Here is a 57,671-nt window from a genome sequence, read left to right as displayed (position 1 = left end):
CAGTACCCCGTACTTCATGTCGGCATAGCCGCTGGTATGGTGGGCATCCGGGTTGATGCTCAGCATCACGCCCTGCTCCAGCGCATACTGCACCCAGCGCCAGTCCAGGTCCAGTCGCCAGGGGTTTGCGTTGATCTCGATGATAACGTTGTTTGCAGCACAGGCATCGATCACCATTCTGTGGTTGATCGGGTAGCCCTCGCGGCGCAACAGCAACCGGCCCGTCGGGTGCCCGAGTATGGTGGTATAGGGGTTCTCGATGGCGGTGATGAGGCGGTTCGTGGCTTTCTTCTCGTCCATGTTCAGGACGCTGTGCACCGAGGCCACCACAAAGTCAAACGTCTTCAGGATATCCTCCTCATAGTCCAGCGACCCATCCGTCAGGATATCAGACTCGATGCCCTTGAAAATTTTGAAAGGGGCCAGCTTTTGGTTCAGCTCGTCGATCTCTTTTTGCTGGCGCAGCACATCGCCCTCGCGCAAACCGCCGGCATAAGAGGCTGTTTTGCTGTGGTCTGATATGCCCAGGTATTCATACCCCTGTTCCTTCAGGAAAGTAGCCATCTGCTCGAGGGTATGGGCGCCGTCGGAATAGGTGCTGTGGTTATGCAGGCTGCCTCTCAGGTCCGTGAGCTCGAGCAGCTTCGGCAACTTGTTTTCCATGGCCAGCTGCAGCTCGGTGGTGCCTTCGCGCATTTCCGGCACTACGTAGGCCATACCTGCAGAGGCGTATACATCCTCCTCTGTCGCATGATCCTCCTCCCCAAGCACGGCCAGCATCGTTTTGCCGGCTGCAAACACAGTGGTCAGATGCTGCACCGAGGCCGACCGCTTCACCAATTCATTGGCAAAGCGGTCGGCGGGCACCAGGAACACTTCGGTGCTTAGGCCACTTACAGTATGCTGTCCGCGCCACACCAGCGGCCCGGAAGCTTTCTCGTCCTGCTCCAGGCCCTCCAGCTTATTAAGTATTACCACAGCTGCATCCGGCGTGCCGGTGGCCAGCACCAGTTGCAGGGATTCCACAATCTCCATGCAGCGGCGTACATCGCCGGCCAGGGAAACCTGTGCCTGTGGGAATGCTTCTTTCAGTTGCTGCAGCAGCGCACCGGCGGCAGGCTCGGCCTCCGCGAAGAGCAACTTTCCGCGGTTCTGTTGCGTGAAGAGCAGCGCCTGCCGGATGTTGTCCTGCGTTTTAGCCCCGAAGCCTTTTACCTTGCTCAGCTTGTCCTGCTCACAGGCCTCCAGCAGTTCTTCCACCGATTCAGTGCCCAGCTCTTTCCAGATGGTGCGCACTTTCTTAGGCCCTATGCCCTTTATGCGCAGCATTTCCACCACGCCCGGAGGGGTAGCGGCCAAAAGCTGGTCCAGTTCCTCGAAAGAGCCTGTGGTGTTGATCTCCACAATTTTGGCGGCAATGCCCTTGCCTACCCCACCAATGGCTTCCAGTTGCTGCTGGCTCATACCGGCCAAAGGCTGCTCCACCAGTTCCAGTGCGCCCATGGCATTGCTGTAGGAGCGTACCTTAAACGGGTTCTCGTCGTGCAGCTCCATCAGCTCGGAAGTGAGCTTAAAAAGTTTTATGATTTTCTTATTTTCCAAAGCGCGTCTCAGTCTAGATACAAAGATAGAAAATGCCTCCGAACCATGCCTGCCATACCGCTTATAATCAAACAGGGGCAGCTGTTTTCTAACTGCTGTCTGGTGAGGGATTTACATTAGCGTGCTTCTATGTAACGCCGGAAATGCCTATCTTAGCCCTATAAATAACACCTGACTATGAAATACGCCTCCTTGCTTTGCCTGTTAAGCCTTGTGCTGCTAGCCGCCACCTGCCACAAAAAGGATAAGCTGGCGGAGGCCCTGGTTAATAAAACCTGGCTGCACTCTTTCGAGGAAGATGAAGGCGACACAATTGTATACCGCCCCAACACGTACAACTTCCCGCCTTCGCGGGGCCGCACCGGTTTCACCCTGGAGTCTGGTGGTACGATTAAGCGGTATGAGATTGCCCCTATGGATGGACTGGAGGAGCAAACCGGGGAATGGGAGCAGCTGGACAAGGACCTGGTACAGGTACGGATGCAGCCTGAAAGTTACCCTCCGCAATCTTACGAGGTACAAATCATCTCCCTTAAAGACGGAGTGCTAAAGATTCGGCGCCTTCCGCAGGGACAGGTCAACGGATCAACTGAAAACTAAAAGCCCTGGCAGATGAAATTCTACGACCACCTTACGTTCACAACCAAGCTGATTGTTTTTGCGGTCTTGCTCTGTCTGTTTGCCGCAAGTTCGCTCACATGGAGGCTTCCTGATTTCTGGCAGGCACTCCTGACCGGCTTGCTGGTGGGGAGCTTCATCCACATCATCCGGCACCTTTATCTTCAACGCGTAGCCCGGAAGCAGGAGCGCTAAGGGCTGCGGCACGCAACATACTGCAAATGCAGCGCCTACATACAAAATACATCAATCTTCAACACTATACTCTAGAATGCAACACTGGCTTGTAAAATCAGAACCCGATAAATATGCCTGGGCCGACTTAGTGCGCGATGGCCGCACTATGTGGGACGGCGTGCGCAACTACCAGGCCCGCAACAACATGCAACAAATGCAGCCCGGCGACCTGGTGCTCTATTACCACAGTGTGTCGGAGAAGGCGATCGTGGGGATTGCCAAAGTAGACAAGCCGGCATACCCCGACCCAACCACCGACGATGGCCGCTGGGTAGTGGTTGACCTGGTGCCGTTCCGCGACTTTAAAGAGCCGGTTACGCTGGAGCAGATCAAGAAAGACGCACGCTTGGAGAACATCGCCTTGCTGCGCCAGTCGCGCCTGTCAGTGATGCCGCTTGCAGCCGAGGAATTTGACATTCTGCTAGCCCTGGGCAACTAATTCACCCTTAAAACGCTGGCGCCCGTACAACGAAGAGCAGCTAAACGCAGTAAAATGCTTTAGCTGCTCTTTTCTTTTATACCAATACCCGATTGCGTCCACAACCCGGTACTATATGGTTCTAATTCGTTGCCTGCTTTGCTGTTATTTCTTCTTTTTGCTGTTCCCGCTGATGGCGCAAATACCGTCTCAGCCGATTCGCCTTGAGCTGCCCTTCGATGTGGAAACGACTGAGGCAGAGGTAGTGGCCATGCCCGACAGCGGCCTGTTGGTATACCATAAAACAGGTAATGCCTGGCTCACCAACGTCACGTTCAACTTCACCAAGTACAGTACACAGCTACAACCTGTATGGGCTGATACCCTCGCGATGCCGGCCGACAGCGACTTATTGCGTTCCTATGCGGCGGCCCCCTACCTGTACCTGGCCTTTGGCGAAGACGACATGCGCCACTATACCTTCGTGCGCATACACCAGGCAACTGGCCAGATGCAGCAGAAGCGGTATGAGCTAGACCCGATAGATGCGCTCTATGAATTCTCTGTGCTACAGGGAAATTACTTTATCATCGGCCACCACAAAAAGGAAAAGAAGCCCACCTTACTGCACCTCAACACCCGCACCGACGAGGTACAGTTGCTGCCCTCTGTGTATGGTGAGGAGTCCACGTTCTCGGATTTACTCGCTGACCAGGAACGGAACCAGGTTGATGCCGTGATCACGGAGTCGAACGGGCGGGTATCGCGGATGCAGATCAAGCGCTTTAATGCTAAAGGCAGGCTACTGAACAACCAATTTATACTGCAACAGGAACAAAGAAGCCTGCTAAATGCAGAGATTACCCCAGGCGACAGTGCCCAGAAAATGCTGTTCGGCACCTTCGGCACCCGCGACCTACGCTACAACCAAGGCTTCTTCTCGGCTCCGCTCACCACCTCAGTGATTGATGAGGAGGGCAATTTTTATAGCATGCTGCAGCTCAAGAACTTTTTCAAGTACCTGAAACCGCGCCAGGAGGAACGCACCCGCCGTCGCGAGGCAGCCCGCCTGAAGCAGGGCAAAAACCCACGCTACCGTTTTCGCCTGCTCCTCCACGACCTGATTCTGGCACCGGATGGCTACATCCTGGCTGCCGAAGCCTATTTTCCGCAATACAGCCAATCTAACAATAACTGGGGCATCGACAGGACCATTGCTTTAGGCAGAAGACAGCAGGAGGGGTATAAACGCACCCATGCCGTGGCCCTTGGCTTTAATAAAGAGGGCGAGCTGCTCTGGGACAACATTTTCCCGTTGAAGGATCTCACAACCTTTGAGCTGGTACACGCCATAGAGGTCGGTTTGATGCCCGATGGGAAAGTGGTGATGGCTTACCCGGAAAATGACAAGATCGTTTACCGCATCCTCGACAAAGGCAAGTATACCCCCGAGGAAACCGAGCTGACGCTGCTGACCTACCAAGAGAACGAAAAGATCCAGGATACCCGTTTCCCGGGCATCATCAAGTGGTATGGCAACAATTTCGCGGCATATGGCTTTCAGCGCATCAAACCCAGGAACGAGGCCTCACGGATGGTGTTCTACATCAACAAACTATCATTTTGATCATACCCGGCAGTACAGCAACCCGATTCACACACCTGTTTAGGCGGTATAAAAGCAAGTGTGCCGGCACTCCTCCACAACCATGAAATCCATTAACCGGCTAACAATTATTTCCGCTTCTTAATATGGTGCGTTATATTTGTAGCTCATACTTCCGGCTATGCAGAAAAGACTCATCGTAAACACTCCCCTACTCGAGATCATGTTGCTGCGCCTTTGCCACCAGCTCATCGAGAACCACGGCGACTTTTCTGATTCTGTTATCCTGGGTTTGCAGCCGCGTGGCAGGTTTGTAGCGCAGCGCATCCAGCAGACACTGGCCTCTATCCTGGGCAAGCAAGTGCCGACCGGTTACCTCGACACCACCTTTCACCGCGACGATTTCCGCCGCCGCGAGACCCCGCTTACCGCAAACGCCACCAAGGTGGATTTTCTGGTAGAGGGCAAAAAAGTGATTCTGGTGGATGATGTGCTGTACACGGGCCGCTCCGTACGGGCCGCGCTAGACGCCATGATCGCTTACGGGCGCCCGGCCAGTGTGGAGCTGCTCGTGCTGATAGACAGGTTGTATACCCGCCAGCTGCCCATACAGCCCACCTATGTGGGCCGCCACGTTAACTCCCTGCAAAGCCAGCGGGTGTTGGTGGAGTGGAAGGAGCAGCAAGCCCCGGAAGACAATATATGGCTGATTACCAAAACCGAAGACTAAAATCCCACTCATGCAAGAGCTCAGCGTCCGGCACCTGTTAGGCATCAAAGACATTACCCCGCAAGACATCCAGCTCATTTTTGAGACGGCCGACAATTTTAAGGATGTCCTGAACAGGCCGATCAAGAAGGTGCCTTCGCTGCGTGATATTACCATTGCCAACGTTTTTTTCGAGAACTCTACGCGCACGCGCCTTTCGTTTGAGCTGGCCGAGAAAAGGCTATCTGCCGACGTTATCAACTTTAGCAGCAGCAGCAGCTCTGTTAAGAAAGGCGAAACCCTGCTCGATACGGTGAACAACATCCTGGCCATGAAGGTGGATATGATCGTGATGCGCCACTCTAGCCCCGGTGCACCGCATTTCCTCTCAAACCACATCAAAGCCAATATTGTAAATGCCGGAGACGGTACGCACGAGCACCCCACGCAAGCTTTGCTCGACGCTTTCTCGATCCGGGAGAGGCTAGGCGATGTGGCCGGTAAAAAAGTGGTGATCGTGGGCGATATCCTGCATTCACGGGTGGCGCTTTCTAATATCTTCGCACTGCAAAAGCTGGGTGCTGAGGTAATGGTTTGCGGCCCGACCACCTTATTGCCTAAGCATATCCGGCAACTGGGTGTGCTGGTAGAAACAGATGTGCGCAAGGCACTGCAGTGGTGCGATGTGGCCAACGTGCTGCGCATACAGTTGGAGCGGATGCAGATGAAGTACTTTCCGTCCCTGCGCGAGTACACGCTATACTACGGTATCAACAAAAAGATGCTGGATAGCCTGGATAAGGAAATCACCCTGATGCACCCCGGCCCTATCAACCGCGGTGTAGAACTGAGCAGCGACGCAGCAGATTCCCATCACTCTATTATCCTGAACCAGGTGGAAAATGGTGTAGCGATACGGATGGCAGTGCTGTATTTATTAGCTGCCAAAGGTTAATCCATCCCTGAGAATTTTCCCAAACACGACAAAAGCATGTCCCATATCTGGAATAAACACAGCCTCTCAAACTCAAAAACCGCATTTCTGATTAAATAAGGCATTTAATATATATTGGCACACTGATTGAACTAAGGCTAGTACAACACAAACAACCAATTAAAATTAGCCTTATGAAAAAGTCCTTAACTTTTGTAGTAGTTTTAGCTTTCGCCGTATTAACAAACATCTCATCTGCTTTTGCCAACGGCACTTTCTCTGTTTCAGAAAAGAAGGCTGCCCTGACCATCCTGGTTCAGCAAGTAGATCGCAACATGATCAGCGAGTTGTATTTAAGCGAAATGCAGTACATCTACCTTAAGGACCTGAACAAGACATATAAAGCAGAGCTTTCTAGTGCTGCTTCTGCCCTTTACAACAACAGCATTATAGCCACCGAGGCGAAAGCCTCTGAGCTTAACAACAAATACTTTGCTGCCCTGAGCGAGATCTTAACGCCGCAGCAAATCACGGCTTATGTTGCCAAACAGGTGCAGGCACAGGAAAGCGCTAAATAATATCACTGGTTTATTATTGGTTACAAGAACTCAGTTATAAAAGAGAATCCAACTTTGGGGGAAGATGGAAACTCTTTACCAAGACAACAGGACATACTCAAAGCAAAAAGAGGCCGCTAAAACAGCGGCCTCTTTTTGCTTTGAGTATTGGAGATACGCTACTTCGAGTTGCGGGATACAAGTTATTAGGCTGACTAACTAATCCTCCGAAGGGGAAAGGTCTTCAGGATAATCGTATTTGCCATCCTGAGAGGGTCTGCTTACTGCGCGAACAACCTCACCGCCCTTCCCTTTTCCAGCAGGTTGCTTAACAGAAGGGCAGAATTGTTTCCATGGTTGTTGTTACATTTCATCAGCCCGGTTTCGACCAGCAAAATTCTGATATAAGGATACCTCCTGACCAAGCATCGTGGCACTGGCTTAAACCGCAATTTAAATCACTCTAGTACCCTGGTTCAAATCCAGATGAGGCAGGTTTAGTTAACTGTTTATACCCTACCCATCCCTTTTGACTCGCGACGCTGCGACACGGCATGGGGCTCACTCAGTTTTGGGAGCAATTGCAACCGAACCTAAAATTTCTGCCTGAAGTTCCAGCAACCCTGGCATTGACCTGAGCAGCGACGCAGCGGATTCCCATCACTCCGTTTTGCTGGAGCAAGTTGAAAAGGGTGCAACAATAGGGATGGCAGTGCGCTACTTACTAGCTGCAAACGGGCACTTCATTGCTGAGGACTTTTCCCAAACACGAAAAGTTTCGTCCCAAATTTGGAGATAATACTAAATTAAAAACCTAAACCCCCCGTTTCTGATAAAATAAGGGGTTTCATATATATTGGCACACCGATTGAATTAAGGCTAGCACAACACAAACAACCAATTAAAATTTAGCCTTATGAAAAAGTCCTTAACTCTTGTAGCCTTTTTAGCCTTTGCCTTCTTAACCAATGTCACAGCTGTATTCGCTAACGGCACCTTCACACTTTCAGAAAAAAAGGCAGCCATGACCATCCTGGTTCAGCAAGTAGACCGCAACGTTATCAGCAACCTGCACCTGAGCGAAATGCAGTACATTTACCTTAAGGATCTGAACAAGACGTATAAAGAGGAGCTTTCTACTTCTGCTGTACTCTTCAACAACAATGCAGCAGGCACCGAGGCGATAGCCGCTGAGCTTACCAACAAATACTTTTCTGCCCTGAGCGAGATCTTAACGCCGCAGCAGCTCACGGCTTATGTTGCCAGGCAAGTGCAGGCACAGGAAAGCGCTAAATAGCCACTTCCTTTACCTGGTATAGCCACAAGATACTGTTAAAGGGTTCCCAGACTTTGGGGGAAGCGGGAATCACTTTCAGAAGTAGGACACATAAAAAAAGAGGCCGCTGATAAAGCGGCCTCTTTTTGTTTTAAGCGGTTTCTGTTATTCAAGGTTAAGCTTCAGGTCAGGCGTGTTCATTTCAAAACCAACCCTTCTGTTCTTCGCTCTTGCGCTCTCAGTTCTGCGACGCGACAAGCGCTCGTTCACTTTCACGAGTGGCTGCGTCTCGCCATAACCTTTAGTTACCATACGGTCTGGGTTCTGCACACCGCGCTGTACCAGGTATTCTTTTACAGCTTCGGCTCTGCGCTCAGACAGTACCTGGTTGTATTCATCCGAACCGATGTAATCTGCATGTCCTTTGATCAGCAACACGTGGTCTGGATATTTCTGCAAGGCAACCACAATGCTATCGAGCAGCTGCTTGTAAGACTCCTGCACACGGGCTCTGTCGAACTCGAAACGCACTTTCTCTTCCAACAGCTTCAGGGTAGCCTGGTCAAGCTCAGGGCAACCGTTCGTTTCGGCAGTACCCGGAGAGGTCGGGCAGTTGTCCTCGTTGTCTGGCACACCGTCGCCGTCAGAGTCTACTGGGCAACCATCTGGGCCTACCTGCACACCTGCCGGAGTGTCTGGGCACTGATCCTGGTCATCTGCAACACCGTCACCGTCAGCATCCGGGCAACCCTGTAAGGCTGCTGTACCTGCCTGGTCTGGGCAACGGTCATCCTTATCTGCTACACCATCGCTGTCGCGGTCAGGGCACCCCTGTGTGGCCGCAGTACCAGCCTCTGTAGGGCACTGATCCTGGTAATCCGCCACTCCGTCACCATCGCCATCAAGCGGGCAACCTCTCTTGTCTACCTGCACACCTGCTGGCGTGTCCGGGCAGTCATCTCTTCTGTCTGGCACACCGTCGCCGTCTGTGTCTGTAGCCTTGCCTAAGTTAAAGCCAAGTCCTACGTTGTGCATCAGGAAGCGGTCATTATCTCCCGTGTCATAGCCATCTATCTTGTCCTGGCCGATGATCATGTAGTTCGTTTCTATGAAGGCGCTTACGGCATCAGAAAAACGGAAACGGATACCAGCACCGCCTTTCAGGGCTGATGTAAAGAACTTATCGTCCTGCTGCGTAGTGCCGTCAGCGCGAGTCGCGTCTGTTTTGGCCCATGCACCACCACCCGCAATTTGCAGGTATGGCCCGATGAAAGCATCTTCTTTGAGGATGTTGCCATACATCTTCAGGCGCAGGGCCAGCATGGCCGTTCCCATTTGCGCGTCAAACATGTTGCCGCCATTATTGGCCTCTGCACTACCGTAGGTCAGGTGCAGACCGCCATCTAGCGAAGGGCTGATATAGCGGTTCAGGTTAAGACCTCCGCCCCACTCCATCTTTTTGCTTTCCCAGAACTGGTTTTCTACCTCACCTTTATACTGTAAAGCACTTCCGTATATCTGGAGGTTCATTGGCTGATCCGAGCTTTGCGCGTACAATTGGTTGCTTGCTGTGAGCAAGACCACCAGCGCTAAAGCGAGTCTACATAGTTTTGTAAGTTGTGTTTGCATGATTTTACAAAGTATATTTTGATATGACAATACGTGCATGTTTAGCAAGGTGTTTCTGATATGCCCAAAAAAGAACCTTTTATCAGGATGCAGTTCTGCGTCGGGTGCACGAAATCTTAGGGAGAGGAAAAGTTTATCCATAGGCACAGAAAGAAAGCATTAAGCATAAAACCTTCACCATCAGGTGTTCTAAACGCCCTGTTACAGGGATGCACAATAGCACACTTCGGTACTATCTTACAAACTGATACCAGGACGCAAGGTTGTACAGGGCATTTTTTTTTACTGAAAAGGCTGATATTCTAGTGTGAGGCCAACAAAAAAGGTTGTCAGCATTCCGCTGGCAACCTTAGTGTTTTACAGTATTTATGGCTTTTCTTATATCATAGGGCGCGCTGCTGCATTAGGCGCTCAATGTCATCGGCCTCAATCGGGATGTTTCTCATGAGATTTCTCGGCCCCTGGGCCGTTACCAGAATGTCATCCTCTAGCCGTATACCGATCCCTTCCTCCCGGATATAAATCCCCGGCTCGCAGGTAAACACCATGCCCGCCTCAAAAGGTCTGAAGCGATTGCCTACATCATGCACATCCAAGCCCAGGTGGTGGGAGGTGCCGTGCATGAAAAACTTTTTATAAAGCGGGTGAACCGGGTCCTGGTTGCGCACATCGCTTTCGTTCAGCAGGCCTAGCCTGATCAGTTCGTTTTCCATCACGGTGCCCACAAACTTGTGGTACTGGTCGATGGTGTTACCGGGTACCAGCATTTGCGTCGCGGCTTTCATTACGTTCAGCACCGCATCGTATACCTCGCGCTGGCGTGGTGTGAATTTGCCGCTCACAGGCACGGTGCGTGTCAGGTCGGCGGCATAGTTGGCATACTCCGCCCCAAAGTCCATCAGCACTAGCTCACCGGCCTCGCACTCCTGGTTATTGTCTACATAGTGCAGGATGCAGGCGTTGCCACCCGAGGCAATGATAGGCGCGTAAGCAGGCCCTCGGGAGCGGTTGCGCAGAAACTCATGGTATAGTTCTGCCTCTATCTCATACTCCATCACGCCGGGCTTGATAAAGCCCAGCAAGCGCCGGAACCCTTTTTCGGTGATGTTGCAGGCTTCTTGGATCAGCGCCACCTCTTGCTCTGATTTTACGGCGCGCAGCTTGTGCATGATCGGAGCACTGCGCTCCAGCCTGTGCAGCGGATACTGCTCCTTTATTTGCTTTATAAACCGAGCATCCCGCGTCTCCACCTCTATCACGGCGCGCAAGTGCTCGTTTGTGTTCAGGTAAATGTGTGCTGCCTCTGCCAACTGGCTCCGCAGCACCTGCTCGAACTGGTGCGTCCAGAGCACGCTTTCGATCCCAGACATATCCCGCGCCTGCTCCTTGGTAAGCTTATACCCCTCCCAGGTCAGGATGTGGTCGTTGGTTTCGCGCACGAACAGCACTTCGCGCATGCGCTCGTCTTTGGCATCCGGGAAAAGCAACAGGATACTTTCCTCCTGGTCTACCCCTGACAGGTAAAATAAGTCGCTGTTTTGCCGGAAAGGCATGGTGCCGTCGGCATTGGTGGGCATCACGTCGTTCGAGTGAAAGACAGCGACAGAAGAAGGCTTCAGCTGCCGGGCAAAGTTCTTCCGGTTATGGTTAAACAGGTCCTGCCCTATTGGGTGATATTTCATCGTTTGCTTGAAAGGTTCTCGTTCAGTTTCATGCTCAATTTACTAAATTCTGGTCTATTGGCAATCGATTAGCGCATACGGCTCCAACGCTGCCAGGGTATAATCTTGCATCGCCGGCCTTATTTTTTGGAGATAAAATGCTTGGCAAATTTGGAAATCCCGCCAGACTTCCGTTACCTTTAGCCAACACTTTAGGGGTGTCCTGTCGCCAAATCATAAAGGCAGGACTGAGAAATACCCTCTGAACCTGATACAGTTAGCACTGACGAAGGGAAAAGTCATGACGAGATACACACCTGTCCTCCTACTTCTTCTTGTTTCCGCCCGGCCGGTAAGCGCCAGTGCTTTCTGCATCCCAACCCGAGCGAACCATGACCATTTTCCTGAATAACCAAGAAAGGGAGCTCCCGGAGCCGCCCACCGTAACCGCTTTGCTTCAGCTTTTGGCATTGGCGCATTCCCGCGGCATTGCCATTGCCATCAACAACGAGGTGCTGCCCCGCGCGCAATGGGCCACGCACCAGCTGAAGCCCCACGACCGCCTGACGCTGATCCGCGCCACCCAGGGCGGCTGACCTATTCCCTTTCTAGCCTACGGTTTACCATGGCACAGGCAAACGCTTGTGCTGTGCATTCAATTCAACAGAAAATCTATTAGCAAGAAGAACATATGAGACAAGAGAAAACACCAACCGCCCATACCATCACGCGCACGCCTTTTCCGGGCTCCCGCAAGGTATACATCCCCGGCCAGCTGCACGACATTCAGGTGGCGATGCGCGAAATAGCGCTGGAGGAAACCGTGACCAAATTCTTAGGTGTGGAAGAGCGCGAACAGAACCCGCCGGTAACCGTGTATGACACCAGCGGCCCTTACACCGACATACACCTGGACATTGATGTGCGCCAGGGACTGCCGCGCCTGCGTGAGGAATGGATACTGCAAAGGGGCGATGTGGAACAACTACCTGGCATCACCTCCGCCTACGGCCAGGAGCGCCTTTCCGATGAGCATTTACACGACCTGCGCTTCGGGCACCTGAGCAAACCATACCGCGCCATGGCAGGCCAAAATGTAACACAGTTGCACTACGCCCGCAAAGGCATCATCACGCCCGAAATGGAGTATATCGCCATCCGGGAGAACCAGCGCCTGGCAGCGGAGGCCGAAATGGGGCACCAGCACCCAGGCCAAAGCTTTGGGGCCAACACGCCGAAAGGCTACATCACGCCCGAGTTTGTGCGCCAGGAGGTAGCTGCCGGCCGTGCCGTTATTCCCTCTAATATCAACCACCCCGAAAGCGAACCGATGATCATTGGTCGCAACTTCCTGGTGAAGATAAACGCCAACATCGGCAACTCGGCCGTTACCTCCAGCATTGAGGAGGAAGTGGAGAAAGCGGTCTGGGCGTGCCGCTGGGGTGCCGACACCATCATGGACCTCTCGACGGGCAAGAACATTCACGAAACACGAGAGTGGATCATCCGCAACTCCCCGGTCCCGATTGGCACCGTGCCGATTTACCAGGCGCTTGAGAAAGTGAACGGCAAGGCCGAGGACCTGACTTGGGAAATTTTCCGGGATACGCTGATAGAGCAGGCCGAGCAGGGCGTGGACTATTTTACCATACATGCCGGCGTGCTGCTCCGCTACGTTCCGCTTACAGCCAAGCGCCTGACGGGCATTGTGTCGCGCGGAGGTTCGATTATGGCGAAATGGTGCCTGGCGCATCACCAGGAGAACTTCCTGTATACCCACTTTGAGGAAATTTGCGAAATCATGAAGGCCTATGATGTGGCTTTCTCGCTGGGCGACGGCCTGCGCCCCGGCTCCATTGCCGATGCCAACGACGCGGCGCAGTTTGCCGAATTGGAAACACTGGGCGAACTGACGAAGATTGCCTGGAAGCACGACGTGCAGGTGATCATCGAAGGGCCGGGGCACATCCCGATGCACCTTATCAAAGAGAACATGGAAAAGCAACTGGAAGTGTGCGGCGAGGCCCCGTTCTATACCCTCGGCCCCCTCACCACCGACATCGCGCCAGGGTATGACCACATCACCTCGGCCATTGGCGCGGCCATGATCGGGTGGTATGGCACGGCCATGCTCTGCTACGTAACGCCGAAAGAACACTTGGGCCTGCCCAATAAAAAGGACGTGAAAGACGGTGTGATCACCTATAAGCTGGCCGCACACGCCGCCGACCTTGCCAAAGGCCACCCCGGGGCGCAGTACCGCGACAATGCCCTGAGCAAGGCCCGCTTCGAATTCCGTTGGCAAGATCAGTTTAACCTGGCCCTGGACCCCGATACCGCCCGCGAGTACCACGACGAAACCCTGCCCGCCGAAGGTGCCAAGGTTGCCCACTTCTGCTCGATGTGCGGCCCGAACTTTTGTTCGATGAAAATTACGCAGGAGGTCCGCGACTATGCCCGCCAAAAGGAAACCACTGCCGAAGAAGCCCTGAAACAGGGCATGGCCGAGCAGTCCGAAGCGTTCAAAGCCAAGGGCTCAGAAATTTACTCATAGGGTTCTAGCGCTGGCGCGAGCTTGCAGCTCGTGCCCTTTGTATCAGCAAAAATCAAAGCACGAGCTACAAGCTCGCGCCAGCGTACCGAAGCATAGTACACGTGCTTTAATTTCATACAGAACACGAGCTACAAGCTCGCGCCAGCGCTAGGCCAGCACAACGAAAGCATAAATACACAGCCATGCCCAAACCCAGACCCTATACCCTCTCCATCGCCGGGTTCGACCCCAGCGGTGGCGCAGGCATAACCGCAGACTCCAAAACCTTTGAGGCGCTGAAAGTGCAGGGGCTGAGCGTGTGCACAGCCATCACGTACCAGCACGAGGCAGCGTTTGCAGGCCTGGACTGGCTGGGGATGGCACAACTGGAGAAGCAACTGACGCTGCTACTCGGAAAGTATAAAGTGCCCTTTGCCAAGATTGGGCTAGTGGAAAGCGTGGAGGTGTTAGCGCAGTTACTGAACCTGCTGCACCGCCTGTCGCCGGAAACGAAGCTGGTATGGGACCCGATTCTGAAGGCCAGCGCAGGTTTTACCTTTCACCGGGGAATACAGGCGGCGCAACTGCAGGAGCTTTGCCAGCGGCTATACCTCATCACCCCGAACTGGAACGAAATGCAGCAGCTCATGCCTGATTTATCACCACCGGAAGCAGCATCAGCACTCAGCCGGCATTGCCATGTCTTGCTAAAAGGCGGACACAATACCGCCAGGCCGGGGTATGATTATCTGTACAGCGAGGGTGAGTCAAAGGCCTTTCGTCCTAAGCACGCTGTGCCGCAGGGCAAGCATGGCTCCGGTTGTGTGCTGTCGGCAGCCCTTACGGCGCTGCTGGCGCAGGGCTACCCGCTGCACAAGGCTTGCCGCAGGGCGAAAGACTATACCACCCGCTTCCTCAACAGCAACGCTACTTTGTTAGGCTATCATCATTTTTAAATATGCTCTCGAAACTACATTATATTACACAGGAGTGCGCCGCTCATACGCATGCCATGGCCGCCGAGGCGGCGTGCCGGGCCGGGGCCGACTGGGTGCAACTGCGCGTAAAAAACCAGCCCGAGGAGGTATGGAAAGCGCTGGCCCTGCAAACCAAAGCTATTTGCCAGCACTACCGCAGCACCTTTATCCTGAATGACCATGTGGCGCTGGCAGCCGAGGTAGATGCTGATGGGGTGCACCTGGGGCAGCAGGATATGCCGCCACGGGAGGCGCGCCGTATTCTGGGGCCGAAAAAGATTATCGGGGGCACCGCCAATACCTTTGCCGACATCGTGCGACTGGCCGAGCAGGAGGTGGATTACATCGGCCTCGGGCCATACCGCTTCACCAGCACCAAACAGCACCTCAGCCCGATTTTAGGGCTCGAGGGGTATAGCACTATCCTGCGGCAGTGCCGGGAAGCTGGCATTTTTATACCCCTCATAGCCATTGGCGGCATTGAGGCGGCGGATGTACCAAAGCTTTTAACGACCGGCATCCAGGGCGTTGCTGTTTCCTCGGCCATTACCCACGCTCCCGACAAGGCGGCTGCCATAGCCGCCTTCAACCAAGCCCTTATCTCAAACCCAACATTACACTCATGAAACCACTTCAGATAGCAGACAAAACGTTTCATTCCCGCCTGTTTACAGGCACTGGCAAATTTGGCTCCGGCCAGCAGATGGAGGATGCCTTGCTGGCCTCCGGCTCCGAACTGGTGACCGTGGCCCTCAAACGCGTGGATGTGCAGCACGGGCAGGATGATATACTCCCGCATCTGGCACACCCGCGGTTCAACCTGTTGCCCAACACGTCGGGGGTGCGCAATGCCAAAGAGGCGGTTTTCGCGGCCCAACTGGCGCGGGAAGCCCTGGAGACGAACTGGCTTAAGCTGGAGATTCACCCAGACCCCAAATACCTGCTCCCCGACCCCATCGAAACGCTGCAAGCCACCGAGGCGCTGGCAAAGCTGGGCTTCGTGGTGCTGCCTTACATCCACGCTGACCCGGTGCTGTGCAAGCGGCTCGAGGATGCCGGCGCAGCCGCCGTGATGCCCTTGGGCTCTCCTATTGGCAGCAACAAAGGCCTGCTGACGCGTGACTTCCTGAAGATCATCATCCAGCAAAGCAGCGTACCCGTGGTGGTGGATGCGGGCATTGGTGCTCCCTCGCATGCCGCAGAAGCGATGGAACTGGGGGCCGACGCCGTGTTGGTGAATACCGCTATCGCTGTGTCGCAGCACCCGGAGCAGATGGCCCGTGCCTTTAAAATGGCGGTGGAGGCCGGACGTATGGCCTATGAGGCAAAGCTGGCTCCAACCGGTATTACGGCCCAAGCCAGCAGCCCCCTCACTTCATTTCTGGATGAGGTATAATTGGGTTTCGCGGCCTGTCCGCGCATCAGCTTGTTTAGGCAGCGGAAAGACAAGTGAACTGCCCTATTTAACCTGTATGAGAGTCATAAAGATGCACGAGTGCCGGTGCACGATTAAATAGGTCCTGACCCAGTGCCGTCAGCTTAAGAAATAAACCTACCCAATCTGTCATCTCGACGAAAGGAGAGATCTGAAATTTTTTATGGTCATGTGATTTTTCAGCTTCCTCGCAAAGGCTTAGAATGACAGCTTTGGCAGCGGGAACGGCACTGGGTCGGGACCTGTCACTACTTAAATTTAACGAAACATGAGTTTTAGCGCTATTTTCGAAAATCATAACTGGGATGCGGTCAAAGAGAGCATCTACGCCAAAACTGCGGCCGATGTAGCACAGGCCCTGGCAAAGCCTGTCCGAACCTTGGAGGACTTCAAGGCGCTGCTATCGCCTGCCGCTTCCTCTTATCTGGAGCAGATGGCGGCCCTGAGTCAGCAGCTCACCCAGAAACGCTTTGGGAAAACGCTGCAGCTCTACCTCCCGCTCTACCTCTCCAACGAGTGCCAGAACATCTGTACCTATTGCGGTTTCAGCCTCGACAACCCTATGCCCCGCACCACCCTCAACCCGGCGCAGATCCTGAAAGAGGTAGAGGTGATCAAAAGCTATGGGTATGACCATGTGCTGCTGGTTACCGGCGAGGCCACGAAAACCGTGGGGGTAGAATACTTTAAGGAGGTGCTTTCGCTGATTCGGCCTTACTTTTCGCATATCTCACTGGAGGTGCAACCGTTGGACCAGGAAGAGTATGCCCAACTAACGCCGCTGGGTTTGAACACGGTGCTGGTATACCAGGAAACGTATCACCAGGTGGATTACAAAAAGCATCACCCCAAAGGCAAGAAATCGAATTTCCAGTACCGCCTCGATACGCCGGATAGGTTGGGCAAAGCAGGTATACACAAGATTGGCCTGGGCGTGCTGATTGGGTTGGAGGATTGGCGCACCGACAGTTTCTTCACGGCGCTGCACCTGCAGTACTTGGAGCGCACGTATTGGCAAACTAAATACAGCATTTCCTTTCCGCGGCTGCGTCCTTTTTCGGGCGGCCTTCCTCCCAAAGTGGACATGAGCGACCGCGAACTGGTACAACTCATCTGCGCCTACCGTATCTGGAACGAGCAGGTAGAGCTTTCGCTTTCGACCCGCGAGAGTCAGCATTTTCGCAATAATGTTATTAAATTAGGGATTACGTCGATCAGCGCAGGCTCCAAAACAGACCCAGGGGGGTATGCGAGTGGTATAAATGCCTTGGAGCAATTCGAGATTAGCGATGAGCGCACGCCGGCCGAAATCGTACAGATGATCCGGCACCAGGGGTATGACGCCATTTGGAAAGACTGGGACAACGTGTTAGGTTAGAGGCTAGCACTTCCCATACAAGAGTTTGAAAATCATCCATCTAACGATTAACAATCAACAGTAAAAATGCTAAGCAAAGCAGAGAGCGAGCGATATGGCAGGCAGATAATACTGCCTGAACTAGGAGAAGCAGGCCAGGAAAAGTTAAAGCAGGCGCGGGTGCTGGTGATTGGTGCGGGTGGCCTTGGTTGCCCGGCGCTGCAATACTTGGCAGCGGCGGGTGTGGGCACGATTGGCATTGCCGAAATGGATGTGGTGAGCGAAAGTAACCTGCACCGGCAAATCCTATACACCTCTGCCGATGTGGGAGAACCGAAGGCAAAGGTGGCCGCCAGTAAGCTGTCACAGCAAAACCCGCATGTGCAATTTGAGCTGCACCCGCAGGGTATCCATGTAGGCAATGCGCTGGAACTAGTAAAGGGGTATGATGTAGTGGTCGACGGCTCGGATAACTTCCCGACGCGCTATCTGGTAAGCGATGCCTGTACCATTCTGCAAAAGCCGCTGGTTTTCGGGGCCATTTCACAGTTCGAAGGCCAATTGTCTGTCTTCAATTACAAAAACGGCCCGAGTTACCGCTGCCTGTTCCCGGAGCCTCCGCCCGCCGGTGAGGTCCCAAATTGTGCCGAGGCCGGCGTGCTGGGCGTGCTGCCCGGCATTGTCGGTACCCTGCAGGCCACAGAGGCCATTAAGATCATCTGTGGCTTGGGCGAAGTGGCCTCCGGTAAACTCCTGTTGCTCGATACGCTTTCCCTTACGTTTTCTTCCATCAAATTCCCACGCACCAAGTTAGCCGATACTGTCACCTCTCTCCAAAGTAGCTATGGCGTAACGTGTGCCGTGGCCAAGGAAATATCCGCCAGCGAGTTGCAGGCCTGGCAGTCGGGGGGCAAAGCGGTGCAGGTGCTGGATGTGCGCGAACCACAGGAATTTGAGGCCTGCAACATTGGCGGCGACCTGGTGCCTCTGTCTGAACTGGAAGATGTGCTCGATAACCTGGTCCTGCAGCCCGAGGTGGTGGTGCTGTGCCAGTCAGGTGCCCGCAGCAAACGCGCAATTGCCCTGCTGGAAGCCCGCTTCCCGGAGGTGCAGTTCTATAACCTGGCGGGTGGGTTAGCCGCCTGGTAAGTGGGCGGTGGTATGAATTGCCGGTAGATGGGTTGGCCCTCCAGGCTGGTTAAGTCACAGACGCAATATTGTAAAAAGGCCCAATTCTGAAGAATCGCGCCAATTCTCTACCATGGTCCTTGCCTGGCGCGGGTTTGCAACCCGTGCCTCCCAATACTGTCGGGTTTGTAACCCAACCGGCCGAAGGGCCAACACTGCTAACGCTTCAGACACATGACTGCTCACGCTCTTGTCAAAAGCCATCCCGCTAAAATAACCCTCTACTACTCCTGTAAGCCCTTTACCAAAGCACAGCGCTGCCGCAACGCCTCGAAAGCTTGCAAAGGCTTCGGATGTTCCCATACTGCCCCCAACACAGCGGCCCCTGCGAAAGCCAGTGCCTGCACTTGCGCTAATTTGCCTACCGTAATCCCCCCCAAGGCAATTAGCGGCACACTACTTTTGGGTATCGCAGCACGTACGGCATCTAAATCGAACGCGGCAGGGTAGTCTTTTTTGGAGATGCTCTGGAAAATGGGGCTCAGGAAGGCGTAATCGAAGGGAGCGTGGGGCTGCCGCGGTGCTTCGAGGGTATGGAAAGAGGTGGAGAAAACCAACTGATGCTTTGCTGTTGTTGTGGCCCTGGCGCTATCAGTTTCCTGAAAATGGAGCCCCTTGACAGCAAACTCCTGCGCCAGGCCGTGGTGCGCGTGCAGCATGATGCGCGGATGAAACTGCGCTGGTATAACCTGCAGCCAACGGCGCCATTCCGCTATACCCGCCGCGGGTTTCCGTAAGTGCAGCGTCTGCAGCCCCCTTTCAAAAAGCTGGCAGCAGACATGTTGCTCCGCTTCCACCGGCTTCGGCGATGTAATGACAATCAGCTCCATCGAAAAAATCTGGCGGTATACTTCATTCACTGGTCTTCTGGTTCTTTACCCCTCCAACTCCCCAACTTTCCCCTCTCTAACCTGTAACACCTCCAGCAGTTGCTCATTCCGTATCTCGCGGGCGCATTTAAAGTGCTCTTCGGGGCAGGTTTTATACCCATGCAACCCGCAGGGGCGGCAGTACAGCGGTTCCTCGCGTTCCACCACTTTTGCAAACTCTGCCAGCGGTCCGAAGCCGAAGCGGGGCACTGTGGAGCAGTAAATGGCGCAGGTCGGGGCATCCAGGGCGGAGGCCAGGTGCATCGGGCCGGAGTCGTTTACATAATTTAGCACTGCATCGCGCATCAGGGCCGCCGACTGCAGCAGGTTCAGTTGGCCGCACAGGTTCTCGACACGGGAATTGGTGCTCTGGCTGAGAATCTCGTCGCAGTGTTGCTTATCGACCGGAGAGCCCAGCAGGTAGATTTTATACCCCTTCCCTGCCAGGCTGTCCAGCAGCCGTACCCACTGCTCCTGCGGGTACTGCTTGGTAAACCAAACGGAGGTAGGCGCCATGCACAGGTATGGTTCCTGCTTCCACTGCGCTACCTGCGCAAAATCCATGGGGCTGGGGTATAGCTTAGGCTTGCTGGGTATGGCGTTGGTCAGGCTCTGGATGAGCATGTCGTTGCGCTCTACTTCGTGCGTGCCGGAGTTTACGTCGTGCACGTAACGGCGCGTAAACAGGCGCGAGAACGGGTTCTTTTCAAAGCCTACTGTTTCCTTTGCCCCCGAAAGGGCCGTCAGGATACCGGTTGCGCCGAAGCGCTGCACGTTCACCACCAGGTCGTACTGCTCAGCCCTGATCTGCTTCAGTAGCTTCATCAGGCTCTTGTACTTGCCCTCCTGCTTGTTCCAAACCATGACCTGGTGTAGCAGGGGGTGGTCTTTCAGCAATCCCTCATTGCCCTTTCGCAGCAGGAAATCCAGTTGGGCCTCGGGGTAAAAAGCATGCAGTTTTTCTACCAGTGCTGTGGCCAGTACTACATCCCCTAAAAAGGCCGTTTGTATGATCAGTATTTTCTTCATGCTGCGCTTGCTACCTAGGGTAACTCAAAAAACGAGTTGCCGGAAAGCCACTGGGGGTTACAGGTGATTATCGAGCTTTTTTAGAGCTAATCAGCAAGATAAAATTGTTTACGCAATAGCCCAAAGCCCAGCCCCATTTTACACTCAGCCAAAAGTCGCTTTAACATAATAGTTACCCAAACTTTGTAAATTGTCGATTACTGTTTTGATATTTGTGTGAGCCGGTAACGGGTTTGCATCTGGCTAAAGGCCGGTGGCGCAAACAACTGCGCGTCAGGCTTCCTGGGCATTTTACCTAATTCGCATTCGTCTTAAACTTGGCCTTAACAGCAGCAAAGCACATGTTTGCGCTGTAGCGCCCTGCCAAATTACCTTTATGAAAAGATTTTTTTACTTGATCAGCCTTTGCAGTACCGTGGTTCTCATGTCGGGTTGCGTATCGGCGTACATGCCCAATGTCCCTAACGTACCGATGTTCACCCAGCGGGGGGAGCTGAGTGCTGCTGGCCATATTACGCCCAAAGGCAACATCACATTTAACACGGCCTACGCTGTATCAGACCATTTTGGCGTGTTGGTAAACGGCTCTATGCTGAACCGCGAGCGCAAGAAAGAGGATTTCCAACATAACCTGCTGGAGGCTGGCGGCGGCTACTTCACCACTTTTGGGCCAAACAACAACCGCATCCTGGAGGTATACGGCGGCTTCGGAGGAGGCAGCAGCGACCGTACCAAAAAATCCGAGAACGAGAAGGGCGTGATGACGTCCGAGCGCCGTGAAACCAGCTTTAACAAGTACTTTACACAAGTAAACTTCAGCTCGAAGCGAAGAAAATCCTTGCACCTGTTTGGCAAGGAATTCCCACTGAATTACGGCACGGCCCTGCGCGCCAGCTACGTGACCATGGACGAGCACCTGCTCAACGGGGTGCCACAAGAAAAAGAGGACAACATCTTCCTGGAGCCGATCTTTTACACGCGCCTTACCCTAAACCCCTCGGTGCAGCTGCAGTATACCAGCGGCTCAAACTTCGGGCTCAAAAACCGCGATGTCCTGACCGCCGGGTATGCCGTGTTCTCCCTTGGCCTTGTGATCAATGTAGGGGGCAAAAACAGCAAGCTCTCTCTCCCTGGCAAGAAGTAGGCGAATGACTTGCAACCCTTTTGGCCTGGCAGGGGTCAGTTAAACAGGAACCAACAGCCCCCTTGCCATGACACGCGCCTTATACATTGCTACACTCTTCTGCCTTTTATTGCTGGCCACTGCCTGCGAGAGAGCCGAGGCGCTACGCGCCGTACCGCTGCCCGACCTGATCGGCACCTGGGAACTGAGAAGCAGCTTCGGTGGCTGGAGCGGCCTGAGAACCTATCAAGCAGGTAATGGCAATATCATTTCCTTCACAGCCGACACCTATACCCGCTTTGACAACGGGGTAAGGGAAACAGGCAGGTATAAGCTGGTCGAGGACACTTCCATCCTGACAGACCAGCCCATTACCCGCATCATCTTCTATGAGGGCAATAAGGCGGCCTCCGGGGATGATCCGTTTGGTTCCCTTTCCGTGCACGTAGACGCCGACACGCTTACCATTGCCATGGATGTATATGACGGCAATTCCTTCTACTACCAACGGATAGGCACCATGGGCGCTGACCGCTAGCAGCCGTCATGTAAAATAATTAAGCCAGGCACCTACCCTGCTTTCTGCTTGCCAAAGATGCCATCCCCCGTCAAGCCTAAGGCGGATAGCTTTTAACTGAGCGCGCTTTCCCGTACCTTTGCAGGCTAATTTTAGATTGAATGCCTGATTATCATATCCATACCTTACCCAACGGAATCCGCATTGTTCACAAGCAGGTGCAGCATACCAAGATAGCCCACAGCGGCTTTATCATGGACATTGGCAGCCGCGACGAGTTGGCGGACCAAACCGGGATTGCCCATTTCTGGGAGCACATGGCCTTTAAGGGAACCGAGAAACGCAAGTCGTTCCATATCCTGAACAGGCTCGAATCGGTGGGGGGCGAGCTGAACGCCTATACCACCAAAGAGAAAATCTGCTTCTACTCCTCTGTGCTTGACAAGCATTTTGATAAGTCTTTTGAGCTGCTGACCGACATCACCTTCCGGTCGGTGTTTCCGGAGCGCGAGATTGAGAAAGAGCGCGGCGTGATTCTCGAAGAGATGGCCATGTACCTCGACACGCCCGAGGACGCCATTGTAGATGAGTTTGATGCCGTGGTCTACGAAAACCACCCGCTGGGCAACAACATCCTGGGCACCAGGGAAAGCGTGTCCGGCTTCCAAAAGCAGGATTTCCTCAGCTTCATCGACCGCAACCTGAGCACCGACGCGCTTATTTTCTGCTCTGTCAGCAACCTGCCTTTTGAGAAAGTGCTGAAGCTGGCCGAAAAATACCTGGGCGGTATCCCCGAGATCAAAAAGCAGCGCGAGCGGGTGCCTTTTTCCGATTATGCGCCAAAGTCGATCACGATGGAGAAGCCGATCTCGCAGGCCCACTGCGTGATTGGCGCGCCGGCCTATGCCCTCACCGACGACCGCCGTATCCCTTATTTCCTGCTCGTGAACCTGCTGGGCGGCCCCGGCATGAACTCGCGCCTGAACCTGGCGGTGCGCGAGAAGCATGGCCTAGTATATACCATCGATGCCAACTATGCGACTTACGTGGACACAGGCTTGCTCACGATCTATTTCGGCACCGAGAAAAAGCAACTCAAGCGTACCACATCGCTGGTGCTGAAGGAGCTGAAGAAGCTGCGCGAGAAACCGCTTGGATCGCTGCAACTGCATACTGCTAAAGAGCAACTGATGGGTCAGCTAGCCATGGCCGAGGAAAGCAACATGGGCCTGATGATGATGCTCGGAAAAAGCATCCTGGACCAGGGCAAGGTAGAGTCGCTGAATGAGATCTTCGACAAGATCAAAAGCATCAAATCCGGCGACCTGGTGGATATTGCCAACGACGTGCTGCGCGAAGACCAGCTCAGTTTCCTGAATTACGTGCCGAGTTAATGGCTGATTGCTACATTGTTTAATTGTTGTTTTTCAATCATTTAGTCACAGCCATTTAACAATTTAACCATTCAACAATCAAATATGGAGTTCATAGACGAAGACCTGCTCCGATACTCCGAGGACCATACCTCCCCTGAAAGCGATCTGCTGCACAAGATTAACCGCCAGACGCACCTGAGCGTGCTGAAACCGCGCATGCTCTCGGGGCACCAGCAGGGGCGCCTGTTGTCGATGTTCTCGAAGATGATACAGCCCCGGCAGATACTGGAGATTGGCACCTATACCGGTTACTCGGCACTATGTATGGCAGAGGGTATGCACCCCGAGGGCACGCTGCACACCGTGGACAAGAACGAGGAACTGGAGGAACGCGTGCGCGGCTACTTCAATGCCTCGCCCTGGGGCAAACAGTTGAAGCTATACGTGGGGAATGCCATGGAAATCGTGCCGACCATCGACGCGGAATTTGACCTCGTGTTTATAGATGCCGACAAGATCAACTATACCCATTATTATGATATGGTGATCGATAAAGTGCGACCGGGGGGGTATATCATTGCCGACAATGTACTCTGGAGCGGAAAGGTGCTGGAGAAATACCGCAAGAAGCTCGACGAGGATACCAAGGCCGTGATAGACTTTAACCAGAAGGTGCACGACGACCCGCGCGTGGAGAATATCCTGCTCCCGGTACGTGACGGCCTCCTGGTTGCCCGAAAGATATAACTGATTATTGTTTCAACACTAAAAGGGGGAAGCTTAACCGGGTTCCCTTTTTTATTTTTTGCCACCAGCAAGCGCTACCACCTGGCATGAATACCTAAGCCGCTACCATCCTGATACTTAGCTTAAAAAGCCTGCGATTGTTTGCTGCAGTGCCTAAAATTGGTGGAAATTAGAAGCGAAGAACTTAGCGAAGCGTTTTAAATTCCGAGGCAAATTGCGTTATTTTTGCAAGACTACTAGTACCTTTCAAACATATTAGCGCATAGCTATTTAAGTAGCCACAACTCAACAGAAAGTAGAACATCCCTAAACAACGATTAGCCAAATACCAAGTACCAAGCCATGAGAAAATCATTCAGCAGCCTTCTTGTTCTGTTGCTTTTGCCCCTGCTGGCACTGGCACAGTTCGTTACCGTTCCCCGCAACGTATACTTCGCCGACCTGCACCTGACGCTTTCGAGCGGTGCCCAGGAAGAAATCCAGAAGAAGGTGGATGCCCTGCACCGCAACCAGACTTACTTTAAGTTAAAAGTGGATTTGGCCGATGCCTATTTTCCGATTATTGAGCGCGTATTTAAAGAGGAAGGCGTGCCGGACGATTACAAGTACCTGGCACTGCAGGAAAGCGGCCTGATCGGCGATGCCGTGTCTACCTCTAATGCGGTGGGCTATTGGCAGTTCAAGCGTGAGGCTGCCTCTGACTTTAACCTGCGCATGGACAACAAAGTAGACGAGCGCCGCCACATCATTGAGGCAAGTCGCGGGGCTGCTAAATATTTCCTGCGAAGCAACAAGTACTACAACAACTGGCTCAACTCGCTGCTGTCTTACTACCAGGGCTATTCCGGTGCCAAGCCTTATACCCAGCCTGCTGACAACGGTGCCCGCAAAATGGACATCACTGAGAGGTCGCACCCTTACATTCTGACTTTCCTGGCCCACAAAGTCGCTTACGACACGTTTGTAGGCAAAAGCAACCCGCCAGCCCTATCGTTGCGTGAGATGCGCGGCACCCCTGGCCAGAGTCTGGCAGATATTGCCATGTCAACCAAAACCGATTACATCGAACTGGAAAAGTATAACAAATGGCTGTTGGGCGGCTCCATTCCATCCGACAAAGACTATTACGTGATGGTACCGGTGCGCAACGGCAGTGATGCCGGCTTGCTGGCCTCTAAGGATACCACACCTGCCGCTGCCCGTCGTGGCCTGAGCTCTATCATCCGGTTAGAGCAGAATAGCCTGAGCACGATTACAGCCCAACCAGGCGAAACGAAAGAGCAGCTGGCCCGAAAAGCGAACCTGCCTACGCGCAAGTTCCTGCGCTATAACGACATGCAGAGCTTCGATAACATCGTAGCGGGACAGACTTATTATACCGAGCCAAAGCGCTTTAATGCCGATGTAGAATACCACGTGGTACAACACGGTGAAACCATGCAGCAGATTTCGCAGCGCTATGGCATCCGGCTGAGTTACCTGCTGTTTAAAAACCGCATGAGCCGTTCGGAGGTGCCATCCCCTGGCCGTGTGCTGTGGCTGCAGCACCGCCGCCCGTCCAGCGTTCCGGTGGAGGTGCGCGACCTGAAGCAGCAAAAAACTGTTGCTGTGGCTAGCCATAACACCCCTACGCAGGAAAAGCGGCCGGCCACTGTAGCCAAGGCCACAGCAGTTAGCCACCAGGACGCGCCAGCGAAAAAAGACAATATCTTCAGAAGATTTATAGACAGCTTCAAACGATTTAAGAAGGACAAGCCGGAAGAGCAGGAGGAGGAAAACTGGATAAAGCCTGCAACAGCCTCCGCCGAAGCAGCACCTGCTCCGGCTACTGACGAGGATGGCTTTATCGACCCGATGACGACTGACACGGCCGAAGCCGTGACAGCGGAGGCAAAGCAGAAAGACCAAGCTGCATCTCAGCCGAAAAAGGTAATCTTATACCCAACCACAAAGCCCGAGGCAACTGCGGCCAAAACTACTCCTGCCGCACAGCCGCAGCCTACGGAGCAGCAGTCTAAAACAGAAAAGGCTACTTTCCCGGCCTCTACTCCCATGGCTACGCCAGCGCCGGAGGAAGATTGGAACAACAGTGCGGATGACCAGGACGACACGGCCACAGACGAGGTGATGGATGTTTTTGTGGAGCCAGCCTCGAAACCAGCGCCAAAAGCCAAGCCGGTGGCAGCACCAGCCAAACAGACATCAACCGCTGCTACCCCTGCGCCAACCAAGCATACCGTACGCCAGGGCGAAACACTTTACAGCATCTCCAGGATGTATGCCGTGACGATCAACGACATCACCAACTGGAACAACATGGGAGACAGCCCGCTGAAGATTGGGCAGGAACTCTATATTGCCGAACCGCTTACCGAACCGGCAACAGCAGCGTCCGCGACAAAAAGCGCAGCTGTGTCCAGCCCATACCATACCGTAACCACCGGTGAAACGCTCTACCAGATCTCAAAACGGTACGGCGTAACACCGGGGCAATTACAAAACTGGAATAACCTGGCAGATAACAGCATCCGGTTAGGCCAGGAACTGCGCGTACAGGCGCCTACAAGCCGTGCCGCTGAGTCAGTTGAAACGAATGCCACAACAGAAGTAAGCAACGCCCCGGCAAACGGTTACCACACGGTGGCCAGTGGCGAGAGCATGTACCAGATTTCCCGCAAGTACGGTGTCACGATCAAAGACATCATGGAGTGGAACAACAAATCAGATTTCTCGGTGAGCATTGGAGAGAAGCTGCAAATCAAAAAGAAATAGCTCTCAGCAAATGTTGCCCATGAAAAAGGCCCGCCACGTAGCGGGCCTTTTTCATGGGCTAAAGCCGATCATTCTCGTGCGAACAGGCTGCGACCCAATGTTGTAAACTTAAGGCGTAGCTGTCATTCCGAGCCTTTGCGAGGAATCTGAAAAATCACATGACCATAAAAAATCCCAGATCTCTCCTTTCGTCGAGATGACAGATTGGATAAAGCTATTTCGTAAGCTGACGGCATTGGGTCGCGACCTGCCCCTTTTACCGCCTTTCCTTCGGGGCTGCGCTTAGGTTGGAGGCTGTCTGCAGGCCTGTTGCAATTTCCGGCACAATGCCCAGGCGCTCGTAGATGGGCTGCACCATGCGCCGCAGCTTCGGGCGGTTTACGGCAAAGGGCACAATGCTAACGGCGCACAGCAATCCACAGCCTGCCAATGTATAGGCCACCCCAATGTGCTCGGCCACGGCCCCTGCCAGCATACTCCCCACCGGAGCCATACCCATAAAAGCCGTTGCATAAAGGCTCATCACACGGCCACGCTTGTCGTCGTCCACGATGGTTTGGAGCAGTGTGTTGCAGGAGGCCATCGTCACGATCATACCAAAGCCACTGATGAGCATCATCGCCATCGAGAGCAAAAACACCTCCGAGAAGGAGAAGGCCATCAGCGCGAAGCCAAACAGCAGCATGGTATAAATAATCACTTTGCCCAAGCCCTCCACAGACTTGCGCTGCGCCAGAAACAAGGCCCCACCCAGGGCCCCAAAGCCCGAGGCTCCCATCAGATAACCAAGCGTATTGGCCCCACCGTGCAGGATATCCCGGGCAAACACCGGCAGCAGCACCGTAAAAGGCATTCCGAATAAACTCAGCAAGGCCACAATTACGATCAGCGCCCGGATTGGCGGGAACCCGAAGGCATACCGGAAACCATCTTTCAATGACTCCCATACCTTGCGCTGCTGCTGCACTTGCTCAAAAGGCTTCAACTGCATCAGCAGCAAAGACCCCAGCACCGCCAGATAACTAACCGCGTTGATCAGGATGCATACTCCCTCGCCTACTGCCGCAATCAACAGCCCGGCAATGGGCGGGCCGGCCAGCCGGGCCATGTTAAACATGGAGGAGTTCAGCGCGATGGCATTGCTCATGTCCTCGCGCTTCTCCACCAATTCCACCACAAAGGCCTGCCGGGTGGCGATGTCGAACCCGTTGATGGTGCCAAGGATGGCGCTCAGGGCCAGTACGTGCCATATCTCGATGGTATCGGTCAGCACCAAGGCGGCCAGCGTAAAAGCCTGCACCATCGAAAGCGTTTGGGTGAGCAGCAGCACCTTGTGGCGGTTGAACTTATCGGCCAGCACCCCGGCAAAGGGACCGAGCAGAAAAGAAGGGATCTGGCTGGAAAACGTAACGGCGCCGAGCAGGAACACAGAATCGGTGAGGCGGTATACCAGCCAGCTTAACGCTACCTGCTGCATCCAAGTGCCGATCAAGGAGATTCCCTGCCCTACAAAGAACAACTTGTAGTTGCGCGAGCGCAATGCCCTGAACATGTCTCCCAATCTGCTTACTGCTGCCATAGTTTCATTCGCTCCTGCCCTGTGCTGGCCTTGTCTATACGTGTGGGTGGTTTTAGTATGATGGATTTTTATGGAAAGCACAAAAGACAACTACAGGCGCCACGGGAAGGCTTTCCTTGCCTGGCACTTATTTCTGTCCTCGCCGAGACTATTGTGCCAGCTATTTTGTTACAGCTAAGGCCGCATAAGGTTTGGGAGGTGGGCCGTTTTTCCGTAATTTTAACATCCCATTAATGGCTTGTGCCAAGCTGAATTAAAAATTAGAAATTAAAAATTATGAGGGTGAGGCTTAGCTGTTTTTGCTTTGTTGATCGTCATAGTTTGCCTCTAAAATTCTTCGGTTTGGATATAGTTGGAACTACTTATTCTAGCTTTAAAGCCATTTCTAATTCATAATTTTTAATTTCTAATTCCTAGAGATTTGCCCGTTTTTTCGCATTTACATACCCATACCCAGTACTCGCTGCTCGACGGCCAGGCCAGCATCAGCGCGCTCATGAAAAAGGCGCAGGCCGATGGCATGCCCGCCGTAGCCATGACCGACCACGGCAACATGTTCGCCGCCTTCAACTTTGTGGCCGAGGCCAACAAGTATAACGTGAAACCGATCGTGGGCTGCGAGTTTTACCTCGTGAAGGACCGCCACCTGAAAACCTTCAGCAAGGAGGTAAAGGATGTGCGCCACCACCAGCTGCTGCTCGCCAAAGACCAGGAGGGCTATCAGAACCTGGCCAAGCTTTGCTCGCTTTCTTACATTGAGGGCGTATACAGCAAGTGGCCCCGTATTGACAAGGAACTGCTGCTGAAGTATAGTAAAGGCCTGATTGCCACCAGCTGCTGTATTGGTGCCGAGGTGCCACAGGCCATCCTCTGGAAAAGCGAGGAAGAAGCCGAGGAGATCTTTAAGTGGTGGCTCGATGTGTTCGGTGAGGATTACTACATCGAGATTCAGCGCCACGGCCTGATGAACATCGACGGTACCGGCAAAAGCCAGGAAGACATTAACCAGGTATTGCTGAAGTGGGCGCAGAAGTATAACGTGAAAGTGATCTGCACCAACGACTCGCACTATGTGGACCAGGACGACTGGAACGCGCACGATATTCTGCTTTGCGTAAACACCGGCGAGGACCAAAGCACACCGGTGGGTGACTTCCAGACGAAGTATTACCGCTTCCTGTCGGATGACCAGAAGGTGATCTATGACACGGTGGAGAATGTGCGCAACAAGTATGGCAACCAATCCAGTGTGCGCCAGATGCTGAACCGTATTGATGAGGCGGGGCCGAAAACGCGCTTCGGCTTCCCCAACGACCAGTTCTATTTCAAGACGCAGGCCGAGATGAACGAGCTGTTCAAGGACGTGCCGCAGGCGGTGGACAACACCAATGAGATCGTGGACAAGATCACGCCGCCCAAACTCAAGCGCGACATCCTGCTGCCCAACTTCCCGATTCCTGCGGAGCACGCCGGGCCGGATGCCTTCCTGCGCCACCTAACCTATGTGGGTGCCAAGAAACGCTATACCGACATTACCCCAGAAATTGAAGAGCGCCTGGATTATGAGCTGCGCATTGTGGAGACGATGGGCTTTGCCGGTTACTTCCTGATTGTACAGGATTTCATCAACCGTGGTCGCGACATGGGCGTGTTTGTGGGGCCGGGCCGGGGTTCGGCTGCCGGTTCGGCAGTGGCTTACTGCATCGGTATCACCAACATCGACCCGATCAAGTATAACCTGCTCTTCGAGCGATTCCTGAACCCGGAGCGTGTATCGATGCCCGATATTGATATTGACTTCGACGACGTGAACCGCCAGCGCGTGATCGATTACGTGGTGGAGAAGTATGGCAAAACGCAGGTGGCCCAGATCATCACCTTCGGTACCATGGCGGCTAAATCGTCCATCAAAGACGTAGCGCGTTCTACCTCCCTGCCGCTTGCCGAAGCCAACGAACTGGCCAAGATGGTACCGGATACGCCGGGCACTACGCTGGCCAAGGCCTTCATGGAGAACCTGGACCTGGCTGCTATCCGTGAGGGCAATGATCACCGCGCCGCTGTACTAAAGCTGGCCGAAAAGCTGGAAGGCTCGGTTCGTAACACTGGTATACATGCGGCAGGCGTGATCATCGCCCCAGATGATATCACCAATTATATCCCTGTTTCGACCTCCAAAGACGCTGACCTGCTGGTGACCCAGTTCGACGGGAAGGTGATTGAGAGCGCGGGCATGCTGAAGATGGACTTTTTGGGCCTGAAAACCCTGACCATCATCAAGGATGCCATGGAGCTCATCAAAAAGAACCACGGCGTTGAGATCGACATCGACAACATCCCGATAGACGACGAGAAAACCTACCAGCTCTACCAGCGCGGCGACACCATCGGTACGTTCCAGTTCGAGTCGGAGGGTATGCGCATGTACCTCAAGGACCTGCAGCCCACCAACATTGAAGACTTGATCGCGATGAACGCCCTCTACCGTCCGGGCCCGATGCAGTTCATCCCGAACTTCATTAACCGGAAACATGGGCGCGAGGAGGTAGAGTACCCGCATGAGTTGCTGGAGCCGATCCTGAATTACTCGTACGGGATCATGGTATACCAGGAGCAAATTATGCAGACGGCCCAGATCCTGGCTGGTTACTCGCTGGGTGGTGCCGACTTGCTGCGCCGCGCCATGGGTAAGAAGGACATGAAGAAGATGGCCGAGGAGCGTGAGAAATTCATTGCCGGAGCCGCCGAAATCCATAAAATCCCCGCCAAGAAAGCCTCTGAGGTGTTCGACGTGATGGAGAAGTTTGCCCAGTACGGCTTTAACCGCTCCCACTCTGCCGCTTACTCGGTGGTGGCGTACCAGACCGGTTACCTGAAGGCGCACTACCCTGCCGAGTATATGGCCGCGGTGCTCACCAACAACATGAACGACATCAAGAAGGTGACGTTCTTTATTGAGGAGGCGCGCAAGCAAGGCGTGCAGGTGCTCGGCCCCGATGTGAACGAATCCTTGCTGAAGTTCAATGTGAACGAGGAAGGCAACATCCGCTTTGGCCTGGCGGCGATCAAAGGCACCGGCGAATCGGCGGTAGATGCGATTATCTCCGAAAGAGAGGCGAACGGCCCTTACCAGGATATCTTCGACTTTGCCAAGCGCGTGAACCTGCGTGCCGTGAACAAGAAGACTTTTGAAAGTATGGCGCTGGCCGGCTGCTTCGACTCGTGGGAGCTATACCACCGCGCTCAGCTGATTGAGGTGCCCGAAGGCGAGACCATGCCGTTGCTGGAAAAGGCCGTGCGCTTTGGCAACAACTACCAGGCAGAGCAGCAGGCCGCGCAGCAATCGTTGTTTGGAGGCGGAGCCGCTGTGGCAGCACCAATGCCAAAGATACCGGAAGTACCCGTTTGGACGCAGGCTGAGATGCTTCGCCGCGAAAAGGAAGTGGTTGGTTTCTATATGTCGGGCCATCCGCTCGATCAGTTTAAGCTGGAGATTGACTCCTACTGCACCTGCTCCCTCGACCGCATTGAGGAATACAAGAACCGTGATGTGAACGTGGCGGGTATGGTGACGGACATCGTGATTCGCACCGCTAAGAACGGGAACCCGTTTGCGCTGTTCACCATCGAGGATTACGACACCTCGATGCAGATGGCTTTGTTTGGGGAAGATTACGTGAAGTTCTCGCCTTATCTTAAGATGGGTTTATACTTATTTATCCGAGGCAAAGTGCAGCTGCGCTACAAAACTGAAGACCAGTGGGAGCTGAAGCCGCAGAACATCCAACTTCTGGGTGATGTACTGGACAAGATGGCGCAGGGCGTGCAACTCAACATCAACCTGCAGCACTTCACGCCGAACCTGGCCGAGGCACTGGAAGGGGCCATTGTTGCCAGCCCGGGCCAGAAGCGCCTGGAGATTACGCTGCACGTACCGGAGGAGAAACTGGCTTTGCCTACGTATTCCCGCAAGTACCGCATCGACCCGAAAGTATTCCTGCCCACTATCAAGGACCTGGGACTAGGCGAGTGCAAATTGCTGTAACCCATTATATTTCAGGCAAGTACCTGTCATAAAGAAAAAAAAGAGGTATGCTGCTCCGGTGGTATACCTCTTTTTTTATACCTCTTACCAGATACTTCGGAAAGGAGCCTCCTCCCCTTGTTTGGCTGCGTACAAAATACAATCTTACAACCATAAAATACCAAAACTATGGCAAATGCACTTTCGATGGCTGTTCCGATTCAGGAGGGCAAACTTGCGCAGTGGAAACAGTTTATGCAGGACCTGAACGGAAAGTATAGAGACGCTTACAGGGAATCCAGGCAGAAACTCAACATCAGGGAACGGGTGTTCCTGCAGCAACTGCCGCAAGGGGATTTCGTGGTCTTAACACTGACCGGTGAGAACCCCAAAGAGGCTTTCCAGCATTTTGGGGATGGCAATGACGAATTTTCCCGCTGGTTCCAGCACCAGGTAAAAGATGTACATGGCATGGACCTGAGCAACCCTCCGCAAGAGGGCATGCCTGTGCTATATGGCGACACGGAGGACAAACAAACGTTGGAGGCCAGTTAGATTCTTTACCAGCCTCTGTTATGAAACGGGAGGGCACAAAAAAGGAGGGCAGCCTCAAAAAGACTGCCCTCCCCAACATAAAACTATCGAAAAATTATTTTTGGTCGAGGTAGATCGAAGAAGCCCCTGCTACCATGCTTGAATAACCTGGCGCTGGGTTTCCGTTAGCCATTGGCATGGCAAAGATAAGTACCTTGCCTCCGCCATTGGCTCTTTCGGCTACATAGAGGTGACCGGTCTTGTCGTCATACGCGACATCCACCGGGTTACCCAGCATCGTGTTGCTGCCCTCAATTCTTACCTGAGAACCTGCGCCAATTGTGCCGCCATTGGCTGTGCTGTTAAACACCGTCATAAAGTTTGAGATAACAACTAAAGCCCCGTCGGTAGCCACAGCACCATCCCCTACATCCGTCAGCACCATTTTATCCGTTTTTTTAGAATACGTGAGGCCATGCGTGCGGACAATGCCTGCCACGGTCACACGCTTGGTTGGCTGAATCATGCCGTTGCTGTTTGAGAAGAAGTTGTCAAAAGACACGAGGTCGCTGGAGTTATCCACTACCGCATACAAGGTATTTCCTTCGGCATGGATGCCCCACAGGTTAAAGCCTACATCGTAAGTGTTTCTAAGACGCACGCCGCTTGGTGTGCGCTCATACACAAAAAGGCGGTTCTGGTTTTGGTTCAGAGCCGGGTCAGCATCCTGCACCACCACAAGCATGTTGCCGCTAACGGCTATCTCACGCGCATTTGTAAAATCCGGGTTGCTGGTGGTCTTGATCTCCAGCATATCGCTGTTCTTCTTTTTCTGGTATACCTCTACCCGGTTGGTTGTGCGCGATGCCAGGATAAGCTCTTTCCGCTCCCGGTTGTAGTAAATGCCGTCCGCATCCTTCGAGGCGATGCTCTTTTGCTTCATCTTGAAATCATGCATCCCGGTTGGCTCAATCATCGTAACCATGCCGCTTGTGTTACTGCTTACATAAGCTGTTTTCTCGTTCTCCTTCGGAAGTTGGAAGTTGAAGTCATCTTCCGGGTCGCAGGATGAAAAAGTGAGCAAGGCAGCGGCAAACACAGCGCTGTAAGTAAATAAGTTTTTCATAGTGTAATCTTTTAAAGTGGATATCTACATACGTTTTGAGTTAAGAGCCCAGATTTAACAGCGACACGATTAAAGCCACTGTTCACCCTACTCCCTTCAGGATTTACCCATTACTTTTGTATACCTTCTGCTCTTATCTGTGTCGTATTGCACAATCAGTCAGAACCGGGGAAATGCTTGTTTGGCCGGAAGCATTTGCTTTCAAAACTTTTATTCACAACATTTGTTGCTACAACTAATAAGGTATCCCTGAAGCCGAATCAACGTAAGTAATTATTGTATTTTATCCGGTAAAGGATGAAAGTAACAAGACAGCTTGTCAGGTGGGCTCAGTTTGGGTAGATATTTGACGAACTTATAATTGTTACTATATTTAAAATCAGAATTTAATTCAAAAAAGTTAAAGTTATGGCTAACAAAGCAATAGAGATCACAGACGCGAATTTTGACGAGATCATCAATTCAGATAAACCAGTATTGGTAGACTTTTGGGCAGAGTGGTGCGGACCGTGCCGCATGGTAGGCCCAATTGTAGAGGAGTTGGCTGGCGAGTACGAAGGCAAAGCCGTGATCGGTAAAGTAGACGTAGACGCAAACCCGCAGACTTCTGCTAAATTCGGTATCCGCAGCATCCCCACCCTGCTCGTGTTCAAGAACGGCGAAGTGGTAGACAAGCAAGTTGGTGCTGTTCCGAAGAACGTACTTTCCCAGAAATTAGACTCTCAGATGGCGTAAGCTTCTGAAATTATGATTCACAAAACGGCCACTCCTGCAGCAGCGGGAGTGGCCGTTTTATTTGCATCACTTTTCGTCTGATGATTCTTTTAGAATGATGCTGATATCCCCGCTCCGCTCTAAATAAGCCTTCTCCACCTGGCTCAGCTCTGTAACCGCACCTGTGCTTCGGGCCGCCTCTAACAGGTCGTTCTCCGTAATGCTGGTGTCGCGCAAAGCATCCCGCTGCATCACCCCATTTTCTATCAGTACCCGGGGGCGTCCCTTAATCACATCACCCAAGCCGAAATTAGTACGGTATGCGAGCATGGCCAGCCCTTTGTGCAATAACACTAGTGTTAAAGCCGCCGCGATGGTTGGCCAAAAAGGCGCATTGCCCGTGATAGCCCTGCTGAGCACAGAGCCATATATAATACCGAGGATAATATCAAAGGCCGTGTTTTTGCCAAAGATGCGGTGGCTCCCGATCCGAATGATCAGCAGCGCTGCAAAAAACACACCTACCGCCCTAAACGACATCTGCCACCAGGTCAGGGATTGGTCCTCGATGCCGAAAAGATAATTGAATGTTTCCTGTACTTCTAGCATATTCCCCAAACGCAACCGCTTTTGGCAGGGTTATACCACGTTAGCTTCCTTCGCTACAATTGCTCAGGTGCTGCGTTAGTTGGCCCAGCAGGGTGTACTGGTGCTCCAGGTCCTGCACCTGCTGCGTGAGCCTGGCGTTATACTCCTGCACCTGGGGTAGCCGTGTTGCGTCTAAGGCCTGCTTATTTAGCTGGTCCAGCGCCTGGATGCTCTTCTCAAACTCCCTGACTCTTTCACGCAGGCGGGCGGTATACACGTCTGCTGTCTCTGTGCTAGCAGCGGTTACGGACTCCAGGTTTCCGGCAATGCACTGTCGCCGCCCCAGGCTTTTGAACACGGCTTGTTCGGCGGACAGGTTCAGGGATTGCCTCAAGCGTAGGGCCTGTTGCAGCTTGTAACTTTCGTACCGCTTGTTGTAGGCGGTGGCTGCCTCACGTACCTTTTCGCGGCACGACTGGCATTTGCTGGCGGCGGCTTTGTCGAGCAGGGCGTTCCGTTTGGGCAGGGTTTCGTACGTGGCATCTGCGGCACTCAGCTGCGACACTTCTGCGGCAAACACCTCGCTGTACTGCAACTCCTCCAGTTTGCTGATTAGCCGCAGGATAGCCTCGCCTTCCATAGAGGCAGACAAGAATTCCGGCCTGGGCAATTCCACCGCGTACAGCCTGGCAAGCGCCGCCTCGCGTTTAGCAGGCGTGTCCCACTCTTTCGGGTCGTTTTCGAGCGTCCGGAGGGTGTTCACCAGCAACTTGCCATTTTTCAGGTTGTGGTCCGCCTCCAGGTATAGGTTCGCGTTGTTGAGGATGGCTTCATACTCTGCCCGAAACACTTTCTGGTATATGCGATTCTCCTTGAAGGCCGCCTCCCGGGTATCGAAGGTGCCCTGCAGGCGCTTATACTCCTGTACGATCCCGAACAGGTTTTTGGCGTTCGATTCCGGGCTGTTGTTACGGTAGTTCAGGCGATAGCTGTTCAGGCTCAGCTTCATCTCCGCGAATATTTTCAGGAACTCGATGTATAGCTTCTCCTGCCGGTAAGCCTCCTCGTTCAGAAACTTGTTATCATAAGCGAGCTGCACTTTCTGGCGGCGCTTCTCAATCAGCTCCGAGTTCACCTCATCTCCCGTCAGCACATCCATTTTATACAGCGACTTAAAGTTCGCCACCACCATCACCGGGTAATCCTGGTAGGCGATCAATTCCTCCATCACTTTCCAGTCCAGCTTGTTCGGGTTTTTCTTCAGGTAGTCGGTCAGTTTCGCGGCTTTCAGGCTTACGGCTTTCACATCGCTGGGCACAAAGGCATACACCCGCACCGAATGCAGGCGGGTATCGAAGTTCTGCCCCTCGTATAGCCGAATGGTGGAACTGAACTTGTACTCTTTGCGGGCATTGCGGGCATTCAGCAAACTCCCGAACTCCCCCACCAACGACAGCACCGCCCCGGACGGTGTGGTGAGCCGCGAGATGTTGAGCAGTTGGTTTGCCACCAGATTAAACACCTGGTCACCCTCATTGTTGGCAATGGCTTTCGCCTTGATCACGGCATCGATGCTGGAGCTGGCTGCGCTCAAAGGCATTTTGTCAATAATCCTGACTACCTCTACCTGGTCGCTCACCTGCGTTTTATACTCCTTGCCATCGTCCGTTACCTGGAAGTTATAGAGCGGGTAGACGATCTCGTCGCTGCCGAAAAGCTTCAGGTTTTTGAGCTGCGCCGTGATGAACAGCGACTCCACCCCAGTGCTGTAGTTTTTCTTGGGCTTGCGCACTCCTTTCTCCAACTCGTTCAGCACCCGCGTAAAGCGCTTGCCATTTAACAGGTACAAATCTGTGGAAAGGTACTGCCACTCATCCGAGAAATCCTCCTCGTTATTGTAGCTATACCCTAACCGGGTTTCGACGGTTTGCTGTGCAGATACCTGTTGCGCAAACGCTACTAACAAGAAAAACAAAAACACTTTTCTCATATAAAGTTTAATTATAAGACGCTCTTTTAAAAGAATAAAGGGTTGGCACCACTTAACGCCGAAAATGTAGTATAAGTGCATGATACTTGCTATATCTTAACTAAATATCCTGTATATAAACCATGCAATTTCCTATCCTCTTATTAGCGTTTCTGGCCATAGGTTCCGCGAACATTTCAACGGCTTCTGCCCAACAGAAAGCTTTGGCCGCGTCTCATTCCCATACCAGTTCGCGCCTGACCGAAAGCCAGAAAGTACAAGAACTGATCACTTATGTGCGCAGCATGAAGGATGCCACCTTTATCCGGAACGGCAGCAAGCACAGCTGCAAAGAGGCAGCGGACCACCTGCAGGCGAAATGGGAAAAGCACAAGGCCGATGTAAAGACTGCCCGGGGTTTTATTGATGAGCTGGCATCTAAATCCGGGATGAGCGGCAAGGATTACCTTATTCAGTATGCCGATGGCCGCACCGAAACCTCTGCCTCGGTACTAAACAAAAAATTGAAGCAACTGGAAAAGTAACCATAGGTATACCTTCCGGCTGTTTTGTAAAAATATTGTGCAACCGAAAAAACAGGAACGATGCTACAGCTGATAGAACATGACTCCCCAGACCTGATCGCGCTGCGGGTAAGCGGGCATTTGGATGCCGATGACTACACCATCCTGCGTCCGCTGTTTAAGGAACGGGTGGAGCATTTTAATAAAATACGGGTATATGCCGAGATGCTGGACCTGGAGAAGATAACGCCTCAGGCCATCTGGGAAGATCTTAAAATTGATATCGCTTACGCCAACAAAATAAGCAAGGCAGCTATTGTGGGCGACCGTAAATGGGAAGAATGGCTGGTAAAAATATCGAGGCCGTTTGTCAGTGGCGAGATGCAGTACTTCGACTTTCAACAGCGCGATGCCGCCTGGTCCTGGATCACGCAAAGCGATTCCTGAACCTCACCATCAACTATCTATAACAGCCACGGGGCACACTAAATGTTAGTGTGCCCCGTGGCTGTTTTTGGTATGCCAACGCCAACTCGGAAATTAACGCCTCCTATAGGATGATAAACAAATATTTGTGATCCTAAACGTTGCTTTCCTGTATGATTAAGGCAATAATGTACCTGGTTTTTCCGGGAGGTGCCGGGGGCGGCTTCAGTTACACAGCGCCGAGCGGGAAAACGCGCCCCAGCTTAAGAAGGGCCCCTACCCCAGGCGTGGAGCGGAAAGGAAGCGATGGGGACAGCCTGTTCAAGACGCGGATCAAGCTTCTGTTATTCCCTGGTTTACCTGATGCTAGCCCTAGTCTTTGTAGATCGCTACTTCTGACTTTCCTTTTTTCATGTAGCCCCGGTACATGCCTGCTGAATTGAACGGCATGGCTATGTTACCGTTTTTGTCCACGGCAATCACGCCGCCTTCGCCCCCGCGTTCCACCAGTTTCTTCATCACCACCTCATGGGCGGCTTTCTGCAGCGAGAGGCCTTTATAGGCCATCAGCGCGGCAATGTCGTGGGCCACTACCGAGCGGATAAAGTACTCGCCGTGCCCCGTGGCTGACACCGCACAGGTATTGTTATCGGCATAGGTACCCGCCCCAATAATCGGCACATCGCCTACGCGGCCATACCGCTTGTTCGTCATACCGCCCGTAGAGGTAGCCGCTGCCAGGTTGCCGTGGGCATCCAGGGCCACAGCCCCCACGGTCCCGAACTTCTGGCCTTCCGTAAAGATGTTCTCGGTGCTTCCGGTCCCGCCACTGTGGTCCAGCTCGGTTTTCTCTTTGTCGAGCAGTTTTTGCAACTGGTTGTAGCGCGTCTCGGTGTGGAAGTAGGACGGGTCTACGATTTCCATACCCTTCTCTTTGGCAAATTTCTCCGCCCCAGGGCCGATCATCATCACGTGCTCCGACTGCTCCATCACGGCGCGGGCCGTGCTGATGGGGTTGCGAATGGTGGTGACGCTGGCGATAGCGCCTGCCTGCAGTGTTTTGCCGTCCATGATCGCGGCATCCAGCTCATTTTTACCTTCGTTGGTAAACACAGCGCCTTTTCCGGCATTAAACAGCGGCGAGTCTTCCATCACGCGTACCGTGGCTTCCACCGCATCGAGGCTCGTGCCCCCTTTCTCCAGGATCGCATAGCCGGTTTTCAGCGCCTCGTTCAGCTTCTCCTGGTAAGCCTTTTCCTTTTCGGGCGTCATGTTCTGGCGTGTGATGGTGCCTGCGCCCCCATGGATCACCAGCGTGATTTTGCTATAGTCTGGCCTGGACTGCGCGAACCCTGCATACCCCGCCATGAGGCAGAGGCAGAGGAAGAATAGTTTCTTTGTCATGCGTTTTAGTGTGTAGTTGTAGTTTGCTGTTGTATCGTGTTTCTGTTCTTCAATATAGCGCATTTGGCCCAGAAAAGAAACGGAGCCACGCGCATGCCGTTTCCGGTGGGCATGAGAGCCTTTGCTATGGCTTGCTAAAGAAGGTATATCTTTGTGCCATGAAGTTAATCGACAAGCTTGCCTGGATCGAGATTCAGGACCGGAAGATACTGAGCACACGCAGCAAGGGCAAAGATGCCTATTATATACCCGGCGGCAAGCGCGAAGCTGGCGAGACGGACACGCAAACCCTGCTTCGCGAGATTGAGGAGGAACTGACGGTGCAACTGGACCCGGCCACGCTGGTATTCCTGGGCATCTTCCGGGCACAAGCCCACGGGCATGCTGCGGGTATAGAGGTGATGATGCAGTGTTATACCGGCAAGTACCAAGGCACCCTGCAGGCCAGTGCCGAGATAGCGGAAATGGTATGGCTCACCTATGCCGACCGCCCCCGCGTGTCGCCGGTTGATCAGTTGATCTTTGACTGGCTGAAAGCACAAAACCTGATCGACTAAGCAGATGCTGGCCCATTCCCTACTCCGGTTAAAGCACTGGCAGGCATTCGTGCTCTTGTTTATACTGCCCCTCTTATTGCAGCAGGGCGTGCCGCGCTTACTTTATGCGGCCGATATCACCCTCGGTGCCATCGCTACCCTGCTGCTGCAAGGCGTGCCAGCGATTGTCTTTACGGCCTGGCTTTGGCTGCTAGGGGTATGCCTTTATCGTAAATTGCCGCAGCAGATCAAGATCAGTCGTATTTTTGTTCACCTGTGTGCTCTGTACTTCTTGCTTTATACCCTGCTGTTCATCTATACCATCGGCCTTATAAAGGAGAGTGTCCTGAGCGGTAACTTCCCGTACGGCATGTTGCTCTTGCTGGCGCCCATGCACCTGCTGGCCACGTTCTGCTACCTGTACCTGGTGTATTTTGTAGCGCGGTCGCTGGTGAGCGTGGAGCAACAACGCGTGGTTTCGACGGGTGAATTTGCGGGAACAACTTTTCTTTTCCTGTTCCTGCCGGTGGGCATTTGGTGGCTGCAGCCGCGTTTACAGGCCCTATCTGACAAGCTACCTGTAGGCATCAAAACGGCCTCGTAACATCATCTGAAAAAAAATTAAAAAAAATATAGCGCGCATAAAATATAGCAGAACCTTATACGTTTGCCTTTATAAATAATTAATATATAGTATTTTTAGTGCCGTAATGTTGGTCAGGCGCTTTTAATTTTCTCATATTTGCAACAAAGTTTTTATTACCAATCAAACAACAATAATCAATTCACATGAAATTCAATTTCTTCAAAGCCTCGCTTTCATTGTTGCTATGCTCAACTCTGATGGCCTCTTGCGTATCTTCTAAGAAGTACGATGATCTTAAAGCAAGCAAAGAAGCGCTAGAGCGTGAGCAAGCTGCTTCGAAGCAGAAAGTAGACGAGCTGACTACGTCTCTGAAAGACCGTGAGCAAAAGCTGGCGGAAATGGAGCGTGCCATGAACGAGCAGCAGAAGATTCTTGACAACTTGAAGAACGAAGTGAATGCTGCGTTGCAGGGCTTTAACCAGGGTGACCTGAGCGTGAGCGTGAAAGACGGAAAGGTATACGTATCTATGTCTGACAAACTGTTGTTTGCCACTGGTAGCACCAAAGTGAACGCAGGTGGTAAGAAAGCAATCGACCAACTGGTAAGCGTACTGAAGAAAAACCAGCAAGTTGGTGTGATGGTAGAAGGCCACACAGATGACGTAAGCGTAGCGAGCGGCATGAAGTACATGACTGACAACTGGGACCTGAGCGTACTGCGTGCCACTGAAATCACGCGTATGATGACTGATAAGGGTCTTTCTCCTGACAGAGTAACTGCTGCCGGCCGTTCATTCTACATGCCGGTTGACACAGGACGTTCTGCGGAGTCGAAGTCAAAGAATCGTCGTACAGAAATTATCCTGACGCCAGATTTCTCTGAGCTATACAAAATCCTGGGCATCAAAGCATAGTCCGGGTTACAATACAAGCAAACAGCCGGTGCTCTTCCAGGGCACCGGCTGTTTTGTTTTCGGAGCATCCCTATGGAACCTTGTTACTAGCATAGTGTGTCAAATTGTAAGACAAAAGCTGTTGCTGTACCAGGCCACGGTACCCTGCATAAACTGCTCCTCTAATACCAGTATCAGTTAAGCCTTGCGCATTACATCTGACCCTTATACAGGCGCAGATTCCCCTCCTCGGAGGGGCTAGAGGTGGGTTAGAGTTGTAGGCAATATACCGAATTGCTTCATTGCGCAGTATTCAGTTGATAATGGTATACTAGCAAGGTCTCTCCTAGGCTCTCTTATCCTTTCGCCTCTTTAGCCAGTCGTATTGCCTCTGCAAGGTCCTGGGCTCGGCGCGAGCCGATCAGCAGGGGCTTCTTGTTGTAGAAATGCAGCTTCACGCCTTTGTTCCCCGACACATTGTAGGCTTTGCTGTGCAGCCCCCACCGAATTCCCCAGCCGCCATACTCCCCGATCGGGTTATAGGTGACGGGCTCATACTCCCGAACGGTATGCAGCGGCACCCGCACCGGCTTCCGGTGGAAAGGCCAAAAGCGGACCCGCACCTCGCCCGGCACCACCACCGTCGTCAGCGACATCCTGTAAAAGAACCAGGGCAGGCCTATACCCACCAGCGCGAAAATTATGGTCAGTTGTACATCGGCGACGGGCTTATCACCGAACGCCTGCCCCAACAGCACCTGCGAGATGAAGCCTGCCCACAACATCCCTGCTACGCTCAGCAATACCACCCACAGCCAGGGCTGCCGAAAGCGCTGTTGCTCCTTAAAGTAAATGGGGTGCTTTTCCATGTTGCTATATGTGCGGTAGCTGGCCTGGTTGTTAGGGAAAGATTTCTTAACTCAAGTTACGATGTAGAAGGGCCGGTTGTAGCAGGTATAAGGATTTACCTGCCCCTGCCAAACTCCTACTGGGCCAGGGGCCCGATGTGATTCCTTACACGTGCCAGACGCGGGCGAAAGCTATGTAAGCATCAAACGGCCCTACTCCTCAGAGAAGCCAGGAGTAGGGCCGTTTGATGCTTACATTATATTAAGTCATGGCGCGAGCGTCCTCGCTCGTGTCCTACTATTTTCTGGCCCTCTGGGCCAGTTGAGTCGGAGACTCAACATTCACTTTAAGACACGAATCTGGAGATTCGCGCCAGAATCAGGTAGAACTTAACGGCCCTGTCAGAGAAGCCAGGAGGGGTGTTTATAAAGCTGTTCATCGCCAACAGGCATCCTACCCTACTCCCTACAATCTTATACCTGTCTTCTGTTTAAGACCTGCCCTGACAAAAAGAAGCGCCTGCTACTTTAGCAAGCATTTCCCTTATCGCTACAAGATATCTAATATCTAATGCCTAAAATCTAGCATCTAGTTAGCCAATCGCCTGCTCCAGGTCGGCCAGCAGGTCTTCGATGTCCTCTACCCCCACGCTCAACCGGATAAGTGAATCGCTCAGACCGGTTTTCATACGCTCTTCGCGCGGAATGCTGGCGTGCGTCATGCTGGCCGGGTGGCCGCACAACGACTCTACCCCACCCAACGACTCAGCCAGGGTAAAGTACTGAAACTTCTCCAGCACGCTTACCGCGTCCTCTACCTTGTCGCCTTTCAGCACAAACGACACCATGCCGCCAAAGTCGCGCATCTGCGCTTTGGCCACAGCGTGGTTCTTATGATCTTCAAAGCCAGGCCAGTATACCTTCTCCACTTTCGGGTGGCCCTTGAGGAACTCGGCCACCTCGCGACCGTTCTGGCAATGGCGCTCCATGCGCAGGTGCAGCGTTTTCAGGCCACGCAGCACCAGAAAGCAGTCCTGTGGCCCCGGCGTGGCACCGCAGGCGTTTTGGATAAAAGCCAGGCGTTCACGCAAATCCTCGCTGTTCACAATCACGGCACCCATCACCACGTCGGAGTGGCCACCCATGTACTTGGTCAGCGAGTGCATCACAATGTCAGCGCCCAGGTCGAGCGGGGTTTGCAGGTAGGGTGTGGCAAAGGTATTGTCGGCTACCAGCAGCAGGTGGTGCTTTTTGGCAATGACGGCGCAGCCTTCGATGTCGATGATGTTGAGCAGCGGGTTCGTAGGTGTCTCTACCCAGATCATCCGCGTGTTCTCGTTCACCAGCGCGGCCACTTTGTCCAGGTCGCCCATGTCGGTGAAGTGGAACCTGATGCCGTAGTTCTGGAACACCTTCGTGAAGATGCGGTAGCTGCCCCCGTACAGGTCGTTGGTGGAAATTACCTCATCGCCGGGCTTCAGCAATTTGATGATCGCATCGATCGCCGCCATCCCCGACGAGAAGCACAAGCCGTGCTGGCCGTTCTCGAGGGCTGCCAGTGCATTCTGCAGCTGCGTGCGGGTGGGGTTGTGCGTGCGCGAGTATTCATACCCCTTGTGGTCGCCGGGGGAACGCTGTACGTAAGTGGATGTCTGGTAAATTGGCGTCATGATAGCGCCAGTGGTTGGGTCTGGCTCTACGCCGGCGTGTATTGCTTTTGTCCCGAATTTCATATGCTTCATAGTTTCTGTATTTACCGTACTGTATACCGGCAAGTTAAAAAAATTAGGGCATAAGCAAGAACTGCGCTATACCCAGCCTGTACAGTGGCTTTCGTTTTCAAAGTCGCTTAAATCTTTTGCCCTTTGTATTGCGTCTACTATTGCAAGTTGGGCTTTAGCGCCTACATTTATACTTACCCCTGCCCATCCAGTAGGGATGCAAATTACACCAGTAGCAATTTCCCTCCTCGAAGGGGCAGGGGTGGGTAAATTTAAATCCTCTTTGTACATTCCCATAAGGGTAACCGTACAAAGCACACGATAGATTTTTGCATGAAGAAATTCCCAATGCTGCGTACGCTCATACGCGAAAATGCTTCCACGTTTGTATCGATGCTGTTGCTGGTGGTGGTGCCCATAGTGGTGAGTTCCACGCTAGCGGTGGTGCTTTACAGTCACCAGGACTTGCTCACGGGCCTTTCGTGGGGGCAGATGCTGCTTTACTTTGCAGTCATCTCCCTTACCATGGCACTGGCCCTTACTCCCACCACCTTTGTGGCGCTGGTCAGCGGCTTTTACCTGGGCTGGATCGGCTTTCTGGGCATTGTGCTTTCGTATGGCATCGCCGCGCTGGTAGGCTATACCCTGGCCCGCCTGATTGACCACGGCAAGATGATGAGCTTCCTGAACCGCTTCGAGAACGCCCGCAACCTGATGCAGGAACTGCGCCACGAAAGCTGGAGCCTGATCATCCTGACGCGCATCTCTCCGGTACTGCCCTTCGCCCTCATGAACTTTGTGCTCTCGCTGCTGCAGATCAACCGCCGGAAATTCTTTATCGCCAGTATACTGGGCATGCTTCCGCGCACCATGTTCTTTTTCTGGATCGGCACGCAGGCCCGCGATGTGGTGGCGGTGCTGCAAAATCCGGATACTGGCAAAGGCGGACAGTTTCTGATGATCGCCCTGATTATCATTTCGATAGGCGGTCTTTACTATCTTTTCGACAGGGCACTGAAGCGCGCGCTGCGGAAATCTGCCGAAAAAATTTAAGTAAATATTGCCTCATGGCTTGCGTATAAAGGAAAAAGGCCCTTACTTTGCATCATCAAAACAGAATAAACGGTCACGTAGCTCAACTGGATAGAGCATCTGACTACGAATCAGAAGGTTAGGGGTTCGACTCCCTTCGCGACCACCGAAAAGGCCCTCAGCAATATGCTGAGGGCCTTTTTTATTTAGTTCGGACATGTTACGGACAAATACAAGAGCCTGCTAGCACATAGTGCTTACTGTGGGTACCTTACAACCCCGCCCCCATCCCACTAATAAACGTCTCTACAAAACCCATCATCCTGGCTGTGATTCGCTCCGCGATGGGTCTGCGTTCTAATAGCTTGGGCTTGGCCGGCAGCATATCCAGTACCTCGTCGCGCAGGGGCTTGCGTTCCGTAAACAGGTAGTTGCCCAGCACGGCTTGTAGCTTCACGGGGTCCAGCTGTTCTTCTTTGCTTATCTTCTCGAAGGCGGCCATCTGTTCTCTGGCCCAGAAGTTTTCAAAGGCCTCTGGAACATCATCTGCGTCTTCTATGTGGGGCAGATTCTCTTCGATAAACCTGCGAATGAGTTCGCGTTTGCTGCGGAGCGTGGCCTCGCCTGTGAGCGTGTCCAGGATAGCCTGCTTCTGCCTTTCCTTTTCCTCCGGGCTGGCGTTGTTAAGCTTGGCAAGCAGTTTCAGGATATAGGCCACGTTTATCTCGTCGCGGTGGATCAGCTCCAGCTCAAAGTCCACATCATCCAAAATCGATTCCTTCTCTGCGGTGCCTGCATCTGTCCTTACTTTGTCGTAGAGGTCCAGGTATTTGCTCTTATAGTCTTCGAAACTTTGCTCGGACATGGCCAGGTTGTCGAAGCTGAAGTCGGCGAAGGTGGCGAGCACGTTTTTCAGGCGCATCAGCTCCCGGAAGGCTTTCACAAACTCCAGTTCTTCTACCTCGCTAGGCAGGCTGTCCACGCTGCTTACGGTTGGGGCAATTTTAAGCAACTCAGCAAAGGCAATGTTGAATTTAGCCACGTAATCCTCATAAGGCTCCATCAGGATAATATCCTTGGCGTCCTTGTTTGAGAACAGGGCAATGGCATCGTCGGTGGCTTGTTTTAGGTTGCGGAACACCACAATGTTGCCCTGCGATTTCTGCTCGGTGTAGAGGCGGTTGGTGCGGCTGTAAGCCTGTATCAGGCCGTGGTACTTCAGGTTCTTATCGACGTAGAGCGTGCTCAGGGGCGGTGAATCAAAGCCGGTCAGGTACATGTTCACGACCAGTAGTATGTCTATTTCCCGACTTTTTACCCGCTTCGAGATGTCGTTGTAGTAGTTGTAAAATGCCTGGCTGTCTTTGGTGGAGAATTTGGTGCCGAACAGCGTGTTGTAATCCACGATAAAAGCGTCCAGTTTCTCGCGGGTATGGCTGTTGGCGGTATAGGCAACCCGTGGTTCAGCGGCAATGGCTACCTCCTCTTCTTCCAGCATATAATCGCCGGTGGCACCCTATCTTCGTTGGTAGTATAGCTGAAGATGGTAGCCACTTTTAGCTTGTGCCTGCCCTCGGCTTTTCGCTGCTGAAACAGTTCGTAATAGCGTATCAGCACCTCTACACTACTCACACAGAACATGCCGGTAAGCTCTTTGCCGTGGGTTTTGCGTGGGTGGTGCTCAATAATGTAGTCCACGATCTTTTCGAGGCGTTGCGGGGCTTCCAGCAGCTCTTTGGTGTCGATGTCTTCTACCTCTATGTCAATCTCGGTGTTGCTTCCCTCCTTTTCCCGGTACCGGCCCACATACTCCACCGAAAACTTAAGCACGTTCTCGTCTTTGATGGCATCGGTAATCAGGTATTTGTGCAGGCAATCCTCGAACAGGTCGCGGGTGGTGCGCTTGCCCAGGTCGTTTTTAATCACGTTCTCGGCAAAAATGGGCGTGCCTGTAAAGCCGAACATTTGCGCTTTGGCAAAGAAGCTTTTGATGCGGCTGTGCGTCTCGCCAAACTGGCTGCGGTGGCACTCATCAAAGATAAACACCACACGCTCTTCCCTTAACTTCTCCAGCTTGGGGGAGAAACGGGGGCTGCCGATGGCGTTGTTCAGTTTCTGAATGGTGGTAACGATAAGCTTGGTGTTTCCGGCCAACTGACTGACAAGGGCGCGGGTATCGTCGGTGCCGTCTATGCTGCTTGCCGAGAAGCTTTTAAACTCCTTGGTGGTCTGGTAATCGAGGTCTTTGCGGTCTACTACAAACACAACTTTGTGCACCTTGGGTAGCTGCATTAAAAGCTGGCTAGCCTTAAAAGAGGTTAGCGTTTTGCCCGAGCCGGTGGTGTGCCAGATGTAACCGTTCTTATCGGTGTTCTTTACCCTGTCTATGATGGCCTCGGTGGCATAGTACTGGTACGGGCGCAGCACCATCGGGACCTTGTGCGTTTCGTTGAGCACAATGTACTTGGTTACCATTTTCGCCATGTGGCAGGGCTCCAGAAACGCACGACTGAAAGCCTCCAGCTGTGTGATGAGCTTGTTATTTTCGTCGGCCCAGTAAAAGGTCTGCTTAAAGCCCTGCTTTTTGTTGTTGGCGTAGTACTTGGTGTTCACGCCGTTGCTGATCACGAACAGCTGCACATACTGGAACAGGCCATTGGAGGCACTGAACGAATGCCGGTGGTAGCGGTTTACCTGGTTAAAGGCTTCTTTCAGCTCCAGGCCTCTGCGTTTTAGCTCTATCTGCACCAGCGGCAAACCGTTTACGAGCAGCGTTACGTCGTAGCGGTTTTTGTAGGTGCCCTCTATAGTTACCTGCTGCGTTACCTGAAACTGGTTCTGGCACCAATGTTCCTGCTGCAAAAACTCCAGGTATACGCTCGTGCCATCGTCTTTAGTAAGTTGCATTTTGTCGCGGAGCACCTTGGCGCGGTCGAACACGTTGCCTTTGTTGAGGTGGTTAAGCACGCGCTCGAACTCCTTCTGCGTGAGCGTTACCTGGTTGTGCTTTTCGAGCTGGGTTTTCAGATTGGCAAGTAGCGCCTGCTCGTCTTTTATACTTACATAAGTATAACCCAGCCCCTGCAGCTGCTTTATTAAGTTGTCTTCGAGTACCTGTTCTGGTTGCGTTCCCATTGATGATTTAGATTCTCTGGCTTAATATTGTCAGAATTAGGATTAGGCGGATTATGAGATTAAAGGATTCATAATTAAGAAATAATCCTAAAATCCTTTAATCATAAAAATCCTAATTCAGACATTTTTATAGTTCACGTTATACACTCTTTTATACTCCAGGCTTTTTGACCCGAAGTTTATAAGTAAGCCAATAGGTAAGTTATAAGCCTGGCAGTAGTTCATGGCTTGTGCCAGGTGCACATCCTCCAGTTTTATCAGCGCCTTCAGTTCCACCATGATCTCGCCTTCCACAAAAAAATCTACACGACGCGTTCCTATCTCAACCCCTGCATAATGGATCTTCATCTCCTGCTCCCTTTGAAACGACAAACCCTGTTTCTCCATCTCAATTGCCAACGCCCGCTGGTATATCACCTCCTGAAACCCATTACCCAATGTGCTATGTACTTTCATCGCACAGCCAATAATCTTGTGTGTTAATTCTTGATGTTGCATATCATTAATTGGCAGGATTAGACAGATTTAAATTGTCTGAATTAAGATTAGACAGATGAAAGGATGATAGGATTTCCCATGCACATTAAAATCCTATAATCCCTTCATCCTAAAAATCCCAATTCAGACAAATAGTTGCTGCAACAAGCCTTTCTTGAATTGCTGCGCCTGTTCCAGTTGGGTGGACGTATAGGTTATCTTGTTGTCAATGGAAGTAAGGAAGTTGGCGATTTTAATTTGCTCTTCAAGAGAAGGGCGTGGCAACCTAACATCAGCAAAGAACTCTACAACGCTCATGTTTAGCAACCCATGGTTTCTTGCTCCCTCTTGTGCTATTTTATGAAGTTCTCTGTTAAGTCCTCCACTTTCAAAGTACTGCTCAAAGTACTCTTCAAAACTACCGTCTTTTAATTTGAAACAGATATACAGCGTTGACACTACCCCTTTTTCATACTTTGTGAGCCTTTTGATGGCACCCATTGGATAACCTTTTGAGTAGCTCTTATTATATGCAAAGTCTCCTTTATGTAGGAGATAATATCCCGTAACATTATCAGCTGATACAGACTTATTGAAAAAGTCCTCTTGATTTATCAATCCCTGTTGGGCTGATATAGTCAGAACATTCTTATTGTTTTCTGCATTCTTAGTTTTTACTCTTTCAAAAACCTCCCCCAACTTTTTCACCTCCCACTCCGGAAAGTCGTTGCCGTTGTCGTCTTTGAAGCGTAATCTGTCCGAATTAGGATTTTTAGGATGAACGGATTTTAGGATGGGGTCCGCACCGTCCTCGCCTCCGGAAATCCTTTCATCTTTTAATCCGCCTAATCCTAATTCAGACGATTTAAACAACCGCTGCATCACCCCTTTTTTATACTTCTCCAACAAGGTCTTCTTCTTGCTTAGCTGCTGGATTTTATCGTCTGCGGCTGAAAGGAAAGAAGCTATTTTTTGCTGTTCGGGTAGGTCTGGTGTTTTTACAGTTATCTTCCTTAGAACTCCTAGAGAAACCTCTTGGAACGTACTGCCTTTAGATACAGACAATATACGGTTCAATGTGTTAGCATTCTGAAGAGCAAATCTTACAAAATGATTTGAATACTGGGTAGATACAGATATTCTTGCTGTACCTTGTGTGAGATTGGCAACTTCAATTGATTCAGGAACAATTTGAGTACCACCAATATTGCCCCGTAAAGAAAAGACAATATCTCCTGGTTCTACTTCAGAACGTCTATACTTCTTAGCAATCTCGTCTGATGTTCGTTGTAGTTCTGAAAGTCCTAAAGGTGTATTTAAATCTTGACTTTTAATATATGGCATGCCATTCTCAACATGCTCACCTGCTTGAACTATACCATAGGAAATAGTTTTGTCAACTATTGTTTCCAATTCCTTAGACTTCCACTCCTCCTCAAACTCAGGAAATCTCAACGCAGGTACGTTCTTCACGGCTGCTGTTATTTCTACTGCTGCTTCCATGGGTTAAAAAGGTTTAGCTATACCTAGCTCGTCGCAAAACGCAGCTATAGTTTGGTCGGTGCTTTGCATCTCGTCTTCCAATTGGGCGAGTGTGGCAGCTACTTCGTTCAGGTCTATGGCTTCTTCCTCCTCAAAGGTGTCCACGTAGCGCGGAATGTTCAGGTTGTAGTCGTTTTCGGCTATCTCCTGCAGGCTGGCCACATAGCTATACTTATCCTCAGAGGTGCGCTCGCGGTAGGTGGTAATTATCTTTTCAATGTCGGTATCGCGCAGGAAGCATTGCGTTTTGGCCTTCTCGTAATGCTGGCTGGCATCTATAAACAGGATGTTTTCATTCTGCTCACGGCATTTCTTAAATACCAGAATGCAGGTAGGTATACTGGTGCCATAGAAGATGTTGGCCGGCAAACCGATTACGGCATCCAGGTAGTTGCGGTCCTCGATCAGGTACTTGCGTATGTGCCCTTCGGCTGCACCCCTGAACAGCACGCCATGCGGCAGCACCACCGCCATGGTTCCGTTATCGGCGAGGTGATGCACCATGTGCTGCACAAAGGCAAAGTCGGCTTTAGAGCTCGGGGCCAGCTTGCCGTACTGGCTAAAGCGGTCATCGGACATATGCAGCAGGCTGGCACTCCAGTTAGCCGAGAAGGGCGGGTTAGCCACAATCGCCTCGAAGCGCTGCTCCAGGTGCTGCGGGTGCTCCAGCGTGTCTTCCTGCCGTATGTCGAACTTCTGGAAGTGCACATCGTGCAGGATCATGTTCATGCGGGCCAGGTTATAGGTGGTGCGGTTAAGCTCCTGCCCGTAAAAGTTAGACACTTCGTCTACTTCCTTGGCTACACGCAGCAATAAAGAGCCCGAACCGCAGGTAGGGTCGTACACCGATTTCAGCTTGGTTTTGCCGGTGGTTACCAGCTTGGCCAGCACTTTAGAAACCTCTTGTGGGGTATAAAACTCACCGGCTTTTTTGCCTGCGCCACTCGCAAACTGCCCGATCAGGTACTCGTAGGCATCGCCCAGCACGTCGGCTTCGGTGTCTTCCAGTTTAAAGTCTATCTTATCGAGGTGGCCCAGCACTTTGGCTATCAGATCGTTTTTGGCAGCCTCGGTGCGGCCCAGTTTGGTAGAGGTCAGGTCCAGGTCTTCGAACAGCTTGTTAAAGTCGTCTTCGCTCTCGGTACCCATCGTGCTTTGCTCAATGTGCTTGAGCACGAGCGTCAGCTCGTCCAGTATAAAGTTGCTTGCGCCTTCTTCTTTGCTATTGGAGTTGCCTTTGCGTGCCAGCTCCTTAAACAGCTCGTTAGGCTTCAGGAAGTAACCCAAACTGGAAAGCGCCTCTTCTTTGATGGCTTCCAGGTACTCCTGCCCTTCTGCGGTAGTTTCGTTTATGTCGGTGTACTTAATGTTGTCTTCGGCCAGTATCTTGTTGGCGTACAGCTCCATCTTCTCCGAGAGGTACTTGTAAAAGATAAAGCCCAGTATATAGTCCTGGAACTCATCAGCGTCCATCTTGCCGCGCAAGGTGTTGGCAATGTTCCAGAGTTGTTGCTCTAATTGGCGTTTGTGGTTTTCAGACATGGGTAAGCGGATAGGTAAAGGTGGTAATCAGGTATAGGTATTAAAATGAAAAATCTTACAAGATATAACAAGATAGTGAAATTTATATGTTTGCTACAAGTTTAAACTTTGGATTATTTCTACTGTGCTCCTAAGTATAGGATAAACACGTGTATGTTACCTTAAAATGAGCTTTGGTGGCACTGTTATTTCCTCATAAATGGTCACCAGCATGCTTATCGATAGAGGGAGTATTCCCACAAGCAAGTGCGTTTACAGGATGATATACCCTAGCACTATTGCACTTACTGTAACCTATAAAAAAGAGCAACTCCAACAACGGCATCAAAGCTGTTTTGTGCGTGGCCGAGAAATCAGCTAAACAGAGGAGAATATCAAGGTGGTCATTTTAGTTCTATAAACTAAATTGGAGAAGCACTATTTTTCCACTACTACCTGCTGCTCAGTTCTTTAAAATGCCTTCCTCCAAATAAACCTCTTTCTGCTGTTCGACCAGAACTTTTATTCCTTTACCATATTACTACTGTCGTGAGCCAAATACACTATATATAATACAAATTAAAATACGCATTATTTAATACAAATCGTATTATCTATTGAGCGCTCTTTCCAAAAGCACATTACATTCCCTAACATCACCCTAAGGTACTTCTCTAGCCTGCCGCTCTGGCAGGAGCCTTCAGCCTTAGATGGGTCACTCACACTTTTAACCGCACTTACTATGAAAACAAGAATGCGCTTTGCAGGGCTACAGGTCCTGCTGTACCTTATTTGTCTGACAGCATTGGCCCAGCAGCCAAAGCTGGAGTGGGCCAAACGCTATAACGGAACGGGCAACACAGGTGACGGTGCTGTAGCCGTGGCTGTAGATGAAGAGGGTAACAGCTATGTGACGGGCACCAGTTCAGGAGTCTTTCCCAAGATGACCACTGTCAAATACTCTCCTTCCGGTAAGCAGCTCTGGGTGGCGCAGTTCGTTGGTAACTCCATTGCCACGGCCATCGCCGTCGATAACCAAGGAGGCGTCTTCGTTACCGGAAACAGTTATAGCAGTGACTTCACCAGTGATGCCTATGTCACCGTCCGCTACGATGCCGTCACTGGCGAACAGGCTTGGGCCAGCCGCCACGAGGGCGACAGCTATGACCAAGCTATGGCCATCGCCGTTGATAACCAGGGCGGCGTCTACGTCACTGGTTCCAGCGTCGGAGAAACCGGCTCCTTCGACTACGCCACCGTCCGCTACAATGCCGCCACCGGCGAACAGGATTGGGTCAGCCGCTACAGCGCCCATATCTCTAGTGCCGCCGCCATTGCCGTTGACAACGCTGGAAGCGTCTACCTCACCGGTTCCAGCTATAACAGTGACTTCACTGGTACTGGCTATGTCACCGTCCGCTACGACGCCGCTACCGGGGAGCAGGTCTGGGCCAGCCGCTACGACAAAGGCAGATTTGACACCTCAAGGGCCATCGCCGTCGACAACCAGGGCGGCGTCTTCGTTACTGGGCTCAGCTATGGCGAAACTGGCTCCCCTGACTTCGCCACCGTCCGCTACGACGCCGCCACCGGCGAAGAGGCCTGGGCCAGCCGCTACGACGGTGGCTTTTCTGACGAAGTTGTGGCCATCGCCGTCGACAATGCAGGCGGCGTTTACATTACCGGTTCCAGCCATAACAGTGACTTTACTAAGACCGACTACGCCACCGTCTGCTACGCCGCCGCCACCGGCGAAGAGATCTGGGCCAGCCGCTATGACGGTGGCAGCGATAACCAAGCCAGGGCTATCGCCGTGGACAACCAGGGCGGTGTCTACGTTACCGGCTACAGCTACAATAGTGACCCTAATACCGACTATGCTACCGTCCGCTACGCCGCCGCCACCGGGGAGCAGGTCTGGGCCAGCCGCTACGACGAAGGCAGATTTGACATCTCAAGGGCCATCGCCGTCGACAACCAGGGCGGCGTCTACGTCACTGGTTACAGCGTCGGAGAAACCGGCTCCTCCGACTTCGCCACCATCCGTTATGATGCCGCTACCGGAGAACAGGCCTGGGCCAGCCGCTTTGATGAAATAGTAAGCACAGCTGATAGAGCGATAGCAGTAGCCACGGACGAGGATGGTAACAGTTACGTGACGGGCACCAGTTCTGGAGGTTTTTCTAGCATAACTACGATCAAATATGCGCCCTCTGGTGAGCAGCTTTGGGTTGTGCAGTATAAGCATAACTCGATAGCCGCCGCCATCGCTGTGGATAACCAAGGCGGCGTCTACGTCACCGGCTACAGCCATGGCGAAACTGGCTCCCCCAACTACGCCACCGTCCGCTACGACGCCGCTACCGGAGAACAGGTCTGGGCCAAACATTATGACGGCGGCGGTTCTGACGTGGCCGTGTCTATCGCCGTGGACAACCAAGGCGGCGTCTACATCACTGGTTCCAGCTATAACAGCGATTATACTACCAAGGACTACGCCACCGTCCGCTACGATGCTGCCACAGGTGAGCAGGTCTGGGTTCAGCGTTATGATGGCCCCGAGGACTCCCTTGGTGAGGCCACGGCCATCGCAGTGGATAACCAAGGCGGTGTCTATGTCACCGGTTATAGCTATAACAGTGGCTTCACCGGTACTGACTACGCTACTGTCCGTTACGATGCCGCTACTGGCGAACAGACTTGGGTCAGCCGCTACAGCGCTGCTACCTTTAACGCCGCCATTGCCGTGGACAACCAAGGCGGTGTCTACGTCACCGGTGCGAGCTATGGTGCAGATTTTATTCTTGGTTATGCTACTGTCCGCTACGATGCTGCTACCGGGGAGCAGACTTGGGCCAGCCGTTACGAGGGCGTCAGCTATAGTCTGGCTATAGCCATAGCGGTCGACAACACAGGCGGCGTCTACGTCACCGGTGAAAGCTCTAACAGTGGCTTCACTAATAAGGACTATGCCACCGTCCGCTACGCCGCCGCCACCGGCGAAGAGATCTGGGCCAGCCGCTACGACGGTGGCAGCGATGACCAAGCCAGGGCTATCGCCGTGGACAACCAGGGCGGTGTCTATGTCACCGGTTATAGCTCTAACAGCGACTTCAGCGGTACTAATTACGCTACTGTCCGCTATGCCGCCGCTACCGGGGAGCAGGTCTGGGCTGAGCACTACAACAGCATGGGCAGCAGCGAAAATGTAGCTGTGGATTTGGCCCTGGACCTGGACGACAACCTGATCATTACGGGCTATAGTATCGGTGGCCCTGAAACAGGCTATGATTTCCTGACCATTAAATACCACCAGTGCCCGGCTGTGACCGAGATACCCATCACAGGCAGTTCCACGGCAGATGTGAGTGCCACGGGCTCTGTTTATTCCCTTCCCGCTGCTCCTGGCGCCACCTCCTTTTCCTGGAGCATCACCGACCCTGATGGCGCGGCATACGCTGGCTTCACAGGCCAGGGAACACCGTCCATTTCCGTCGACTGGCCAGATGCGCCCAATGCCTATAAGGTAAGCGTCACCTACTCTGCAGAGGAGGGCTGTAGCTTTCAGACTACCGTGCTTTATGTCCACGTCTATGACCCCAAAGCTGGGTATATAACCGGCAGTGGCTGGTCCCACACGCCCGTCAGCACAGACTATGATTTGATGCAAAACGGCAGAAAGTTATACTGGAGTTTTTTGGCAAGGTATAGAAACAGTGCGTCTGATGATGTGCAGGGGCCAGGGTTCTTCCTGATCGAAAGCGGCCCTTATGCCTTCCGCAGCAACAGCTTGGAAGATGGCTCACTTGTCGTCTCCGGAAACAGGGCCTTCTACAGAGGGCAGGGTACCCTCTTCCATCAGGAAGGATTTAGTGTCCGCACAGACAAGCGCAGGTTCGGGTATCTGGTGGCTGCTACAGATGGGGACCTAGGGGAAGGAAACGATCCGGATATGCTGCGCCTCAGGGTATGGGTCATCAAGGAAGACGGCAGTGAGGGGGAGACGGTGTATGATAACCAGATCGGCTGTGCGGCCGGCAGTCTCGACGACAACGCCCCGGCCTGCCAGGCCATCGACAAGGGCAATGTCATCATCCACCGGTCTGGCATCAGAGGCCTTGCCAGCCTCTTCTCCCTAAACGCTGCCGCAGCACCGCAGGAACTGCAGGCCTATCCCACTACCTTCTCCGATAGGACAACCATCGCCTTTTCCCTTGAGGAAGGGGAGGGGTATAAGTTGGAGCTTTACGACCTGAAGGGGGCGCTCGTCAGGCAGCTGACTGCCGGCACGGCCGAGAGGGACAGGCGGTACGAGCACGAGGTAAGGGCAGAAGGTCTGGAAGAAGGCCTCTACCTGGCCAAACTCTCCACAAAGGAGAAGGTGCAGACGGTGAAGCTGGTCGTGCAACGGTAACATGTCACCGAAGAGTTCATAGTTGAAGGAGAAGACCTGCACCCGGTGCCGCTCCACAAGCTCCTTCACCCCGGAGCACCGGCTGGCTCATCTGCAGGCCCAGCGCCTTCGCCTCATTGCTCCTGGCGATAATGCAGCCATCGTTGTTGGAGCGCACTATCATGGGCTTCCGGAAACCCATGACAGTGCGCTCACAGGAGGCATAGAAGCTGTTGCAGTCTACACTGGCGAATAGCGAGGTCATGAGCCGAAGGTTCGCACCGTCCCCACTACCACACCCCACACACGCCCTGCGTCGGCCTCTGTAATATGTATGTGCATATGACATGGATTCTCAGCCTTGAGATAAGCTCCTGTCGCTTGATGGTGAACGCTTCGTTGACATAGGCCAACACAATATCGCCGCGCTTGGCCTCGCGCGACTTGTCTATCACGGCCATATCTCCGGGTGCGATATGGGCGCCAATGATGCTATCCTCCTTGTAAGCTTCCCCGAAAATTTAGCCGCTGTAAAGTTGAAAAAACCTTATTTAAATGGAGTGTAGATGACAACCTTCACAGATCATCAAAGCCCCCAAGAAGCACGAGAACGGCCGCAACGCCCAGGAGCTATGCTGGTAGCTGGGTATTACCTCCTCGGCATTATACAAGTGGCGCCAGCGCTACTCAGGGCTGGAGGTAAAGGAGCTTGAGGAGGAGAACGCCCGCCTCAAAAGATGTTTGTCGAGCTCTCGCTGGTGCACCATGCTTTGAAGGAGGCGGTTGGAAAAAAGCTGTAGCGCCTGAGAAGCTGTTTTAAAAGGTAGTTATGGATAAAAAGAGTGCCCACTTTGGTTAAGAAAGTTGAACGACCAACTAATCAAAACCTAGGTGAGCACCAATCAAAAGAAACAAAAAAGGAAGCCTTA

Annotated in this window: 49 protein-coding genes, 1 tRNA gene and 1 riboswitch (1 of these 51 running past the window's edge); of the genes, 31 read left to right on the top strand and 19 right to left on the bottom strand. The window is 52.6% G+C overall.

Going from position 1 to position 57,671, the window contains the following annotated elements; translation table 11 throughout:
• Positions 1-1,602: the 5' portion of a DNA polymerase/3'-5' exonuclease PolX gene (polX, locus tag ACXYMU_RS17250; RefSeq protein WP_458987668.1), read on the bottom strand. Its footprint begins 102 nt before the window's first position; the window shows 1,602 of its 1,704 coding nt (coding positions 1-1,602); its start codon is at positions 1,600-1,602; its stop codon lies beyond the left edge, outside the window.
• A gap of 177 nt (positions 1,603-1,779) precedes the next feature.
• Here polX and ACXYMU_RS17245 point away from each other — a divergent pair, with 177 nt between their 5' ends.
• From ACXYMU_RS17245 to ACXYMU_RS17210, 8 genes are all read left to right on the top strand, one after another.
• Positions 1,780-2,202: a hypothetical protein gene (locus tag ACXYMU_RS17245; RefSeq protein ID WP_458987667.1), complete on the top strand. Its 423-nt coding sequence runs from the start codon at positions 1,780-1,782 to the stop codon at positions 2,200-2,202.
• Positions 2,203-2,214: 12 nt separating this feature from the next.
• Positions 2,215-2,415, top strand: coding sequence for a hypothetical protein (locus ACXYMU_RS17240; protein ID WP_458987666.1), 201 nt, complete (start codon positions 2,215-2,217; stop codon positions 2,413-2,415).
• A gap of 76 nt (positions 2,416-2,491) precedes the next feature.
• Positions 2,492-2,896, top strand: coding sequence for an EVE domain-containing protein (locus ACXYMU_RS17235; protein ID WP_458987665.1), 405 nt, complete (start codon positions 2,492-2,494; stop codon positions 2,894-2,896).
• Positions 2,897-3,011: 115 nt separating this feature from the next.
• Positions 3,012-4,502, top strand: a complete 1,491-nt coding sequence (locus ACXYMU_RS17230) for a hypothetical protein (RefSeq protein WP_458987664.1) — start codon at positions 3,012-3,014, stop codon at positions 4,500-4,502.
• Between the two features lie 160 nt (positions 4,503-4,662).
• Positions 4,663-5,211 carry a bifunctional pyr operon transcriptional regulator/uracil phosphoribosyltransferase PyrR gene (gene pyrR / locus ACXYMU_RS17225; RefSeq protein WP_458987663.1) on the top strand — a complete coding sequence of 183 codons (549 nt, stop codon included), beginning with the start codon at positions 4,663-4,665 and terminating at the stop codon, positions 5,209-5,211.
• Between the two features lie 10 nt (positions 5,212-5,221).
• The gene (locus ACXYMU_RS17220) at positions 5,222-6,145 is read left to right on the top strand and encodes an aspartate carbamoyltransferase catalytic subunit (protein ID WP_458987662.1); all 924 of its coding nucleotides are present in this window, start codon (positions 5,222-5,224) and stop codon (positions 6,143-6,145) included.
• A gap of 173 nt (positions 6,146-6,318) precedes the next feature.
• On the top strand, positions 6,319-6,702 hold the full coding sequence (locus ACXYMU_RS17215; protein WP_458987661.1) for a hypothetical protein: 384 nt from the start codon (positions 6,319-6,321) through the stop codon (positions 6,700-6,702).
• 895 nt (positions 6,703-7,597) lie between these two features.
• Entirely contained in the window at positions 7,598-7,978 is a 381-nt protein-coding gene (locus ACXYMU_RS17210) for a hypothetical protein (protein ID WP_458987660.1), read from the top strand.
• Between the two features lie 144 nt (positions 7,979-8,122).
• Here the strand turns inward: ACXYMU_RS17210 and ACXYMU_RS17205 are convergent, their stop codons facing one another.
• Both ACXYMU_RS17205 and ACXYMU_RS17200 read right to left on the bottom strand, forming a co-directional pair.
• Positions 8,123-9,586 carry an OmpA family protein gene (locus ACXYMU_RS17205; protein ID WP_458987659.1) on the bottom strand — a complete coding sequence of 488 codons (1,464 nt, stop codon included), beginning with the start codon at positions 9,584-9,586 and terminating at the stop codon, positions 8,123-8,125.
• Between the two features lie 383 nt (positions 9,587-9,969).
• Positions 9,970-11,268 (bottom strand): aminopeptidase P family protein, encoded by a 1,299-nt coding sequence (locus ACXYMU_RS17200; protein ID WP_458987658.1) that lies wholly within the window; start codon positions 11,266-11,268, stop codon positions 9,970-9,972.
• 183 nt (positions 11,269-11,451) lie between these two features.
• Positions 11,452-11,559, top strand: a riboswitch (TPP riboswitch).
• Positions 11,560-11,639: 80 nt separating this feature from the next.
• On the opposite strand from ACXYMU_RS17200, the gene thiS reads away from it, so the two are divergent.
• From thiS to moeB, 7 genes are all read left to right on the top strand, one after another.
• Positions 11,640-11,843, top strand: coding sequence for a sulfur carrier protein ThiS (thiS, locus tag ACXYMU_RS17195; RefSeq protein ID WP_458987657.1), 204 nt, complete (start codon positions 11,640-11,642; stop codon positions 11,841-11,843).
• 95 nt (positions 11,844-11,938) lie between these two features.
• A complete protein-coding gene (gene thiC / locus ACXYMU_RS17190; protein WP_458987656.1) occupies positions 11,939-13,801 on the top strand; it encodes a phosphomethylpyrimidine synthase ThiC in 1,863 nt (620 codons plus the stop codon).
• Between the two features lie 182 nt (positions 13,802-13,983).
• On the top strand, positions 13,984-14,736 hold the full coding sequence (locus ACXYMU_RS17185; protein WP_458987655.1) for a bifunctional hydroxymethylpyrimidine kinase/phosphomethylpyrimidine kinase: 753 nt from the start codon (positions 13,984-13,986) through the stop codon (positions 14,734-14,736).
• Between the two features lie 2 nt (positions 14,737-14,738).
• Positions 14,739-15,383, top strand: coding sequence for a thiamine phosphate synthase (locus tag ACXYMU_RS17180; protein WP_458987654.1), 645 nt, complete (start codon positions 14,739-14,741; stop codon positions 15,381-15,383).
• Positions 15,380-16,153, top strand: coding sequence for a thiazole synthase (locus ACXYMU_RS17175; protein ID WP_458987653.1), 774 nt, complete (start codon positions 15,380-15,382; stop codon positions 16,151-16,153). Before ACXYMU_RS17180 ends, ACXYMU_RS17175 begins: the two co-directional genes overlap by 4 nt.
• Positions 16,154-16,460: 307 nt before the next feature.
• Positions 16,461-17,570, top strand: coding sequence for a 2-iminoacetate synthase ThiH (gene thiH, locus ACXYMU_RS17170; RefSeq protein WP_458987652.1), 1,110 nt, complete (start codon positions 16,461-16,463; stop codon positions 17,568-17,570).
• A gap of 66 nt (positions 17,571-17,636) precedes the next feature.
• Positions 17,637-18,698, top strand: coding sequence for a molybdopterin-synthase adenylyltransferase MoeB (gene moeB / locus ACXYMU_RS17165; RefSeq protein WP_458987651.1), 1,062 nt, complete (start codon positions 17,637-17,639; stop codon positions 18,696-18,698).
• 263 nt (positions 18,699-18,961) lie between these two features.
• Here the strand turns inward: moeB and ACXYMU_RS17160 are convergent, their stop codons facing one another.
• Both ACXYMU_RS17160 and ACXYMU_RS17155 read right to left on the bottom strand, forming a co-directional pair.
• Positions 18,962-19,597 carry a thiamine phosphate synthase gene (locus tag ACXYMU_RS17160; protein ID WP_458987650.1) on the bottom strand — a complete coding sequence of 212 codons (636 nt, stop codon included), beginning with the start codon at positions 19,595-19,597 and terminating at the stop codon, positions 18,962-18,964.
• 15 nt (positions 19,598-19,612) lie between these two features.
• Positions 19,613-20,635 (bottom strand): glycosyltransferase family 9 protein, encoded by a 1,023-nt coding sequence (locus tag ACXYMU_RS17155; protein ID WP_458987649.1) that lies wholly within the window; start codon positions 20,633-20,635, stop codon positions 19,613-19,615.
• A gap of 376 nt (positions 20,636-21,011) precedes the next feature.
• Between ACXYMU_RS17155 and ACXYMU_RS17150 the strand changes: the two genes are divergently transcribed.
• From ACXYMU_RS17150 to ACXYMU_RS17130, 5 genes are all read left to right on the top strand, one after another.
• Positions 21,012-21,779, top strand: a complete 768-nt coding sequence (locus ACXYMU_RS17150) for a hypothetical protein (protein ID WP_458987648.1) — start codon at positions 21,012-21,014, stop codon at positions 21,777-21,779.
• A gap of 67 nt (positions 21,780-21,846) precedes the next feature.
• Positions 21,847-22,296 (top strand): hypothetical protein, encoded by a 450-nt coding sequence (locus ACXYMU_RS17145; protein ID WP_458987647.1) that lies wholly within the window; start codon positions 21,847-21,849, stop codon positions 22,294-22,296.
• Positions 22,297-22,436: 140 nt separating this feature from the next.
• On the top strand, positions 22,437-23,669 hold the full coding sequence (locus ACXYMU_RS17140) for a M16 family metallopeptidase (RefSeq protein ID WP_458987646.1): 1,233 nt from the start codon (positions 22,437-22,439) through the stop codon (positions 23,667-23,669).
• A gap of 84 nt (positions 23,670-23,753) precedes the next feature.
• Complete coding sequence (locus tag ACXYMU_RS17135) at positions 23,754-24,398, top strand: O-methyltransferase (protein WP_458987645.1); 645 nt, start codon at positions 23,754-23,756, stop codon at positions 24,396-24,398.
• A 342-nt stretch (positions 24,399-24,740) separates the two neighbouring features.
• Positions 24,741-27,170 carry a LysM peptidoglycan-binding domain-containing protein gene (locus ACXYMU_RS17130; protein WP_458987644.1) on the top strand — a complete coding sequence of 810 codons (2,430 nt, stop codon included), beginning with the start codon at positions 24,741-24,743 and terminating at the stop codon, positions 27,168-27,170.
• A gap of 256 nt (positions 27,171-27,426) precedes the next feature.
• Here the strand turns inward: ACXYMU_RS17130 and ACXYMU_RS17125 are convergent, their stop codons facing one another.
• Positions 27,427-28,749, bottom strand: a complete 1,323-nt coding sequence (locus tag ACXYMU_RS17125; protein ID WP_458987643.1) for an MFS transporter — start codon at positions 28,747-28,749, stop codon at positions 27,427-27,429.
• 421 nt (positions 28,750-29,170) lie between these two features.
• Between ACXYMU_RS17125 and dnaE the strand changes: the two genes are divergently transcribed.
• Both dnaE and ACXYMU_RS17115 read left to right on the top strand, forming a co-directional pair.
• Complete coding sequence (gene dnaE, locus ACXYMU_RS17120) at positions 29,171-32,794, top strand: DNA polymerase III subunit alpha (protein ID WP_458987642.1); 3,624 nt, start codon at positions 29,171-29,173, stop codon at positions 32,792-32,794.
• Positions 32,795-32,962: 168 nt separating this feature from the next.
• The gene (locus tag ACXYMU_RS17115) at positions 32,963-33,328 is read left to right on the top strand and encodes a hypothetical protein (protein ID WP_458987641.1); all 366 of its coding nucleotides are present in this window, start codon (positions 32,963-32,965) and stop codon (positions 33,326-33,328) included.
• 94 nt (positions 33,329-33,422) lie between these two features.
• On the opposite strand, the gene ACXYMU_RS17110 is transcribed toward ACXYMU_RS17115, so the two are convergent.
• On the bottom strand, positions 33,423-34,433 hold the full coding sequence (locus ACXYMU_RS17110) for a YncE family protein (protein WP_458987640.1): 1,011 nt from the start codon (positions 34,431-34,433) through the stop codon (positions 33,423-33,425).
• Between the two features lie 408 nt (positions 34,434-34,841).
• Between ACXYMU_RS17110 and trxA the strand changes: the two genes are divergently transcribed.
• Complete coding sequence (gene trxA / locus ACXYMU_RS17105) at positions 34,842-35,168, top strand: thioredoxin (RefSeq protein ID WP_025609263.1); 327 nt, start codon at positions 34,842-34,844, stop codon at positions 35,166-35,168.
• Positions 35,169-35,234: 66 nt separating this feature from the next.
• Here trxA and ACXYMU_RS17100 read toward each other — a convergent pair whose 3' ends face one another.
• Together ACXYMU_RS17100 and ACXYMU_RS17095 are read right to left on the bottom strand one after the other, a co-directional pair.
• Complete coding sequence (locus ACXYMU_RS17100) at positions 35,235-35,756, bottom strand: DUF421 domain-containing protein (RefSeq protein WP_458987639.1); 522 nt, start codon at positions 35,754-35,756, stop codon at positions 35,235-35,237.
• Between the two features lie 40 nt (positions 35,757-35,796).
• A complete protein-coding gene (locus ACXYMU_RS17095) occupies positions 35,797-37,725 on the bottom strand; it encodes a hypothetical protein (protein WP_458987638.1) in 1,929 nt (642 codons plus the stop codon).
• Between the two features lie 122 nt (positions 37,726-37,847).
• On the opposite strand from ACXYMU_RS17095, the gene ACXYMU_RS17090 reads away from it, so the two are divergent.
• Together ACXYMU_RS17090 and ACXYMU_RS17085 are read left to right on the top strand one after the other, a co-directional pair.
• Positions 37,848-38,249, top strand: a complete 402-nt coding sequence (locus tag ACXYMU_RS17090) for a DUF5329 family protein (protein WP_458987637.1) — start codon at positions 37,848-37,850, stop codon at positions 38,247-38,249.
• 60 nt (positions 38,250-38,309) lie between these two features.
• On the top strand, positions 38,310-38,675 hold the full coding sequence (locus ACXYMU_RS17085) for a SpoIIAA family protein (RefSeq protein WP_458987636.1): 366 nt from the start codon (positions 38,310-38,312) through the stop codon (positions 38,673-38,675).
• Between the two features lie 351 nt (positions 38,676-39,026).
• Here ACXYMU_RS17085 and ACXYMU_RS17080 read toward each other — a convergent pair whose 3' ends face one another.
• Positions 39,027-40,058, bottom strand: coding sequence for an isoaspartyl peptidase/L-asparaginase family protein (locus ACXYMU_RS17080; RefSeq protein ID WP_458987635.1), 1,032 nt, complete (start codon positions 40,056-40,058; stop codon positions 39,027-39,029).
• Between the two features lie 158 nt (positions 40,059-40,216).
• Between ACXYMU_RS17080 and ACXYMU_RS17075 the strand changes: the two genes are divergently transcribed.
• The 3 genes from ACXYMU_RS17075 to ACXYMU_RS17065 all read left to right on the top strand — a co-directional run bounded on the left by ACXYMU_RS17075 (position 40,217) and on the right by ACXYMU_RS17065 (position 42,094).
• On the top strand, positions 40,217-40,615 hold the full coding sequence (locus ACXYMU_RS17075; protein ID WP_458987634.1) for an NUDIX hydrolase: 399 nt from the start codon (positions 40,217-40,219) through the stop codon (positions 40,613-40,615).
• Positions 40,616-40,619: 4 nt separating this feature from the next.
• Positions 40,620-41,198, top strand: a complete 579-nt coding sequence (locus ACXYMU_RS17070) for a hypothetical protein (RefSeq protein WP_458987633.1) — start codon at positions 40,620-40,622, stop codon at positions 41,196-41,198.
• 185 nt (positions 41,199-41,383) lie between these two features.
• Positions 41,384-42,094: an OmpA family protein gene (locus ACXYMU_RS17065; protein ID WP_458987632.1), complete on the top strand. Its 711-nt coding sequence runs from the start codon at positions 41,384-41,386 to the stop codon at positions 42,092-42,094.
• A 335-nt stretch (positions 42,095-42,429) separates the two neighbouring features.
• Here the strand turns inward: ACXYMU_RS17065 and ACXYMU_RS17060 are convergent, their stop codons facing one another.
• Positions 42,430-42,942 (bottom strand): hypothetical protein, encoded by a 513-nt coding sequence (locus ACXYMU_RS17060; protein ID WP_458987631.1) that lies wholly within the window; start codon positions 42,940-42,942, stop codon positions 42,430-42,432.
• A 572-nt stretch (positions 42,943-43,514) separates the two neighbouring features.
• Positions 43,515-44,663, bottom strand: a complete 1,149-nt coding sequence (locus ACXYMU_RS17055; RefSeq protein WP_458987630.1) for a cystathionine gamma-synthase — start codon at positions 44,661-44,663, stop codon at positions 43,515-43,517.
• Between the two features lie 312 nt (positions 44,664-44,975).
• Between ACXYMU_RS17055 and ACXYMU_RS17050 the strand changes: the two genes are divergently transcribed.
• On the top strand, positions 44,976-45,695 hold the full coding sequence (locus ACXYMU_RS17050; protein WP_458987629.1) for a TVP38/TMEM64 family protein: 720 nt from the start codon (positions 44,976-44,978) through the stop codon (positions 45,693-45,695).
• A gap of 71 nt (positions 45,696-45,766) precedes the next feature.
• Positions 45,767-45,840: transfer RNA gene (locus tag ACXYMU_RS17045), tRNA-Arg, on the top strand.
• 105 nt (positions 45,841-45,945) lie between these two features.
• Here the strand turns inward: ACXYMU_RS17045 and ACXYMU_RS17040 are convergent.
• The 5 genes from ACXYMU_RS17040 to ACXYMU_RS17020 all read right to left on the bottom strand — a co-directional run bounded on the left by ACXYMU_RS17040 (position 45,946) and on the right by ACXYMU_RS17020 (position 52,370).
• On the bottom strand, positions 45,946-47,172 hold the full coding sequence (locus ACXYMU_RS17040) for a type I restriction endonuclease subunit R, EcoR124 family (RefSeq protein ID WP_458987628.1): 1,227 nt from the start codon (positions 47,170-47,172) through the stop codon (positions 45,946-45,948).
• Positions 47,151-48,809, bottom strand: a complete 1,659-nt coding sequence (locus tag ACXYMU_RS17035; RefSeq protein ID WP_458987627.1) for a type I restriction endonuclease subunit R — start codon at positions 48,807-48,809, stop codon at positions 47,151-47,153. Before ACXYMU_RS17035 ends, ACXYMU_RS17040 begins: the two co-directional genes overlap by 22 nt.
• 117 nt (positions 48,810-48,926) lie before the next feature.
• Positions 48,927-49,307, bottom strand: a complete 381-nt coding sequence (locus tag ACXYMU_RS17030) for a GxxExxY protein (RefSeq protein WP_458987626.1) — start codon at positions 49,305-49,307, stop codon at positions 48,927-48,929.
• A 123-nt stretch (positions 49,308-49,430) separates the two neighbouring features.
• Entirely contained in the window at positions 49,431-50,789 is a 1,359-nt protein-coding gene (locus ACXYMU_RS17025) for a restriction endonuclease subunit S (RefSeq protein WP_458987625.1), read from the bottom strand.
• A 3-nt stretch (positions 50,790-50,792) separates the two neighbouring features.
• Complete coding sequence (locus ACXYMU_RS17020) at positions 50,793-52,370, bottom strand: type I restriction-modification system subunit M (RefSeq protein WP_458987624.1); 1,578 nt, start codon at positions 52,368-52,370, stop codon at positions 50,793-50,795.
• Between the two features lie 721 nt (positions 52,371-53,091).
• Here ACXYMU_RS17020 and ACXYMU_RS17015 point away from each other — a divergent pair.
• Complete coding sequence (locus tag ACXYMU_RS17015) at positions 53,092-56,763, top strand: SBBP repeat-containing protein (RefSeq protein WP_458987623.1); 3,672 nt, start codon at positions 53,092-53,094, stop codon at positions 56,761-56,763.
• Between the two features lie 16 nt (positions 56,764-56,779).
• Here ACXYMU_RS17015 and ACXYMU_RS17010 read toward each other — a convergent pair whose 3' ends face one another.
• Together ACXYMU_RS17010 and ACXYMU_RS17005 are read right to left on the bottom strand one after the other, a co-directional pair.
• A complete protein-coding gene (locus tag ACXYMU_RS17010) occupies positions 56,780-57,007 on the bottom strand; it encodes a Y-family DNA polymerase (RefSeq protein WP_458987622.1) in 228 nt (75 codons plus the stop codon).
• Between the two features lie 25 nt (positions 57,008-57,032).
• A complete protein-coding gene (locus ACXYMU_RS17005; RefSeq protein ID WP_458987728.1) occupies positions 57,033-57,233 on the bottom strand; it encodes a LexA family protein in 201 nt (66 codons plus the stop codon).
• Between the last annotated feature and the right edge of the window lie 438 nt (positions 57,234-57,671).

It is taken from the genome of Pontibacter sp. CAU 1760 (genome assembly GCF_054482735.1).
Note: the sequence above shows the minus strand (reverse complement) of the source record. Positions and strands in the feature narration are given on the sequence as shown.

Coding starts and splice junctions, on each gene's coding strand:
- ACXYMU_RS17085 (WP_458987636.1), top strand. CDS start 38,310: ATGCTACAGCTGATAGAACATGACTCCCCAGACCTGATCGCGCTGCGG.
- thiH (WP_458987652.1), top strand. CDS start 16,461: ATGAGTTTTAGCGCTATTTTCGAAAATCATAACTGGGATGCGGTCAAA.
- ACXYMU_RS17050 (WP_458987629.1), top strand. CDS start 44,976: ATGAAGAAATTCCCAATGCTGCGTACGCTCATACGCGAAAATGCTTCC.
- ACXYMU_RS17180 (WP_458987654.1), top strand. CDS start 14,739: ATGCTCTCGAAACTACATTATATTACACAGGAGTGCGCCGCTCATACG.
- ACXYMU_RS17125 (WP_458987643.1), bottom strand. CDS start 28,749: ATGGCAGCAGTAAGCAGATTGGGAGACATGTTCAGGGCATTGCGCTCG.
- ACXYMU_RS17215 (WP_458987661.1), top strand. CDS start 6,319: ATGAAAAAGTCCTTAACTTTTGTAGTAGTTTTAGCTTTCGCCGTATTA.
- ACXYMU_RS17110 (WP_458987640.1), bottom strand. CDS start 34,433: ATGAAAAACTTATTTACTTACAGCGCTGTGTTTGCCGCTGCCTTGCTC.
- ACXYMU_RS17230 (WP_458987664.1), top strand. CDS start 3,012: ATGGTTCTAATTCGTTGCCTGCTTTGCTGTTATTTCTTCTTTTTGCTG.
- ACXYMU_RS17055 (WP_458987630.1), bottom strand. CDS start 44,663: ATGAAGCATATGAAATTCGGGACAAAAGCAATACACGCCGGCGTAGAG.
- ACXYMU_RS17235 (WP_458987665.1), top strand. CDS start 2,492: ATGCAACACTGGCTTGTAAAATCAGAACCCGATAAATATGCCTGGGCC.
- trxA (WP_025609263.1), top strand. CDS start 34,842: ATGGCTAACAAAGCAATAGAGATCACAGACGCGAATTTTGACGAGATC.
- ACXYMU_RS17090 (WP_458987637.1), top strand. CDS start 37,848: ATGCAATTTCCTATCCTCTTATTAGCGTTTCTGGCCATAGGTTCCGCG.
- ACXYMU_RS17205 (WP_458987659.1), bottom strand. CDS start 9,586: ATGCAAACACAACTTACAAAACTATGTAGACTCGCTTTAGCGCTGGTG.
- ACXYMU_RS17015 (WP_458987623.1), top strand. CDS start 53,092: ATGAAAACAAGAATGCGCTTTGCAGGGCTACAGGTCCTGCTGTACCTT.
- ACXYMU_RS17210 (WP_458987660.1), top strand. CDS start 7,598: ATGAAAAAGTCCTTAACTCTTGTAGCCTTTTTAGCCTTTGCCTTCTTA.
- ACXYMU_RS17080 (WP_458987635.1), bottom strand. CDS start 40,058: ATGACAAAGAAACTATTCTTCCTCTGCCTCTGCCTCATGGCGGGGTAT.
- ACXYMU_RS17025 (WP_458987625.1), bottom strand. CDS start 50,789: ATGGAAGCAGCAGTAGAAATAACAGCAGCCGTGAAGAACGTACCTGCG.
- ACXYMU_RS17035 (WP_458987627.1), bottom strand. CDS start 48,809: ATGGGAACGCAACCAGAACAGGTACTCGAAGACAACTTAATAAAGCAG.
- ACXYMU_RS17095 (WP_458987638.1), bottom strand. CDS start 37,725: ATGAGAAAAGTGTTTTTGTTTTTCTTGTTAGTAGCGTTTGCGCAACAG.
- ACXYMU_RS17245 (WP_458987667.1), top strand. CDS start 1,780: ATGAAATACGCCTCCTTGCTTTGCCTGTTAAGCCTTGTGCTGCTAGCC.
- ACXYMU_RS17150 (WP_458987648.1), top strand. CDS start 21,012: ATGAAAAGATTTTTTTACTTGATCAGCCTTTGCAGTACCGTGGTTCTC.
- thiC (WP_458987656.1), top strand. CDS start 11,939: ATGAGACAAGAGAAAACACCAACCGCCCATACCATCACGCGCACGCCT.
- ACXYMU_RS17140 (WP_458987646.1), top strand. CDS start 22,437: ATGCCTGATTATCATATCCATACCTTACCCAACGGAATCCGCATTGTT.
- ACXYMU_RS17010 (WP_458987622.1), bottom strand. CDS start 57,007: ATGACCTCGCTATTCGCCAGTGTAGACTGCAACAGCTTCTATGCCTCC.
- ACXYMU_RS17175 (WP_458987653.1), top strand. CDS start 15,380: ATGAAACCACTTCAGATAGCAGACAAAACGTTTCATTCCCGCCTGTTT.
- ACXYMU_RS17135 (WP_458987645.1), top strand. CDS start 23,754: ATGGAGTTCATAGACGAAGACCTGCTCCGATACTCCGAGGACCATACC.
- ACXYMU_RS17040 (WP_458987628.1), bottom strand. CDS start 47,172: ATGCTGGAAGAAGAGGAGGTAGCCATTGCCGCTGAACCACGGGTTGCC.
- thiS (WP_458987657.1), top strand. CDS start 11,640: ATGACCATTTTCCTGAATAACCAAGAAAGGGAGCTCCCGGAGCCGCCC.
- ACXYMU_RS17145 (WP_458987647.1), top strand. CDS start 21,847: ATGACACGCGCCTTATACATTGCTACACTCTTCTGCCTTTTATTGCTG.
- ACXYMU_RS17030 (WP_458987626.1), bottom strand. CDS start 49,307: ATGCAACATCAAGAATTAACACACAAGATTATTGGCTGTGCGATGAAA.
- ACXYMU_RS17220 (WP_458987662.1), top strand. CDS start 5,222: ATGCAAGAGCTCAGCGTCCGGCACCTGTTAGGCATCAAAGACATTACC.
- ACXYMU_RS17115 (WP_458987641.1), top strand. CDS start 32,963: ATGGCAAATGCACTTTCGATGGCTGTTCCGATTCAGGAGGGCAAACTT.
- ACXYMU_RS17060 (WP_458987631.1), bottom strand. CDS start 42,942: ATGGAAAAGCACCCCATTTACTTTAAGGAGCAACAGCGCTTTCGGCAG.
- ACXYMU_RS17130 (WP_458987644.1), top strand. CDS start 24,741: ATGAGAAAATCATTCAGCAGCCTTCTTGTTCTGTTGCTTTTGCCCCTG.
- ACXYMU_RS17185 (WP_458987655.1), top strand. CDS start 13,984: ATGCCCAAACCCAGACCCTATACCCTCTCCATCGCCGGGTTCGACCCC.
- ACXYMU_RS17020 (WP_458987624.1), bottom strand. CDS start 52,370: ATGTCTGAAAACCACAAACGCCAATTAGAGCAACAACTCTGGAACATT.
- moeB (WP_458987651.1), top strand. CDS start 17,637: ATGCTAAGCAAAGCAGAGAGCGAGCGATATGGCAGGCAGATAATACTG.
- ACXYMU_RS17070 (WP_458987633.1), top strand. CDS start 40,620: ATGCTGGCCCATTCCCTACTCCGGTTAAAGCACTGGCAGGCATTCGTG.
- ACXYMU_RS17075 (WP_458987634.1), top strand. CDS start 40,217: ATGAAGTTAATCGACAAGCTTGCCTGGATCGAGATTCAGGACCGGAAG.
- ACXYMU_RS17200 (WP_458987658.1), bottom strand. CDS start 11,268: ATGAAATATCACCCAATAGGGCAGGACCTGTTTAACCATAACCGGAAG.
- ACXYMU_RS17240 (WP_458987666.1), top strand. CDS start 2,215: ATGAAATTCTACGACCACCTTACGTTCACAACCAAGCTGATTGTTTTT.
- ACXYMU_RS17065 (WP_458987632.1), top strand. CDS start 41,384: ATGAAATTCAATTTCTTCAAAGCCTCGCTTTCATTGTTGCTATGCTCA.
- ACXYMU_RS17155 (WP_458987649.1), bottom strand. CDS start 20,635: ATGAAGAAAATACTGATCATACAAACGGCCTTTTTAGGGGATGTAGTA.
- ACXYMU_RS17100 (WP_458987639.1), bottom strand. CDS start 35,756: ATGCTAGAAGTACAGGAAACATTCAATTATCTTTTCGGCATCGAGGAC.
- pyrR (WP_458987663.1), top strand. CDS start 4,663: ATGCAGAAAAGACTCATCGTAAACACTCCCCTACTCGAGATCATGTTG.